47 protein-coding genes, 3 tRNA genes and 1 other annotated feature (2 of these 51 cut by a window edge) are annotated in these 57,671 nt (G+C 41.5%); of the genes, 20 read left to right on the forward strand and 30 right to left on the reverse strand.

Going from position 1 to position 57,671, the window contains the following annotated elements:
• From C9J47_RS22935 to topA, 4 genes are all read right to left on the reverse strand, one after another.
• A protein-coding gene (locus tag C9J47_RS22935) for a M20 metallopeptidase family protein (RefSeq protein WP_107255578.1) crosses the window boundary here: on the reverse strand, nt 1-933 show its 5' portion. Its footprint begins 249 nt before the window's first position; the window shows 933 of its 1,182 coding nt (coding positions 1-933); the start codon lies at nt 931-933; its stop codon lies off the left edge, out of view.
• Nucleotides 933-1,382, reverse strand: coding sequence for a hypothetical protein (locus tag C9J47_RS22940; protein ID WP_107255579.1), 450 nt, complete (start codon nt 1,380-1,382; stop codon nt 933-935). The genes C9J47_RS22935 and C9J47_RS22940 overlap by 1 nt, the downstream gene beginning before the upstream one ends.
• On the reverse strand, nt 1,375-2,202 hold the full coding sequence (locus C9J47_RS22945) for a DUF3100 domain-containing protein (RefSeq protein ID WP_107255580.1): 828 nt from the start codon (nt 2,200-2,202) through the stop codon (nt 1,375-1,377). Before C9J47_RS22945 ends, C9J47_RS22940 begins: the two co-directional genes overlap by 8 nt.
• Before the next feature lie 319 nt (nt 2,203-2,521).
• A complete protein-coding gene (topA, locus tag C9J47_RS22950) occupies nt 2,522-5,176 on the reverse strand; it encodes a type I DNA topoisomerase (protein WP_107255581.1) in 2,655 nt (884 codons plus the stop codon).
• Between the two features lie 471 nt (nt 5,177-5,647).
• Between topA and C9J47_RS22955 the strand changes: the two genes are divergently transcribed.
• Nucleotides 5,648-5,896 (forward strand): YciN family protein, encoded by a 249-nt coding sequence (locus C9J47_RS22955; RefSeq protein WP_107255582.1) that lies wholly within the window; start codon nt 5,648-5,650, stop codon nt 5,894-5,896.
• A 154-nt stretch (nt 5,897-6,050) separates the two neighbouring features.
• On the opposite strand, the gene C9J47_RS22960 is transcribed toward C9J47_RS22955, so the two are convergent.
• Together C9J47_RS22960 and sohB are read right to left on the reverse strand one after the other, a co-directional pair.
• Nucleotides 6,051-6,452 carry a DUF805 domain-containing protein gene (locus C9J47_RS22960; RefSeq protein ID WP_107255583.1) on the reverse strand — a complete coding sequence of 134 codons (402 nt, stop codon included), beginning with the start codon at nt 6,450-6,452 and terminating at the stop codon, nt 6,051-6,053.
• Between the two features lie 132 nt (nt 6,453-6,584).
• Nucleotides 6,585-7,646 (reverse strand): protease SohB, encoded by a 1,062-nt coding sequence (sohB, locus tag C9J47_RS22965; RefSeq protein ID WP_011219145.1) that lies wholly within the window; start codon nt 7,644-7,646, stop codon nt 6,585-6,587.
• A gap of 213 nt (nt 7,647-7,859) precedes the next feature.
• On the opposite strand from sohB, the gene C9J47_RS22970 reads away from it, so the two are divergent.
• Nucleotides 7,860-8,603, forward strand: coding sequence for a YciK family oxidoreductase (locus C9J47_RS22970; protein ID WP_107255584.1), 744 nt, complete (start codon nt 7,860-7,862; stop codon nt 8,601-8,603).
• Between the two features lie 85 nt (nt 8,604-8,688).
• Here the strand turns inward: C9J47_RS22970 and rluB are convergent, their stop codons facing one another.
• From rluB to rnm, 3 genes are all read right to left on the reverse strand, one after another.
• Nucleotides 8,689-9,813, reverse strand: coding sequence for a 23S rRNA pseudouridine(2605) synthase RluB (gene rluB / locus C9J47_RS22975; protein WP_107255585.1), 1,125 nt, complete (start codon nt 9,811-9,813; stop codon nt 8,689-8,691).
• Between the two features lie 185 nt (nt 9,814-9,998).
• Entirely contained in the window at nt 9,999-10,619 is a 621-nt protein-coding gene (locus C9J47_RS22980; protein ID WP_107255586.1) for an L-threonylcarbamoyladenylate synthase, read from the reverse strand.
• Complete coding sequence (gene rnm, locus C9J47_RS22985; protein ID WP_107255587.1) at nt 10,616-11,509, reverse strand: RNase RNM; 894 nt, start codon at nt 11,507-11,509, stop codon at nt 10,616-10,618. Before rnm ends, C9J47_RS22980 begins: the two co-directional genes overlap by 4 nt.
• Before the next feature lie 136 nt (nt 11,510-11,645).
• Nucleotides 11,646-11,741: a sequence feature (Trp leader region), on the forward strand.
• Nucleotides 11,742-11,820: 79 nt separating this feature from the next.
• Here rnm and C9J47_RS22990 point away from each other — a divergent pair.
• From C9J47_RS22990 to gspS2, 12 genes are all read left to right on the forward strand, one after another.
• The gene (locus tag C9J47_RS22990) at nt 11,821-12,834 is read left to right on the forward strand and encodes a 3-deoxy-7-phosphoheptulonate synthase (RefSeq protein WP_107255588.1); all 1,014 of its coding nucleotides are present in this window, start codon (nt 11,821-11,823) and stop codon (nt 12,832-12,834) included.
• Nucleotides 12,831-14,435, forward strand: a complete 1,605-nt coding sequence (locus C9J47_RS22995; protein ID WP_107255589.1) for an anthranilate synthase component 1 — start codon at nt 12,831-12,833, stop codon at nt 14,433-14,435. The genes C9J47_RS22990 and C9J47_RS22995 overlap by 4 nt, the downstream gene beginning before the upstream one ends.
• Nucleotides 14,436-14,447: 12 nt before the next feature.
• A complete protein-coding gene (locus C9J47_RS23000; RefSeq protein WP_107255590.1) occupies nt 14,448-15,086 on the forward strand; it encodes an aminodeoxychorismate/anthranilate synthase component II in 639 nt (212 codons plus the stop codon).
• An 11-nt stretch (nt 15,087-15,097) separates the two neighbouring features.
• A complete protein-coding gene (gene trpD / locus C9J47_RS23005; protein ID WP_107255629.1) occupies nt 15,098-16,108 on the forward strand; it encodes an anthranilate phosphoribosyltransferase in 1,011 nt (336 codons plus the stop codon).
• A gap of 2 nt (nt 16,109-16,110) precedes the next feature.
• Nucleotides 16,111-17,481, forward strand: a complete 1,371-nt coding sequence (gene trpCF, locus C9J47_RS23010) for a bifunctional indole-3-glycerol-phosphate synthase TrpC/phosphoribosylanthranilate isomerase TrpF (protein WP_107255591.1) — start codon at nt 16,111-16,113, stop codon at nt 17,479-17,481.
• Nucleotides 17,482-17,496: 15 nt separating this feature from the next.
• Complete coding sequence (gene trpB, locus C9J47_RS23015) at nt 17,497-18,687, forward strand: tryptophan synthase subunit beta (protein WP_006233136.1); 1,191 nt, start codon at nt 17,497-17,499, stop codon at nt 18,685-18,687.
• Nucleotides 18,687-19,496: a tryptophan synthase subunit alpha gene (trpA, locus tag C9J47_RS23020; protein WP_107255592.1), complete on the forward strand. Its 810-nt coding sequence runs from the start codon at nt 18,687-18,689 to the stop codon at nt 19,494-19,496. Before trpB ends, trpA begins: the two co-directional genes overlap by 1 nt.
• Before the next feature lie 347 nt (nt 19,497-19,843).
• Entirely contained in the window at nt 19,844-21,085 is a 1,242-nt protein-coding gene (locus C9J47_RS23025; RefSeq protein WP_107255593.1) for a dicarboxylate/amino acid:cation symporter, read from the forward strand.
• Between the two features lie 136 nt (nt 21,086-21,221).
• Nucleotides 21,222-21,761 (forward strand): septation protein A, encoded by a 540-nt coding sequence (locus C9J47_RS23030; protein WP_107255594.1) that lies wholly within the window; start codon nt 21,222-21,224, stop codon nt 21,759-21,761.
• A gap of 22 nt (nt 21,762-21,783) precedes the next feature.
• Nucleotides 21,784-22,182, forward strand: coding sequence for an acyl-CoA thioester hydrolase YciA (gene yciA / locus C9J47_RS23035; protein ID WP_006233116.1), 399 nt, complete (start codon nt 21,784-21,786; stop codon nt 22,180-22,182).
• Nucleotides 22,183-22,340: 158 nt separating this feature from the next.
• Entirely contained in the window at nt 22,341-22,640 is a 300-nt protein-coding gene (locus C9J47_RS23040; protein WP_107255595.1) for a YciI family protein, read from the forward strand.
• The gene (gene gspS2, locus C9J47_RS23045) at nt 22,640-23,026 is read left to right on the forward strand and encodes a type II secretion system pilot lipoprotein GspS-beta (RefSeq protein WP_107255596.1); all 387 of its coding nucleotides are present in this window, start codon (nt 22,640-22,642) and stop codon (nt 23,024-23,026) included. The genes C9J47_RS23040 and gspS2 overlap by 1 nt, the downstream gene beginning before the upstream one ends.
• 113 nt (nt 23,027-23,139) lie before the next feature.
• Here the strand turns inward: gspS2 and C9J47_RS23050 are convergent, their stop codons facing one another.
• The 4 genes from C9J47_RS23050 to C9J47_RS23065 form a co-directional block, all read right to left on the reverse strand.
• Nucleotides 23,140-24,078 carry a class I SAM-dependent methyltransferase gene (locus tag C9J47_RS23050; protein ID WP_107255597.1) on the reverse strand — a complete coding sequence of 313 codons (939 nt, stop codon included), beginning with the start codon at nt 24,076-24,078 and terminating at the stop codon, nt 23,140-23,142.
• Nucleotides 24,079-24,132: 54 nt separating this feature from the next.
• Nucleotides 24,133-24,339 (reverse strand): hypothetical protein, encoded by a 207-nt coding sequence (locus C9J47_RS23055; protein WP_107255598.1) that lies wholly within the window; start codon nt 24,337-24,339, stop codon nt 24,133-24,135.
• Between the two features lie 269 nt (nt 24,340-24,608).
• On the reverse strand, nt 24,609-25,295 hold the full coding sequence (locus C9J47_RS23060) for a TIGR01621 family pseudouridine synthase (protein ID WP_107255599.1): 687 nt from the start codon (nt 25,293-25,295) through the stop codon (nt 24,609-24,611).
• Nucleotides 25,296-25,478: 183 nt separating this feature from the next.
• Nucleotides 25,479-26,813, reverse strand: coding sequence for a sodium-dependent transporter (locus C9J47_RS23065; RefSeq protein WP_107255600.1), 1,335 nt, complete (start codon nt 26,811-26,813; stop codon nt 25,479-25,481).
• Between the two features lie 449 nt (nt 26,814-27,262).
• Between C9J47_RS23065 and cls the strand changes: the two genes are divergently transcribed.
• The 3 genes from cls (at nt 27,263) to C9J47_RS23080 (ending at nt 30,576) form a co-directional block, all read left to right on the forward strand.
• Nucleotides 27,263-28,720, forward strand: a complete 1,458-nt coding sequence (gene cls, locus C9J47_RS23070) for a cardiolipin synthase (protein ID WP_107255601.1) — start codon at nt 27,263-27,265, stop codon at nt 28,718-28,720.
• Nucleotides 28,721-28,910: 190 nt separating this feature from the next.
• On the forward strand, nt 28,911-29,408 hold the full coding sequence (locus C9J47_RS23075) for a putative pterin-binding protein (RefSeq protein WP_107255602.1): 498 nt from the start codon (nt 28,911-28,913) through the stop codon (nt 29,406-29,408).
• Nucleotide 29,409: 1 nt separating this feature from the next.
• Nucleotides 29,410-30,576, forward strand: coding sequence for a GGDEF domain-containing protein (locus tag C9J47_RS23080; protein WP_107255603.1), 1,167 nt, complete (start codon nt 29,410-29,412; stop codon nt 30,574-30,576).
• Nucleotides 30,577-30,725: 149 nt separating this feature from the next.
• Here C9J47_RS23080 and C9J47_RS23085 read toward each other — a convergent pair whose 3' ends face one another.
• From C9J47_RS23085 to cobA, 9 genes are all read right to left on the reverse strand, one after another.
• The gene (locus C9J47_RS23085; RefSeq protein WP_107255604.1) at nt 30,726-32,303 is read right to left on the reverse strand and encodes a BCCT family transporter; all 1,578 of its coding nucleotides are present in this window, start codon (nt 32,301-32,303) and stop codon (nt 30,726-30,728) included.
• A gap of 594 nt (nt 32,304-32,897) precedes the next feature.
• On the reverse strand, nt 32,898-33,614 hold the full coding sequence (locus C9J47_RS23090; RefSeq protein WP_107255630.1) for a 3'-5' exonuclease: 717 nt from the start codon (nt 33,612-33,614) through the stop codon (nt 32,898-32,900).
• Between the two features lie 7 nt (nt 33,615-33,621).
• Nucleotides 33,622-35,511: a DUF294 nucleotidyltransferase-like domain-containing protein gene (locus C9J47_RS23095; protein WP_107255605.1), complete on the reverse strand. Its 1,890-nt coding sequence runs from the start codon at nt 35,509-35,511 to the stop codon at nt 33,622-33,624.
• Nucleotides 35,512-35,788: 277 nt separating this feature from the next.
• Nucleotides 35,789-36,937 carry an L-threonine dehydrogenase gene (gene yiaY, locus C9J47_RS23100; RefSeq protein WP_107255606.1) on the reverse strand — a complete coding sequence of 383 codons (1,149 nt, stop codon included), beginning with the start codon at nt 36,935-36,937 and terminating at the stop codon, nt 35,789-35,791.
• 408 nt (nt 36,938-37,345) lie between these two features.
• Nucleotides 37,346-39,226: a bifunctional protein-serine/threonine kinase/phosphatase gene (locus tag C9J47_RS23105; protein ID WP_107255607.1), complete on the reverse strand. Its 1,881-nt coding sequence runs from the start codon at nt 39,224-39,226 to the stop codon at nt 37,346-37,348.
• A 165-nt stretch (nt 39,227-39,391) separates the two neighbouring features.
• Nucleotides 39,392-40,867, reverse strand: coding sequence for a NarK family nitrate/nitrite MFS transporter (locus tag C9J47_RS23110; RefSeq protein ID WP_107255608.1), 1,476 nt, complete (start codon nt 40,865-40,867; stop codon nt 39,392-39,394).
• 286 nt (nt 40,868-41,153) lie between these two features.
• Nucleotides 41,154-41,486, reverse strand: a complete 333-nt coding sequence (gene nirD, locus C9J47_RS23115) for a nitrite reductase small subunit NirD (RefSeq protein WP_006233099.1) — start codon at nt 41,484-41,486, stop codon at nt 41,154-41,156.
• A 53-nt stretch (nt 41,487-41,539) separates the two neighbouring features.
• Entirely contained in the window at nt 41,540-44,074 is a 2,535-nt protein-coding gene (gene nirB, locus C9J47_RS23120; protein ID WP_107255609.1) for a nitrite reductase large subunit NirB, read from the reverse strand.
• A 48-nt stretch (nt 44,075-44,122) separates the two neighbouring features.
• On the reverse strand, nt 44,123-44,959 hold the full coding sequence (cobA, locus tag C9J47_RS23125) for a uroporphyrinogen-III C-methyltransferase (protein ID WP_107255610.1): 837 nt from the start codon (nt 44,957-44,959) through the stop codon (nt 44,123-44,125).
• A 436-nt stretch (nt 44,960-45,395) separates the two neighbouring features.
• Here cobA and C9J47_RS23130 point away from each other — a divergent pair, with 436 nt between their 5' ends.
• The gene (locus C9J47_RS23130) at nt 45,396-48,074 is read left to right on the forward strand and encodes a nitrate reductase (protein WP_107255611.1); all 2,679 of its coding nucleotides are present in this window, start codon (nt 45,396-45,398) and stop codon (nt 48,072-48,074) included.
• A gap of 15 nt (nt 48,075-48,089) precedes the next feature.
• Here the strand turns inward: C9J47_RS23130 and C9J47_RS23135 are convergent, their stop codons facing one another.
• From C9J47_RS23135 to C9J47_RS23150, 5 genes are all read right to left on the reverse strand, one after another.
• Nucleotides 48,090-49,025: an alpha/beta hydrolase gene (locus C9J47_RS23135; protein ID WP_107255612.1), complete on the reverse strand. Its 936-nt coding sequence runs from the start codon at nt 49,023-49,025 to the stop codon at nt 48,090-48,092.
• An 18-nt stretch (nt 49,026-49,043) separates the two neighbouring features.
• Nucleotides 49,044-50,246 carry an enoyl-ACP reductase FabV gene (fabV, locus tag C9J47_RS23140; protein ID WP_107255613.1) on the reverse strand — a complete coding sequence of 401 codons (1,203 nt, stop codon included), beginning with the start codon at nt 50,244-50,246 and terminating at the stop codon, nt 49,044-49,046.
• 207 nt (nt 50,247-50,453) lie between these two features.
• Nucleotides 50,454-50,630, reverse strand: a complete 177-nt coding sequence (locus C9J47_RS27185; RefSeq protein ID WP_170107565.1) for a hypothetical protein — start codon at nt 50,628-50,630, stop codon at nt 50,454-50,456.
• A gap of 548 nt (nt 50,631-51,178) precedes the next feature.
• A tRNA-Ser gene (locus tag C9J47_RS23145) sits at nt 51,179-51,269 on the reverse strand.
• Nucleotides 51,270-51,293: 24 nt separating this feature from the next.
• Nucleotides 51,294-51,381 (reverse strand) — tRNA-Ser (locus C9J47_RS23150).
• Nucleotides 51,382-51,624: 243 nt separating this feature from the next.
• Here C9J47_RS23150 and mscM point away from each other — a divergent pair.
• Complete coding sequence (mscM, locus tag C9J47_RS23155) at nt 51,625-54,933, forward strand: miniconductance mechanosensitive channel MscM (protein WP_107255614.1); 3,309 nt, start codon at nt 51,625-51,627, stop codon at nt 54,931-54,933.
• Between the two features lie 15 nt (nt 54,934-54,948).
• Here mscM and C9J47_RS23160 read toward each other — a convergent pair whose 3' ends face one another.
• Nucleotides 54,949-55,428 carry an L-alanine exporter AlaE gene (locus C9J47_RS23160; protein WP_107255631.1) on the reverse strand — a complete coding sequence of 160 codons (480 nt, stop codon included), beginning with the start codon at nt 55,426-55,428 and terminating at the stop codon, nt 54,949-54,951.
• 971 nt (nt 55,429-56,399) lie between these two features.
• A tRNA-Ser gene (locus tag C9J47_RS23165) sits at nt 56,400-56,487 on the reverse strand.
• 267 nt (nt 56,488-56,754) lie between these two features.
• Between C9J47_RS23165 and C9J47_RS23170 the strand changes: the two genes are divergently transcribed.
• Complete coding sequence (locus C9J47_RS23170; RefSeq protein ID WP_006233085.1) at nt 56,755-57,336, forward strand: UPF0149 family protein; 582 nt, start codon at nt 56,755-56,757, stop codon at nt 57,334-57,336.
• Nucleotides 57,337-57,462: 126 nt separating this feature from the next.
• Here the strand turns inward: C9J47_RS23170 and C9J47_RS23175 are convergent, their stop codons facing one another.
• Nucleotides 57,463-57,671: the end of a bile acid:sodium symporter family protein gene (locus C9J47_RS23175; protein WP_107255615.1), read on the reverse strand. 652 nt of this gene lie beyond the right edge of the window; 209 of the gene's 861 nt are visible here — the last part of the coding sequence; the start codon falls outside the window, past its right edge; it ends in the stop codon at nt 57,463-57,465.

The raw sequence follows: 57,671 nt of genomic DNA on the forward strand, positions 1-57,671 counted from the left end.
ACGGTCGTAAGCAAATTGATGATTAATAATGGCTGGGTAACCACAATGAGTGATCGACGTGGTATAACCACGTAACTCACTTTGAGCAACAAGGGATGAAAAGCTATTTTTCAACACCTGATCGGTTTCAGAATCCATAGAACGGATAGTGCCACGAGCCTGAACATTTGCAGCGACTGCATTTGGAATCGTACCGCCATTAAACATCCCACAGACGAAAACAGCAGGCGAAAATGGATTCGTTTTCTTGGCTACAATGTAGTCCATATCCTCAACAATACGCGCACCTTCACGAATAGCATCAAGGCCCTTATGTGGTGTTGAACCATGTGCTGATACGCCTTGAATATCAAGTGTCCATGCACAGCCATATGAAGACATAATACCGTTATTAACTAATACGGTACCACATTCTTGTGCAGCATCATTATGAAGGGCATAAACTTCATTAACACCATTCATACAACCAAGTTCAACCATTTTATTGGCGCCATCAACACGCATATCTTCTTCAGCCATTTGGAAGATAAATCGAACATTGTGGCGTAATTCTTCTTGGTTATTTGCCAAGTAATTTGCAGCAGTTAATGCAATAGTCATATGTGTATCATGACCACAGTTATGCGCACGGCCTTTATTCGCCGATGAATACTCATTACCCGTTAAGTCATCCATTTCAAGTGCATCCATATCTGCACGAAATGCAACCGTCTTCAATGAAGTGTCAATAACCAGATCGGCTATAAAACCAGTATACCCATCATAAGACGTTACCTGATAACCAAAATCGACCATCAGTGATTTACAATATGATGATGTTTCAACTTCTTCTCCTGATAATTCAGGAATCATATGAAGGTGACGACGGGTGTTAATACTAAACTCTCGTAGTTCTAATACGTTTGCGTTTAATTTAAATTTACCTAACGTCATTAAATAATACCTTTCATTGTGAAGCCGATTTGCGCGATCATTGATGCACCAAAGAAACAGCTAGTCGATACAACTAGGAATAAAACAACAATCTTCCACGATAGTTTTTTAAGTTCTTCCATCTTGCCGCCAACAGATAAGCCAGCGAAAGCAAGTAGCGGAACACAACAAGATAAGAAACCAACCTTCCCAATTGAATCTAAGAAGAAAGTTCGAACCACAGTATCAGGTAAACAAATTGCGATGCCAATAAGAGTTGCATATGCAAAAGCAGGTAATGGTGAATTAATATAATGCTTTGTTACTAATGCTAAGAATACAATTACCGACATGGCAACGGCACTGTCCCACATACTGAATAAAGGTGTTCCCGTCGTTAATGTTTCAGTGAAAATAGCCAGAGCTAAAGCAAGGAACACAAATTTCATATCATGAATAGATTTAAGCATTAGTCGCTACCTCTTTTTTGTTGCAAATTTTATACATGAATTCAGCAAGTGGTAAGCCAATAAATGTAAGAGACAAGGCACCAATCACAGATGAAAGTAAGTTAGATGCTGCCGCGATACTTAATGCTTGAGCAGCCATATCAGGGCTCAGCGTACTCACTAAAGCACCAGATGCTGCACTCAGCATCGAACCACTGCCAACGCCACTACCTGCGGCTAATGCCAATGGATGAAGACCTGTCAGTGACCCAAGGCTACCTAATACACTGAACCAAAGTGTACCAATCACCGAACCACAAAGATAAATAGCAAGAACACCAATATACTCTGGTGTGCCTGTTCCATACTTCCCTTGAACAACGGCAATTGAGGGTTCACGGCTAATAGATGAACATGCACCAATGGCTTCACGGCCTAAACCAAACTTAACAGCAAGAGGAATCGCAATAAATATTGGTAATAAATTACCGAGTTCTTGGAAAATTAATGGCACACCGGCTTCTAAAATATTATCGATATTAGGGATAATCATTCCAGCATATTGAGTGCCTAGAATTAAAAGAGAAAAGCCGACCATATTAGATGCAAATGATTCTTCTTTTTCAGTAAAGACTTTGCCCCATAATTTTATTTTGTCTCGAACTACCACTAATGAAATAGCCATACCAATCATTACCGCAAATAACATGGGTAGAATTGGAATACTTACAGAACCAAATGAAATAACTTGTTTACCTATTAACACCTGCGAAACAAAAATAACAGCCATAACAATGAGTGTCGTTTTTATAACAGGCATAAGATCTAATTTTTTTGTCATAATTAATCCCTCGCTTTAATTAAGCCGGATTATATTTGTGGATATTAATTCACATTGTGATGTAGCGCTTATTACATTATTCCAAAAAGTTATAACTTATTTTAAATTGAAAAAACAAACGCATTATTAACATTTAATGCTCATAACAAAGTACAACTGACAGATACGATTAAACAAACATACGACATTAATGACATACTCATCATTAAAAATAGCAACTAAGAATTAGTCCTAGATTTTGGTAATATTTCAGCATTATTTGAATAATAATGCCGATGACCGATAAAAACGTAAAAAAAACCGCCTTTCGGCGGTTATTTTATTTATCTTCTTTTTCAGCTTTTTCTTTCTTTGGCTTTTTGCGCTTATCGGTAATTTCCCACTTACCGTCAACGTAAAGGCCAGTCCAGCCTGATGGCTTGCCGTCGACTTCAGTACGAACGTAGTTCTCTTTGCTCTTACGGCTAAAGCGAACAACAGTCTCACGACCATCCGGATCTTCTGTCGGCGCCTCTGCTAAGTAATAGAACTTAGGCGATAAGCGATCTTTAAAGCGTACTAGTTCAGACACAAGCGGCGCACGTGTTTCACGCGATTTAGGGAAAGTACTTGCAGCCATAAACAAGCCAGAAGCACCGTCACGTAAAACGAAATACGCATTAGAATCTTGAGTACATGGAATCTCAGGCAAATGTACAGGATCTTCTTTAGGTGGTGCAATCTCACCATTCTTCAGAATCTTACGAGTATTTTTACAGTCTTCACTCGTACAACCCATGTACTTACCAAAACGACCTGTTTTCAGTTCCATGTCTGAACCGCACTTGTCACATTCAATCAGTGGTCCTTCATAGCCTTTCAGCTTGAACTCACCTTTCTCAACAATGTAACCATCACAGCTTGGGTTATTACCACAAACATGCAATTTACGATCTTGGTCAATCAGGTATGCATCCATTGCGGTGTCACATTTAGGACAACGCTTCTTAGCGCGCAATGCAGCAGTTTCAACGTCTTCTTCAAGTACGTTTACAATGCCGTCTTCATCACCTAAGTTAATCGTTTTTTTACAACGCTCTTTTGGCGGAAGTGCATAACCAGAACACCCTAAGAATACGCCAGTCGATGCTGTACGAATACCCATAGGACGAGAACATGTAGGACATTCAATATCAGTAACAACGATATTGTTTGGCTTCATGCCACCTTCTTCTTCATCTAACTCGGCTTTTTCAAGCTCGGTAGTGAAGTCGCTAAAGAAGTTATCAAGAACGGCTTTCCAGTTCTTTTCGCCTTCAGCGATTTTATCTAGGTTACCTTCCATGCGAGCAGTGAAATCAAAATCCATCAGATCAGGGAAGCTTCCATCTAAACGATCCGAAACGATTTCACCCATTTTCTCTGCATAGAATCGACGCTGATCGACACGCACATAACCACGATCTTGAATCGTAGAAATAATTGATGCGTATGTTGAAGGACGACCAATGCCACGCTTCTCTAATTCTTTAACCAATGCAGCTTCTGTAAAGCGCGCTGGTGGCTTAGTGAAGTGTTGTTTAGGCTCAACGCCTTCTAACTTCATAACATCGCCAACGTGAACGGTAGGCAATGTCGTATCTTCATTCTTACCAGATGGACGCTGTACTAGAGTCCAACCTGCAAAGCGCAAAATACGTCCTTTCGCTTTAAGCGTAAACTCATCAGCTTGAACTGTAATTGTGCTTGAATCGTATTTTGCTGGCACCATCTGGCAAGATACAAACTGACGCCAAATTAAGTCGTATAACTTAACTGCATCCGCATCCATGCCTTCTAGGTTTTCAGCTTGTACTTCAACACTTGAAGGACGAATTGCTTCGTGCGCTTCTTGTGCATTTTTCTTGCTACCGTACTTTATCGCTTCTTTCGGGAGATAATTCTCACCGTATTCGCTACCGATAAATTCACGTGCAGCTTCAACCGCATCATTCGACAAGTTAGTCGAATCGGTACGCATGTAGGTAATATAACCCGCTTCATATAGACGCTGAGCCAAACCCATTGTACGTTTTACACCATAACCAAGACGGGTACTTGCCGCTTGTTGCAGTGTTGATGTGATATAAGGTGCTGAAGGCTTGCTGCTGGTTGGGCGATCTTCACGATCAACCACTTTGTACTCTGCACTATCAAGTACAGATTTAGCCGCCATGGTTTGTGCTTCATTAACCGGACGGAAAGCTTTACCCGCCTGCTGAGAAACCATCAAACGCAGTGCATCTTTACCAACAGTCAATGTATTCGCATGAATGTCCCAGAACTCTTCTGGTGTAAACGCTTTAATTTCACGTTCACGTTCAACAATCAACTTTACCGCTACAGACTGAACACGACCAGCAGATAGACCACGGGCAACCTTCTTCCAAAGAAGAGGTGACACCATGAAACCCACAACGCGATCAAGAAAACGTCGAGCTTGCTGAGCATTAACACCATCAATGTTCAATTCACCAGGTTCTTCAAACGCCTGCTGAATTGCATTTTTAGTGATCTCATTAAATACCACTCGCTTATAACGTGCATCATCACCACCGATGATCTCACGAAGGTGCCACGCAATAGCTTCTCCTTCGCGGTCCAAATCGGTAGCTAGGTAAACAAAATCAGCATCGGCAGCAAGTTTTTGCAGTTCATTAACGACTTTTTCTTTGCCCGGAAGCACTTCGTAATGCGCATCCCAATCGTTATAGGGATCAACCCCCATTTTTCCGATTAGAGACTTACGGTCTTTAATTTTCTTAAGACGCGCTTTTTCTTCAACGCTCAACCCTGCGGTTGATTGTGCTGCCGCTTTTTTTCCGGCATTACGTGCACCCGTTGGCAAATCACGTACGTGACCAACGCTTGACTTTACAATGAAGTCCTTGCCCAAGTACTTATTAATAGTCTTGGCTTTGGCAGGGGACTCCACAATAACGAGAGATTTACCCATAATGACTCTATTACGTCCTCGTGCTCGCTAAATTTTAAATAAAAACAAAAAGTTGCATGCTAAAAAAAAGAAAATTGGCACGTCAACGCTATTACAATATTGGGCTACTATTCAAGAAGGTCAACTGCTTTTTGAGAAAAACGAACTGTTTGCTCGCCCCTTCTACAGTTGTTAATGATACGTTAAAAATCAAAAACCCACTTTTAATTAGTCAAAATTCTGTTTAAAACTTCACTATATAGAGAGTAGATGAAGTAATTAAAGGCGCTAATCATTACCACCTCACGACAGCCTTTGACTATTCACGACCATGATTTTTAGTCATCGCTCACAGATTTTTTCCATAATTGCTTTTTGTTTAATCACTATTCAACATTTGAATGAAAATATACCCAGCGTTATTAAGGATTTGTTTTCTCCTGACAAGATGAATAAACTAATGACGTATTTCTTCCAGAGACGTCATTCATCATGAGCGATAAAAAATCAATTCCCCAAGACAACCTTTTACTGATCGCCAATCAACTGATTCAAGATCACGATGCCTACATTAAAGGCATGCGAGCAACATCTGTTGAAGAAAAAGCTGATGTGCTGGTATTTAAAGGTGAATATTTCCTCGATGACAATGGTCTTCCGACCACCAATACAACTGCGGTATTTAACATGTTTAAATATCTAGCGCATAAGCTGTCACCCGAGTTTACTTTGCAAGATTAAGCCGTAAATTGTTTGTTGACGCAAGGGATTATAAAAAAAATCGTTGTTAAAGAGTAAAAAACAACGTTTATTTTCACGAGTTATCACCTTAAAAATCAAAAAAATAACCCGCCAATAAGCGGGTTATTATTCAATAAAAAAGTGTCCAAACAACTTACATGTCGATGGTTATCGTTTCTTTTTTATCATCTTTCGTTGGGGTAGAACGTCCTTTTGGATCCGGACCGTATTGGTTGTCTCCTTTTATACCGTCGAGCATACCAAGTTCAACAATAACAAAAGCAGGACCAATTAAAGGTACAAAGGTCAACAACGCCCACCAAGCACTTTTATTACGATCATGCAGGCGCTTAATATTCAGCGCCAATGATGCCCAAAAGACAAAAAATAAAATAACCATAGCCAATATATTCAGCGCTTGATTATTGCCCATGTTACTTGGGCTGGTATACCAAAAGACAGGTAATGTAACCAAGAGAACAGGCAAGCTATATAACCAGTAATCACGTCGTCTTAATCGACCTTTAAAAGAAAACAGCGCCCACTTTTGATCCATCGAAAAACCTTATTAACTACAATTGTTTAACTAATACCATTCTGAATAAATAGATGGTCAGAGATATGTCTATATTGGCATAATACCAGCTTAATAAAAGCACTCAGCCAACCATCAATATACTATCAGGTATTACATGAATGGACGTTGACCGCGGCTTACCCATTTCAATAACAAGTTATCTGCCGCTTCACCTGTTGCACCCGCTAATTTTTCTGCCAGTTTCTTACGTTGAACGAAACGAACATTTAATACTTCACGATCTTTACAAGCATGTGTAATGAAATCATCGCTGGTGCCGATTTCATCAACAAGCCCTAGATTCAGTGCTTGATTACCAAACCAATGCTCACCAGTTGCCACTTTTTCAAGATCCAACTCTGGACGGTGAATCGCAATAAAGTCTTTGAACAAACCATGCGTTTCTTCAATTTCAACTTGGAATTTATCACGAGCTTTATCAGTATTTTCGCCAAACATTGTTAATGTACGCTTGAACTCGCCCGCTGTGATCTGTTCAAACTCAATATCATGCTTTTTCAGCACTTTGCTAAAGTTTGGTAGCTGGGCAATAACACCAATAGAGCCCACAATTGCAAAAGGCGCTGAAATAATTTTATCAGCCACACAGGCCATCATGTAACCGCCACTAGCGGCAACTTTATCGACAGAGATCGTCAGCTTGATACCCGCAGATTTCAAGCGATCAAGTTGTGAAGACGCTAAACCATAACCATGTACCATACCGCCGCCCGTTTCTAGGCGAAGCAATACTTCATCACCTTCAATCGCAACTGCAATAATGGCACTGACTTCTTCACGTAAAGAAGAGACTTCACGCGCATCAATGCTACCGTGAAAATCGATGACAAATAAACGAGACTCACGAACGTGAGACAAATCGCCTTCTTTAGCAGCTTTTTTAATTTCGTTCTGACGTGCTTTCTCTTTTTCTTTATCTTCTTTTTTTGTCGCTTTATCGCGTGCTTTCAATAGCGGTTTATCAAATAAGTGCTCTTCTAATTGATGAACCGTATTTTTATACTGCTCAGTTAAGTCTGTGACTTCTAATTCACCCTTTTGTGAACCGTGACGTCCGTTTAAACCTTTCGCTAAAACAAGGATACCGACAAGCGCAATAACGACTGTCGCAATCTTGGCTAAGAACAGCCCATAATCAAACAAAAATTCCAATCTTAAGTCCTCGCTTTAATAAATTGATACCAATCACAGAATGATGGTCTTTTCCCATTGTAACCAAGTTGCCACCTGTACCGCTATGGCAATACAATAGAAAAGTAAAAAGATATACCTAAGCGACTTTACGTACGCAGATTCAGCGAGAATCCCGCATCTAAGGTTATTTGGGTATATATTAATAATGACAAACCAATAAGGAAGTTACACGTGGAATATCAAATCGCTGCGGATTCTCTAAAAGATCGCGTCATTCTAGTCACTGGTGCTGGTGATGGCATTGGTCGTCAAGCAGCCATTAGTTATGCAGCACACGGTGCAACTGTTATTTTGCTTGGTCGTACCGTTGCTAAACTTGAAGCTGTTTATGATGAAATTGAAACGCTAGGCTACAGCCAGCCAGCGATTATCCCTCTCGATTTACGCGGTGCAACGAAGCAGCACTATATTGATATGGTTGAAACCATTTCAGAGCAGTTTGGCCGTTTAGATGGTGTATTACACAATGCCGGTTTACTTGGCGTATTAAGCCCATTTGACCAACTCGGTGAAGATACCTTTGACGATGTAATGCATGTTAACGTTAAAGCACAGTTTTTGATGACTCAAGCTATCATGCCACTGATCAAAAAATCTGAAGATGGTCGTATTATTTTCACCTCTTCGACAGTCGGTCATGAAGGTCGTGCTTTTTGGGGCGCCTACTCTATGTCTAAGTTTGCAACTGAAGGCATGATGGAAATCTTAGCCAATGAGATGTGTAATACAACGGTTCGCGTCAATGCAATTAACCCAGGCGGTACACGCACAGGCATGCGTGCAAAAGCGTTCCCAGCTGAAGATTCAGGCCTATTAAAAACACCTAAAGACATTATGCCGCTGTACCTTTATTTAATGGGTCCAGAAAGCAAAGATGTGAATGGCCAGTGCATTGATGCACAGCCAAAAGGCTAAATTTAAAGCAATCTGAAAAATGAGACATAACAAAAAGCCGACGTATTCACGTCGGCTTTATTATGTCTGTTTACTAAGACGAATCTTATTGGCGCGTACGTGGCTTAACCGTTAATGGGTTACGACGTTGAGCACCATTACCTGACGGTTTACGCTTACCTGCAGGCTCATTGCTTTCGTCTGTTTTACGACGATTGCCTTGCGCAGGCTTACCAGCAGATGGCTTGCCACGTGTCGGCTTAGCCGTTGAAGGCTTACCTGACGGCTTACGCTTCCCAACTGGTGCATTTTGCCCTTCAGCTTCACTGTTACGTGTTGAAGAACGACGTTCATCAGAGTTACTCGTACGGCCACGACGACCGCGAGGTGTTTCAGTAACACGTTCTTCGTGACGACGTACGGCACGACGAATTTGACGAACACCACGTTTACGCTTCTGGCCTTCGACCGTCAGCATTGTGTTTTCTTCAGCTTCAAGCTCTACCACTTCACGAAGATAGTTAACTTCTTTCAGCTCAAGCTCCATCCAACCGCCACGAGGCATATCTTTCGTTAGATAGATATCACCATAACGTACACGTTTTAGACGGCTTACTGTTACGCCTTGTGAATCCCACAAACGACGAACTTCACGGTTACGGCCTTCTGTGATTACAACGTAGAAAGTATGGTTCATACCTTCACCGCCAGAATACACAACGTCTTCGAAACGTGCCATACCATCTTCTAGTTCAACACCTTGAACTAGGTTTTTAACCATCTTCTCGTTAATCTCACCGAAAACGCGAACCATGTATTCACGTTCAACACTTCGGCTTGGGTGCATCAGGCGGTTAGCTAATTCACCATCAGTGGTAAATAGCAATAGGCCTGAGGTATTTGCATCCAATCGACCAACAGAAACCCAACGGCCACTTGATAGACGAGGTAAACGATCAAATACCGTTCGGCGACCTTCAGGATCGTGACGCGTACATAACTCACCTTCAGGTTTGTTATAAGCAAGAACACGACACACTTCATCAGCAGGCGAAACCAGATCAATCTTGTGACCATCGATACGTACAAGAACAGATAAATCGTCTAGACGATCACCCAATTTTGCGACTACGCCATCAATGCTCACACGACCGCTTTGAATCATTAATTCGATCTCACGACGAGACCCTTGGCCAGCACGCGCTAGCACCTTCTGTAACTTTTCACTCATTATAGACAAACCTTTGTCGCCTTCACAGGCGTCGAAATACTCATCAGAACACTTTAAGCCATCTTAAAGATAGCCGCATATTATGCCAAAGTATTCACTAATACGCTATCTCAAAGATAGCCTAGCTGACTATCAATTTACAGATAGTTTGGGTATACGTATTCAAACAGTAAATAGTAGAAGCATTAGCTAAAAGGTGCAGGATCACCCGCGCCAACTCGTAACACTTCCATTTCATCATTACTAAAATCAATCACGGTAGTCGGTTGCTCGCCTAAATAACCACCATTCATGATTAAATCGACCGCATGCTCTAACTTATCGCGGATATCATCAGGATCAGATTCAGCAACATCGCTATTAGGCAAAATTAAACTGGTCGACATTAATGGCTCACCCAACTCTTCAAGCAGAGCTAAAGCAATCGCATTATCAGGAATACGGATACCAATGGTTTTACGTTTAGGGTTCATTAAACGACGTGGCACTTCTTTCGTACCTTTGAAAATAAACGTGTACGCGCCTGGTGTATTGCTACGTAACAAACGGAATGCCGCATTATCAACACGTGCATAGTTGGCAATTTCAGATAAGTCACGGCACAACAATGTAAAATTGTGCTTATCGTTTAGTCGACGGATCTGACAGATACGTTCAAGTGCTTGTTTATTCTCGAGTTGGCAACCCAAGGCATATCCTGAGTCGGTTGGATACACGACAACGCCACCTTTACGAATAATCGCAACCGCTTGTGACATTAAACGGGCTTGCGGGGTTTCAGGGTGAACATAAAAAAACTGGCTCATTTATCCTCCGAGGGCGATGTCGGCTCTACCGATACCGCCTCATCAACTCGCTTCTTTTCAACATCCCAATCAAGCCAAACTTCTGTTACGCCTTTCGGTAACCACAAATTACGACCTAATTCCGTCCAAGGAGACGGGTAATGGAAATCAGAGCCTTGAGAAGCAAGTAAATTATAAGTGATCGCATAATCCCCTAAGGTGCGACGTTCTTGTTGTCCTTGCTGTGGTTGAGCAACTTCCATTGCATCACCTTTCGCTTCAACAAAAGTAGCTAAAAGTCGCTTTAACCATTTTGCCGTCATTTTGTAGCGACCGGGATGCGCAAGGACAGCTTGGCCACCAGCAGCATGAATAACAGCGACTGCATCAGCAATCGAGCACCAAGCTGGCGGCACGTAACCCGGATTTCCCCGAGTTAAGAATTTCTTAAATACTGCCTGCATGTTTTTTGCGTAACCTTGCTCAACAATCCAACGCGCAAAATGAGCCCGTGTAATTGTTGCACCATTAGCTAATGCCATTGCGCCTTCATAAGCGCCAGGCATATTATTTCTCGCCAATCGTTCAGCCATCTCTAGCGCCCTTGCGGTACGACGATCGGCTTGCTCTTGAATAAGTGCGGTTAATGCTGGGTGCTCAGAATCAATATTCAACCCCACGATATGAATATCAAAGTTACTCCAAAGCGTAGATATTTCAATGCCTTTGATCAGAGTTATAGGTAACTCTTGTTCATCAATGATGCGTTGAGCAGGCAATAGCGCTTCCACCGTATCGTGATCGGTTATCGCAAGCGCATCAACTCTACGTTCAACGGCTCGTTTCAACAATTCTTCTGGCGATAAGCACCCATCTGATGCTGTGGTGTGGCAGTGTAAATCAAATAACATAATTTTATTTCTGACTTATCTCTTGACTTTACATCAGCGAACTAGTTTACTAGTACGCAATTACCCGTGGTAAGACTCTACAGAACAGGACTTTTACATGTTACAGCAAATTAACCAACAGCTTCGCGCTTTCTTCATTTCATGGTGGTGGCACTTCTCTATACGGGTTGTGTGATTTGCTGTTCCTAACGGACAGAATAGACATAAGCCCGCCAGATGCGGGCTTTTTTATACCAAAATTTCAAATAATTTATCAGTGTGATGCCAACGTTACTCAAGAGTAAAAGCATCAAACTCAAAAGGGTCAAAACATGATTATCGTACTAAAGCCTAAAGCCACAGAAGCACAAGCTAAAGAAATTCTAAGCCGCATTGAAGCATCAGGCCTAAAGCCTTTATATATGCCGGGTGTTGAACGTATCGTATTAGGCGCATTAGGCGATGAGCGTGTTTTGCAAAAGTTGAATCTAGATGCTTACCCATGCGTTGAAACAGTGAAGCCTATTTTAACCAAATACAAAATGGTTAGCCGCGAAGTGCAAGCGCACGATACTGTTGTACGATTTGGTAATACAGCCGTCGGCGGCAACAAATTCGCGGTTATCGCCGGCCCTTGTTCGGTTGAATCTGAAGCACAGTTAATGGCAGTTGCTGAAGTCGTTAAAAAGCACGGTGCCGTTGCTTTACGTGGCGGCGCTTATAAGCCACGCACCAGCCCATATGATTTTCAGGGTATGGGTGTTGAAGGCTTGAAATTATTACAAAAAGCCAAGAAAGAACTCAACATTCCAACTGTTTCTGAAGTCATGGAAGTGAGTCAAGTTGAATCACTGTGTGAATATGTAGACTGCCTACAGATTGGCGCGCGAAATATGCAAAACTACGCATTATTAAAAGCCGTGGGCGAAAGTAAAAAACCGGTCTTGCTCAAACGCGGACTTTCAGCCACTATCGAAGAGTTGTTGCTGGCTGCGGAATACATTTACGATGCAGGTAATCCAAACATTATCTTGTGTGAACGTGGTATTCGTACTTTTGAAACAGCAACACGTAATACATTAGACTTAAATGCAGTGGCTTATTTGAAGCAACGCACTCACCTTCCGGTAGTCGTTGATCCTAGCCATGGAACTGGTGTACGTGAATTGGTTATTCCACTCTCTCGTGCTGCTGCTGCAGTTGGCGCTGATGGCATCATCGTAGAATCGCACCTTAATCCGTGTGAAGCATTATCTGATGGGCACCAAGCGCTTACAGGTCCAATGTTCGAGCAGTTAATGCAAGAACTTAAACCGTTTGTAGAAGCGGCAGGGAGAACGCTGTGAATACTACCCCATTAGGTGCAGGTGAATTAGAAGTCCTTAGCCTTGATGTACCTTATGTAGCAGATCCAACGGAGTTATATTATTCCGTATGTGGTAATCGCCCGCATAATCTATTGTTGGAGTCGGCAGAAGTCGATTCTAAGCAAGATCTTCAAAGTTTAATGTTAGTTGATGCTGCGGTACGCATTGTATGCCGAGGTAAAGAAGTACGTCTTGAAGCTTTAACCGATAATGGCTTATGTGTACTTCAAACTATCGAAAACGTTGTTACCAATAACACTACCACCGATATCACTGTCGAGCGTGAAGCGCGTTGTTTAGTCCTACACTTCCCAACCGCAGAACGCACACTCGATGAAGACAGCCGTTTACGTCAAACGTCGTCTTTTGATGCGCTACGCATGATTCAACATGCCTTCGATACATCGACTCATCCGCGTGAAGCACTATTTTTAGGCGGGTTGTTCGCTTACGACTTAGTCGCAGGCTTTGAGCCACTGCCCGATGTAGCACAAGACAATAACTGCCCTGATTACCTTTTCTATATTGCTGAAACATTACTGGTTATCGACCACCAACGCCGCAAAGGTAAGCTTCAAGCCACCTTGTTTGGTGGTGAGCAATATACCGCGAGCTACTTTGAACTAAGCCGCCGTTTACAGCATATTAAAGAAGCCTGCCTAGATCCTAAACCTGTTCCAGCAGCAGAGCTTCTTGAACGTTGTGAGCCAGAAGCCAGTATCAGTGATGAAGACTTCTGCCAAACAGTGAAAGACTTGAAGCAATACGTCATTGCAGGTGATGTATTCCAAGTGGTGCCTTCTCGTCAATTTACGTTACCTTGCCCTTCACCGCTTGTTGCTTATAAAGAACTTAAAATCGGTAACCCAAGCCCGTACATGTTCTTCTTACAAGATTCAGAATTCACCTTATTTGGCGCCTCACCAGAAAGTGCACTGAAATACTGTACAGAAAGCAACCAAGTCGAGATCTACCCTATCGCAGGCACACGCCATCGCGGAAAGAATGCCGATGGGTCGATTAATCTGGATTTAGATGCGCGTATTGAACTTGAACTACGCAGCGACTTGAAAGAAAACGCAGAACACATGATGCTGGTTGATTTAGCGCGTAACGATGTTGCACGTATCAGTGAACCAGGCAGCCGTTATGTGGCCGACCTACTAAAAGTAGACCGTTATAGTCACGTGATGCATTTAGTTTCTCGTGTTGTTGGGCAACTACGCAGTGATCTTGATGCATTACATGCTTACCAAGCATGTATGAATATGGGCACTTTAACAGGCGCACCAAAAATTCGTGCCATGCAGCTGATTCGTGATGTAGAACAACGTCGTCGTGGTAGTTATGGTGGTGCAGTGGGTTACTTAACGGGTCATGGCGATATGGACACCTGTATTGTGATTCGTTCAGCTTATGTCGAAAACGGGATCGCAAGCGTTCAAGCTGGCGCTGGTGTCGTATACGACTCAATACCCCAAGCTGAAGCAGATGAAACACGTGGTAAAGCACAGGCTGTTATTACCGCGATTCGCAAAGCGCACAGCTTAAACGAAACCAAAAAACTAAGCCGTAAATAAGGAGCTAAAACAATGGCACAAGCACATATCGTTCTATTGGATAACTTTGACTCTTTTACCTACAACTTGGTTGATCAGTTCCGTTCATTAGGCTACCCAGTAACCATTTACCGCAACAGCCTTAGCGTTGAACAAATGGAACAGGCACTAGCAGATAAAGTAAACCCAGTGCTAGTGCTGTCACCAGGGCCTGGTGCACCAGCAGACGCTGGTTGTATGCCAGCCCTAATCAAACGTATTAAAGGGGAAGTACCTATTATAGGTATCTGCCTTGGTCATCAAGCCATTGTTGAAGCTTACGGCGGTAAAGTAGAAGGCGCAGGAGAAATCGTTCACGGGAAATCGGCCATGATGAGCCACACCCAGCATAACGTCTTTGGTGATTTACCTAACCCACTCTCGATTGCGCGCTATCACTCTTTAGTCGCTACCGAAGTACCAGAAACGCTGGATATTGTTGCCGATGTTGATGGTCTTGTTATGGCTGTTATCAATGATGCTGATCGCATTTGTGGGTTTCAATTCCACCCTGAGTCGATTCTAACGACACAAGGCGCACAACTGCTAACAAATACTTTGAACTGGGTAATGTCGAAAGTAGAAAGCAACATAGAAACAACAAAAACACCTCAGACAAACGATAAAGATTAAGGATGATGGTTATGGACGCTAAAATTTTCGAGATTGCAGACAAACTTTACGCCCAACAGGCACTAACGCAAGATGAAAGCCATGTACTATTTGATGCCATCATCAAAGGTGATGTAGACCCCATTTTACTTTCTGCAGTGCTTACTGCACTTAAAATCAAAGGCGAAACACCCGCTGAGATCGCAGGGGCAGCGAGTGCTTTACTTGCAAATGCCAATACATTTCCTAGCCCTGAATATGATTTTGCCGACATCGTAGGTACTGGTGGCGACGGTGCCAACACCATCAATATCTCCACTACAGCTGCATTTGTTGCCGCAGCCTGTGGTGTCAAAGTTGCAAAACACGGTAACCGTGGCGTATCAAGCAAATCTGGCTCATCTGATTTACTGGATAAATTTGGCATCAATCTCGCGATGACACCAGAAAATGCCCGTGGTGCACTCGACGAACTTGGCGTCTGTTTCTTATTTGCACCTGAGTATCACAGCGGTGTTCGCCACGCGATGCCTGTGCGCCAAACCTTAAAAACACGAACGATCTTTAATGTATTAGGCCCACTGATTAATCCTGCACGACCTAAAATTGAATTAATGGGTGTGTACGATCAATCACTAGTTCGTCCTATTGCCGAAACAATGGTAGCTATGGGCATGAAGCGCGCAGCTGTCGTTCATGGTTCAGGCCTTGATGAAGTGGCGATTCATGGCGAAACGCTTGTCGCTGAAATTATTAATGGTGAAATTAAAGAATACACCTTAACACCAGCTGATTTTGGGCTAGAAGCACACCCATTAGAAGCAATTAAAGGTGGTGAGCCGGAAGAAAACCGCGCAATCATCACAGATATTCTGACCGGAAAAGGCACTGATGCTCAGCAAGGAGCTGTCGCGGTCAATGTTGCTTTGTTATTACGCCTGTTTGGGCAAGAAGATTTAAAAGCGAATACACAGCAAGCGATTGCAGCCATGCAATCAGGTAAAGCATATGAGCTAGTTAGTAAATTAGCGGCACGAGGTTAATCATGGAAACAGTACTCGCAAGAATCGTTGCAGATAAACGTATTTGGGTTGAAGCTCGCAAACTAAGCCAGCCTCTTGAAAGCTTTGTCGATACCATAGTCCCAAGTGACCGTTGTTTTTACGATGCACTTACCAGTGATACTGCCGCTTTCATTTTAGAGTGTAAAAAGGCATCGCCGTCTAAAGGTCAAATTCGTGAAGACTTCAATCTTGATTACATTGCCAGTGTTTACAACAATCACGCCAATGCTATTTCAGTATTAACAGACGAGAAATATTTTCAAGGCAACTTTGATTTTCTGCCGCAAGTGCGCAACCAAGTTCGCCAACCAGTTCTCTGTAAAGATTTCATGATCGACGCTTATCAGGTTTACCTTGCACGTCATTATCAAGCTGATGCCATCCTCTTAATGCTATCTGTGCTGAATGACGAAGAATACCACGAGCTATCAACACTGGCGCACTCGTTAAATTTAGGCGTGTTAACTGAAGTCAGCAACGAAGAAGAACTTGAGCGTGCAATCGCATTGCAAGCCAAAGTGGTTGGGATCAATAACCGAAACTTGCGCGATTTAAGCATTAATTTGAATCGTACAAAAGAACTCGCACCGCGTTTGCCTGAAGGCACGATTGTCATCTCTGAATCAGGCATTAGTACCAACCAACAAATTCGTGATTTATCGGCATATGCGAATGGCTTCTTAATTGGAAGTTCGCTAATGTCTGAAGACAATCTTGAGCTGGCTGTGCGACGTGTTCTGCTTGGCGAGAATAAAGTGTGTGGTTTAACCCATGCCGACGATGCATCTGCTGCCTATCAAAGCGGTGCAGTGTATGGTGGTTTGATTTTTGTTTCCTCGTCTCCTCGCCATGTCGATATCGAACAAGCCCGTATGGTAATGAGTGGCGCACCACTTAAGTATGTCGGTGTTTTCCGTAATGCAGATCCACAAGCAATCAAAAAAGCAGCTGAGTCATTGGCTCTATCTGCCGTGCAATTACACGGTGATGAAACACCAGAATATGTCACAAATTTAAAAGCACAGCTTCCTGTTGATTGTGAAATCTGGAAGGCACACGGGGTAGAAGCGGTATTACCCGACTTTTCCCGTTGGCAAGCCGATAAGCACTTACTCGATAGTAAAGTGGGTCAACAAAGTGGCGGCACAGGCAAAACATTTGATTGGTCGCTACTGAGTGAAACAGCGAAAGAAAATATTTTATTAGCTGGCGGGCTTACCCCAAGCAATGTCAGCGAAGCAGTCAAGCTTGGTTGCCGCGGATTAGACTTAAACTCTGGTGTAGAAAGCGCACCGGGTAAAAAAGATCAAACGAAATTGAATGCGGCATTTGCAGCAATCAGAAAGTATTAAGGATTAGAAACGATTATGAGCAAATTAGATGCCTACTTCGGTGAATTTGGTGGTCAGTACGTACCGCAAATTTTAGTACCAGCGCTAGATCAGCTGGAAGATGCTTTTATTGAAGCACAACAAGATCCAGCCTTTCAAAAAGAGTTTATCGATCTATTAAAAGATTACGCAGGTCGTCCAACTGCCTTAACGTTATGTCAGAACCTGACTAAAGGCACAAAAACAAAGTTATACCTAAAGCGTGAAGATTTACTTCACGGTGGCGCTCATAAAACCAACCAAGTATTAGGTCAAGCACTACTTGCTAAGCGCATGGGTAAAAAAGAAATCATTGCTGAAACGGGCGCAGGTCAGCATGGTGTTGCAACCGCATTGGCATGCGCACTATTAGATCTTAAATGTCGCGTTTACATGGGCGCAAAAGATATTGAACGTCAAAGCCCCAATGTATTCCGCATGAAATTGATGGGTGCCACCGTTATTCCTGTGCATTCTGGGTCTTCTACTCTGAAAGATGCCTGTAATGAAGCAATGCGCGACTGGTCTGCAACTTATGAAGAAGCACACTACCTACTGGGTACGGCTGCAGGTCCACACCCATTCCCAACAATTGTTCGTGAATTCCAGCACATCATTGGTGAAGAAACCAAAGCGCAAATCTTAGAAAAAGAAGGTCGCCTACCCGATGCTGTTATTGCATGTGTCGGTGGTGGTTCAAACGCTATTGGTATGTTCTCAGATTTCATCGATGAAAAAGACGTGGGCTTAATTGGTGTAGAACCGGCTGGTAAAGGTTTAGATACCAACATGCACGGTGCACCACTTAAACACGGTAAACTGGGTATTTTCTTTGGTATGAAAGCACCATTGATGCAAGATGAACATGGTCAGGTTGAAGAGTCTTACTCAGTATCTGCAGGACTCGATTTCCCATCTGTTGGGCCTCAACACGCACACCTTAACGCAATAGGCCGTGCTGAATACGGCTCAGTAACTGATGATGAAGCACTCGATGCATTCCAGTTACTGGCGCGTAAAGAAGGTATTATTCCAGCGTTAGAATCTGCCCACGCATTGGCTTATGCACTAAAAATGATCGAAGCTGAACCAGAAAAAGAGCAACTTTTGGTTGTTAACCTTTCAGGTCGTGGCGACAAAGACATTTTCACCGTACACGATATTTTGGACGCAAAGGGAGTACTGTAATGGATCGTTATCAAGAATTATTTAATCGCCTAGCAGCAAAAAATGAAGGCGCATTTGTTCCTTTCGTAACGATTGGCGACCCTACCCCTGAGCAATCAATGAAAATCATTGATACCTTAGTTGAATCGGGTGCAGATGCGCTTGAATTAGGCATCCCATTCTCCGACCCATTGGCTGATGGCCCAACCATTCAAGGTGCAACTATTCGTGCACTTGAATCAGGTACAACACCTGTTGTGTGTTTCGAATTATTAACTCAAATTCGCGCAAAATATCCTGACATGCCAATTGGCTTGTTAATGTATGCAAACTTGGTGTTTACTGCTGGCATCGAAACCTTCTATAAAAAGTGTGCCGATGCGGGTGTCGACTCAGTATTGATTGCAGATGTGCCAATCAAAGAATCAGAAGAGTTCCGTGTGGCAGCTGAAAAATACGGCATTCACCCTATCTTTATTGCACCACCCAATGCGACTGATGAAACATTGAAATCAGTCTCTGAATTAGGCGGTGGTTACACATATCTACTGTCTCGCGCTGGTGTCACAGGTGCTGAAACAAAAGCAGGTAAGCCAATTCGCCACTTAGTTGAAAGTCTTACTAAGCATAATGCTCCACCAGCCCTACTTGGGTTTGGTATATCTGAACCAGCACAAGTAAAGGAAGCAATTGAAGCAGGTGCCGCCGGGGCAATATCTGGTTCTGCTGTAGTCAAAATCATCGAAAATAGCCTAAACGATCATGCTGCAATGCTTGATAATTTAGGCCAATTTATTCGTAACATGAAAACAGCAAGTAAGCTTAGCTAATACACTGCTATTTCATAACGACTTAAAAACCGCACTCTGTGCGGTTTTTTTTAGTCAAACCTTCTGCTGTTAACTCCCCTCTCAATATTCGTAACATAAAAAAACCACATTTCCGACACATCACTCTTGCACGGTTTAAAAAGCCATCAATCGCACCAAACATGCATAAGTTTGATTTATATCAATAGAGCAAAATATCGAAAAGAATGATTGATAAGCTCTAAAATTGCGTGTAAAAACACAGTCGCAAAATATTGAGTTAACATTTATAACATTGAAAAAACTTAACTCGAAACAAAACCAACAAGACACAATAGCAGTAACAAACACAACAGAGGGCATCGAAAGTGTTAAAAGAAAAAGGATTATTGGGCAACATCGGCGTTCAAGTCGTTATTGCGATGATTGTAGGTACAATCGTTGGCGCAATGATGGGACATTCTGCCAGCATTTTTGCACCGCTTGGTAGTATCTTCATCCATCTTATTAAGATGCTTGTTATTCCATTGGTTGCGGTTGCGATTATCTCTGGTGCGGCTGGTTTGGGAAGCAGCCACTCAGCAGGTAAAGTCGGACTGACAACATTAGGTTTCTTTGCTTTTACATCAGCAGTGGCCGTTGCTCTAGCATTAGTAATGGGTGAAGTATTCCAACCTGGCGTTGGCATAGATCTTACTGGCGTCGAAGGCATGTTTTCTAATGCATACGCTGAAAAAGGTGATTTACCTTCATTTTGGGCAACTCTTTTGGGTATGATCCCGACAAACGTTTTCCAGTCTCTTAATGAAGCTAATATTCTTCAGATTCTTGTTTTCTGCCTATTTTTTGGCGTAGCTGTATCGAAGTTAGAAAAAGAACGTCGCGATCCACTGATTAACGGTGTTAATGCGGTCGTTGATGCAATGGTTTGGATGATCAATGTTGTAATGAAAATTGCACCGTTGGGCGTATTCGGGCTAATGGCTGACGCTGTGGGTACGTTCGGTTTTAGCGCCTTAATGGTGGTATTTAAACTATTCGTTGTTTACATCGCTGCAATTCTTATCTACGGCTTCATTTTCTACCCGATTATGATCAAGCTGTTTAGTAAAACTTCACCAATTGCGTTTTTATCAGCAATGAAGAAACCGCAAGCTGTTGCATTATCGACAGCCTCTTCAATGGCAACACTGCCTGTTACGATGGAAACCTGTGAAGAAGAACTCGGCGTTCGTAATTCAACCGCTTCATTTGTTTTGCCATTAGGTGCAACAATCAATATGAGTGGTAATGCTATTTACTACGGTTTGGTTGCCATCTTCTTTGCACAAATGTTTAACGTTGATCTTGGTATGAGTGCTTATATCGCCATTATCGTTACTTCAACATTAGGTGCAGTCGGTCAAGCGGGCGTACCTGGTCCTTCATTCTTGGTGGTTGCTGTATTGCTTTCAGCTGGTATTCCCATTGAAGGTCTACCGTTACTCTTTGCTCTAGACCGTATCTTCGACATGGTCCGTACTGCATTGAATATCACTGGGGATGCTGCTTGTGCTGTTATTGTTGATAGCTATATTGGCGATAATGAAGAAGAAGCTGTAAAGGTTTAACCCGAAAGTTATCCCTTTAGAACAAGGCTAATACCAGATAATGACTTGGTATTAAGGCTGCAGCCTGACTAGCTGCAGCCTTTTTGTTTGTCTCAGGGTATACTTACAAGATATATAACGTAGAGGTTGCCACTTAATGAAACAACTGCTCGATTTTATTCCTTTAATCATCTTTTTTGTCTTATACAAAACCAATGATATTTTCGTTGCGACAGGGGCATTGATAATCGCAACTGCCGTTCAGGTTGCTGTAACGTGGTTCTTATATAAGAAAGTGGAAAAAATGCAGTTAGTGACCTTCGCAATGGTCACTGTATTTGGTGGATTAACACTGTTCCTTCATGACGAGAATTTCATAAAATGGAAAGTCACCATTATCTATGCCATTTTCTCAATTGGATTAGCGGTAAGCCAAATTATAGGCAAACCACTCATTAAAAGTATGTTGGGTAAAGAAATTACGCTACCCGATACAGTATGGACACGCATTAACATGGCATGGACAGGCTTTTTTGCCGTCTGCGCAGTCGTAAACATCTATGTGGCGTTCACTTTACCTCTCGATGTATGGGTTAATTTTAAAGTATTCGGCTTATTAGCCTTAACTTTGATTTTCACCCTTGTCACAGGTGGATATATTTACCACCATATGCCGAAAGAAACCGATTCAGAATAAGTTATAGAGTCCAGATTAAATAATGAATACAGAAAATAATATTCCACGCGGGCAACTACTGCTTCGTACGCTAGCAATGCCTGCAGACACTAACGCCAATGGTGATATTTTTGGTGGCTGGATTATGTCTCAGCTTGATCTTGCGGGTGCAATCTTAGCAAAAGAGATTTCTGGTGGCCGTGTTGTTACCGTTTCAGTTGATAGCATTGCATTCAAAGCCCCTGTAAAAGTGGGGGATGTTGTATGTTGTTACGGCGAGTGCAAACGCATTGGTAATACATCAATGAGCGTCGGTTTAGAAGTATGGGTTAAACCTGTTGCGCACGAAAGCGTAGGCGATCGCTACAGAGTCTGTGAAGCTACCTTTAACTATGTAGCTATTAACAGTGAAGGGCGCCCTCGTCCGATCAAAAAAGCCTAATAGTATTAAAAGCACGTTCTGTTGATATGAGCGCTCTTAATTATACGAAAAAATAATACCTGTTCTGCAAAAAAGCCTTAACAACTAGTTCAGGCTTTTTTTATTGGGTAGTATAGGCTAAGTAAAACAGCCGATAAGAAGAAGGGAGTAATAAGCGAATGTGGTATGTGATTTTTTCTCAGGATGTAGAAAACAGTTTAGAACGCCGTCTAAGTGTACGTGAACAGCATCTTGCACGTCTACAAGCACTGCAAGCTGCAGGACGTCTTCTTGTTGCAGGCCCAATGCCAGCCATTGATAGCGAGAACCCTGGTGAAGCGGGCTTTACAGGCTCTACCGTTATCGCTGAATTCAATTCATTAGAAGAAGCAAAAACATGGGCAGATGCAGACCCATACATTGCAGCTGGTGTTTACGCTAATGTGATTGTAAAACCATTCAAAAAAGTACTGCCTTAATGCTTAAAAAAATACTCGCACTTAGTACGCTGCTAATTCTAGGGGGCTGCGCATCAACCGAAGATGACGCAGTAATCGCTTTGGCGAAAAGCCGAGCGACGACAATCAACAATAAAGCCCCTTATGACAAGGTAGATCAATACCAAATCATGAAAGCGCAGGCCCGTAATAAAATCGTAGAAATTACCATTTTATATGGTGGCGGAAGTAAAATCGCCCCAAGCCAAGCAGCTGCCCATGCAGCTAAAAGTTACTGCTCTAGTAACGAATTAAGTCCACTATTTAATGAAGGTATGGGTTATAACATTATCATCATGGATATGCGTGGCCGTAAAATAGTAGAACAACCTGTATACGCTGAGTATTGTGCGGAAATATCACAATAAGTCAGTTCGACGTATATAAGCGATAAAAGCCCCTTTAATGCAAATCTAGGTTCTGCATTAAAGGGGCTTTTTAGTAAATGATCAGACACTTGCCTAGATTGGTGTTATTACAGTTATTTGCGCTTGAAAACCAAGGCTTTCAATCCACCTTGGGCTTCAATTTCTTTGAATTCAGGTGGGTTATCAAGACGTTGTTCAAAGACTAAGCTTGGAGCTTCTTCAGCCATACCATCAATCAAGAACTGAGAAGAAATAGAAGGATCATTCACGCATGCAAGTACGCTGCCCTCTTCTGTTAATAGTTCAGGCAAACGGCGTAAGATTTTTTGATAGTCTTTGGTTAATGCAAAACTGCCTTTTTGGAAGGAAGGCGGATCAATAATGATTAAATCATACGGTCCAAACTTTCTGACTTTGCCCCATGACTTAAATAACTCGTGACCAAGAAAGCTCACTTTCTTTAAATCATGATTATTCAAATGATGATTTTCACGACCGCGAGTTAATGCCGACTTTGCCATATCAAGATTAACAACATGTTCTGCCCCACCTTCAATCGCTGCGATTGAAAATCCACAGGTATAGGCAAACAAATTAAGCACTCGCTTACCTTGTGCATGTTCTTGAACCCAACGGCGACCGTAACGCATATCAAGGAATAAACCGTTATTCTGATTACGGCCGAGATCGAGTTTGAACGTTAGTCCATTTTCGATGACGTTTTGATGATCAGAACTTTCACCCCACAGTACTTCTGTTGGAGAACCTTGGCGATCTCGGTGCTGCAATAATAGAGATGTTGCCTCAGTATTTACCCAAACATCTGATTCAACTAAACGGGTAAGTAAGACATTCAATTCTTGAAGAAATGCTTCTGTAGGCTCTTTAAACAAAGAAACCAGAACTTGGCCTTGCAACCAATCAACAGTAATTTGTTCTAAACCTGACCAGCAACGGCCACGACCATGAAATAAACGACGTACTTCATTGGGTGGTGTCGATAACTCATTGATCAGATGTTGTTCTAAGATTGGTAGCGCACTGATTTCCATAACTCTACTGGGTTTATTAAAATAAGGGCGCTATTCTAATCCAAATATCTGTCTTTATGCGACCAATTTGAGGTTTTCTTCAGGAAGGCGACTATTGGCGAGAACAACATATTCAGCCGTAATGCGAACTTGTCTTTGACGTTGAATACGAGTCTTAATCTTTTGGCTATTACAGCGAGTTGACGCTAAGCTCCAGAAACGAGATTGATTCGTTTTCTTTTTAAGACGCATGCGGAGCGAGACAGAACGAGTAAGGCGCATTTTAATCCTCAAACTAGGTAAATCCTAGGCGGGTATTATATGTGATCTTCATCAAAAAGATATTTGTACTTGCTCGAATTATAATCAACCAGTAAAAATAGACATTCTTTTTTATCGTTTTAACTCGATATGTTGATCTAAAGGCTTATTTTCACCAATAAACCTTTAACAATTCGTTTACTTTACACTCTTTCCATTATTCAGCTGGTCTTTTATTAACCAGCTTATTTTAGTCCATCATTTGGTTTGGCCGAAAATATAACGCCGCTTTAGCTTTTTCCTGATAATTTAGGCCAAGCTAGCAGCCAAGGTGTCGCCCATTCAGCTAACGCTTGTTTAACCTCTTCAGCCTGCCAAAGTTCACCATTTTCGGGAACACAAATAAACTGCAGAGTTTCACCTTTGTACGGGAAAGACAAAGCATAAGCATGAAGATACCCACGATCTGCTTCTTCATTTCCGTAGATTTCATCACCCGTAATCCCCGAACCGACACTTTTAAGTGCGACTCGAATTTGATGCGTTTTTCCTGTATGAGGTTTACATAAAAAACAGCGACGTCCATTGCCTGCCGCTGTAGAGAAAAATTGCGTGATCGCGGGATTGTCTTTGGTCGAATCGAGTTTCCAGCTACTACGACGAGAACGACTCATGTCGCCAATCACAACACCTTGTTTTTTCTTTGGCTTTTTCGTACCAATAGCAAGGTAAAATTTTTCAACATCACGCTTTGCAAAGTTACCAGATAACTCTGCTGCCGCTTGACGATTACGACCTAATAACAATAAACCTGATGTCATTTTATCTAAGCGATGGATCAAATAGAGTTTTTCATCACCCGTCTGCTTTGCCACTTCAGCAAGTAAAGGCTGATCGCCATCATCTTTATGGACACTCACCCCTGGATGTTTATTAATAACCAAAAAATCAGGATGTTGATGAACAAGAGTGAACATAATTATTACCCAGAAAAAAAAGAGAAAACATTAAAGGCGCGCAGTATATACCGATGCGCCAGCTTGATGCGATAGATATTCTTTAGGTCGCTTGAGGTTATGACGTTAGCTCTGATGTAAAAAAGCCGCTCGAGTGAGCGGCTAAACATTTTCTTATCTTGTTAGTATTCTATGTATGCGCCATTAAGCAAAGAACACCATTAGCATCATAACTGGACACACAACACGGACATACCAAGGCCAGATCTTCCAGAATAAACTTTGCTCTAATTCTGGGTAACCTTCTTTAATTTCTTGAAGCACTTGGTCGCGCTTCCAAATCCAACCAACCAGCAGCGCAAAACACACGCCTAGTATTGGTTGTGCATATTCAGTGGTTAATGAAATCACTAATCCAAACATATCACCAAAGTTAAACACGATGATTGATGAGAAAATTGTAATTAGACCGCCAATCCACCATACGGCTACTTTACGATCTTGCTGTAGTTCTTCTGTCGCACAAGCAACAGGTACTTCAAGCATTGAAATTGACGATGTTAGTGCTGCGATAACCATCAATACAAAGAACAGAATACCAATGAATACACCCCCCGTACCCATGGTCTCGAACATTGCCGGCAATACGCTGAACACTAACGTATCAGAATCTAATAAAGCACCAGCATCGTTATAAATTTCGACACCGTTATGTTGTGCAACAAACATTGCAGGCAGAATCAACATACCAGCAATAAAGGCAACAGACGTATCAAGCAGTGCAACTTGGGCTGCTGTCTTGGGAATATTCGTATCTTTTCTCAGGTATGAACCGTATACCATCATTGAACATACACCCAATGATAAAGAGAAAAATGCCTGCCCCATCGCACTCACCACTAGACCTGAGCTGAAATGAGAGAAATCTGGCACAAGGAACATCTTCAAGCCTTCCATTGCCCCTTCTTGCGTTAAGATGTAGCCCACCATTACGACAAAAAGAACCAACAATACCGGCATTAAGCGGGTAGACCAACGCTCAATACCGTTTGCGACACCATTACGTACTACCATAATGGTCATGATCATGAACACGACCATCAAAATGAGGTTTCGACTGGTGCTGAATGATTCAAGCCAATTAGCAGCCGTTGTGAAGCCAATTGCTTCTAAGATGGGCCCTATTAAGAAACCAAATAACCAACCCGCAACAATGGCATAGAAGCTTAGAATCATTGATACCGCAATCATACCTGCGATACCAAGCAGTGCGGCTATACCACGCTGCTGAGGCCATATAGAGCGTAATGATTTGATCGGATTAGCATTGCCATAGCGACCAATTGTTAGCTCTGCCACTAACAATGGATAAGCTAAAGCAAACACCATAAGCAAATATACAAAAAGAAAAACAGCACCGCCATTACTGGCTGCTTGAGTGGGAAAACCCCAAATATTGCCAAGACCAACCGCTGAACCAGCCGCTGCCAAGATGAACCCTATCCGTGAACTAAATTGCGCTCTTGAACTACTCGCCATATTACATCTCTAATTATGTGTGCTTACTATTTTCACTACAGCGTTAAATCAACACTGTAAACTATTGTGTACAGCATGATGTTATCCATCTACATACTGTTAGTAGCAAGTAGAACAGTTTAAGAATAGAATGTGAAGCCTGCTTCTCCATTTCTTGAACAACCACTGTTATTTCACTTCAAATTAGTACACATTGCATACATTTTAGTCATTAATTGCTTTTTTATTTGGTTATATCACCCCTTTCTCAATATAAACCGCTCCGTATTATTTTCGTGCTACACATATAACCTTGTGCATTATTCTTAAGACACACTTCTTTTATGCACCTAAAATCCATATAAAGTCTGGTCGCTCACAAAGGCTGGTCGGAAAGGCTATGTTTTACTCAAGAAAGAATGCAGAATAGGTTTTATAATTTATTCATTACTGTCTGATAAATCATTTATATGGAACAGTTTTATCAAGTTTTAGCTTGGGTCGGTGTTTTCCTTTACTGGCTAGTTATTGCTGGTGTAACCATGCGCGTGGTATTCCAACGTCGCATTGTCGGCGTGTCTCTTGCCTGGTTAATGATAATTTTCATCATTCCTATTGGTGGGGTATTCGCCTACCTACTATTTGGCGAATTGAATTTAGGTAAGAAACGCGCAGAGCGTGCTCGCGACATGTTCCATCCATTTGCGGAATGGTTTCAGCGGCTCAATGATTGTCCTAGCCATCAACCTCAACTAATGAGCCAGAATGCGCGCCCTATTAGTGACTTGTGCGAGAAACGTCTTGGGGTGCCTGGTTTAGCGGGTAATACCCTCTCGTTACAAGATTCTCCCAAGCAAATTCTGCATTCAATTATTGACGATATTCAAGAAGCGAAAGAGTCTATCCATCTAGAGTTTTATATTTGGCACTCAGGCGGATTGGCAGACGCTGTTGGCGTTGCATTAATTCAAGCGGCGAAAAGAGGTCTATCAGTCAGGTTACTGCTTGATTCTGCGGGTAGTTCACGATTCTTCCGTTCACATTGGCCAAAGCTCATGCGCCAAGCAGGTATTGAAATAACTCAAGCTCTGGCCGTGTCTCCGTTACGAATGTTTTTTCGTCGGTTAGATTTACGTCAACATCGAAAAATTATCGTCATTGATAATACCATCGCATACACAGGTTCAATGAATTTAGTTGACCCCGCGTTTTTCAAAACAAATGCAGATGTAGGTCAGTGGGTTGACGTGATGGTGCGCTTAACGGGACCAACAGTTCCACTTCTCAATTGCATTCAAGCATGGGATTGGGAGGTCGAAACGGGGCAACGTTTCTTACCTGAATTACCAGCTTGTGGTATCGATACATCACCCGATACCATTGATACCGTTCAAGTGATCCCATCAGGCCCTGGCATGCCTGACGAAATTATTCACCAAGTGCTGTTATTAAGTATTTACCAAGCACAAAAAAGTGTTGTTATTACGACGCCATACTTCGTACCAAGCGAGCATCTACAGCATGCACTAAAAGGCGCTGCCGAACGGGGGCTTGGCGTCCATATTGTTGTACCAGATAAAAATGATTCAACAATGGTTGAATGGGCAAGCCGATCTTTTTTTGGAGAGTTATTACAAGCAGGCGTGAAAATTCATCGTTTTCATGGCGGGTTACTACACACTAAATCAGTGGTTATCGATGATACTCATTGCTTAATTGGTACTGTTAACCTTGATATGCGCAGTTTATGGCTCAACTTTGAAGTCACCTTGGCCGTTGATAATCTTGAATTTACCCAGCAACTGAGTTGGCTGCAGCAAGAATATATTAAAAATTCAACGAGTATTGATAATAATGAATGGATAAAGCGCCCAATGTTAAACAAATTGGGTGAACGATTCTTTTATATGTTTAGCCCATTACTTTAAACGAAAAATGTACGATTGAAGTAAAACCACCCAGATCATTGATAAACTCACTCAACAGTGAGCAGTAAAATAGTCAAAAAAATACCACTTTCAATGTAGAGAACTGTCTACACTGTATAGGAATACTCGTCGCTATTCTGTAATAATCCACATGACATTGGATATTGTAATTCGAATGAGAGGTATATGGATGACCATGAAGCTATCGTTCCCCCCCCTATTAATAAGCTGTTTTTTTGCATTTTTACTGTCTTCACCTTACGCCATAGCGCTCAGTACTGATATTACACTTTCAGCACACCAAGCCAACGGAAAAAAAGTCGAACTTACAGTATCTTTAGAGCAGATCGAACAACTGCCACAAACAATAATTACCACCCAACTTCCTTGGATTAACGGTCAAGCGGCATTCAAAGGCGTGAAGCTCAGCACCTTGCTAGAAATGCATAGCATCAAGCCTTCGTTAATAAGGCTAAAAGCCTTAAACGACTATACAACAGAAGTTACTTGGCAAGAAATGCTGCAATACGAACCCATTATTGCGATAAAAAAAGATGAGCAGTATTTAAAAATCCGTGATTACGGGCCTTTCTGGCTAATTTTCCCTCTCGACCAATACACCGAATTACAGCAAACGACTTACCTGGCTAAGATGATTTGGCAACTAGAAAGTATAAAGGTTGAATAAAGTGGAGCTAAAAGGTCATTCTCCATTCATTAAATGGACCGTTCGTTTATTAAAAAAAGCTCTTTATATCATTACGCCAATTTTAGTGATTAGCATATTGATGACTGTTAGCTATTTAAAACAGACCTCAGAAGTGATATCAAAAAGTCAAAATGAAGCTATATGGTTCGTATTGCAACTAACAAAAGAATACTCTGAATTCGTTTACCAACTTCAGAGTTACCAGCTTGGTACCAGTGATTACAACGACATGCTGATCCAATATGAAATATTATGGAGTCGTTTCAATACAATAATAAATAATTCACTCGTTGAACATCTGGATCAATTTGAGGGTAGCATTGCCGAAATCAACCATCATTTCACGTATATAAAATCGATGGAAGATCAGCTTTTTCAGCTACAAAAAACCAAAAATGAAGCGAGTTTGTTGCACCTCTTTAAGAATGATTATGACGATTTACAAATCTACTTAAACCATAAATTTAGACTATCGAGTGATGACTTAGACCATAAAATTAATGCAGTTTCTACACTCGAAATAATTTTTCGATATCTATTAATTTCTACAATTTTGACTGGCATGATTATCGCCTATCTTTTATTACGTGAATCTCGTTACCATCACCGCCTTGCAATGTACGATTCGCTCACAGGGATGAGAAACCGTCTGTGGCTAAATAAAAAACTAGATAAGCTCGCCAAAAACAATCAGGCATTCAATTTCTATCTAATTGATTTAGACGGTTTTAAAAAAATAAACGATACACAAGGACATCATACTGGAGATATATTCTTACGCAATGTCGCTCGCCGCCTTCGTCAGTTAGAGCAACCACACTGTTTTAGCGCAAGAATGGGAGGCGATGAATTTGCTGTAATTGAATTAATTCAGCTAAATGGTTCAGACGCTACACCATCCCCATTACCAGATAAGCTTGTCAGTTTGCTTAATAGCTCAACCATGATTTCAGGCAAGTCACTGACCGTCTCGGCCAGTATCGGGATTAGCCAATTTCCAACCTTCGCTAAAAGTATTCCAGAAGTGCTGAAACAAGCTGATTTTGCAATGTATGAGGTAAAGCAACAAGGGAAGAATGGGGCCGCATATTTCAAACCATACTCAGTATCGACAATAAAAAATAATCCGTTATCTAGCGTCAATTAATGACGTACCCCTTTATCTAGTCTTTCTATATCTAGTCCTGTCTCGTCCTAAAATAAAAAGGCTAGCCCATGTGGCTAGCCTTTTTTATCAGCCCATTTTAGGACTAGACAATTTTAGCATTAAACAATGCTGATTATTTCACTTTTAAACTAACGCTTAAAAGGCTCGGTTCGCATACCTAATACCAGACTCACACACATCAATAGCAATATAAAGGTGAATGGTAAAGCCGTTGATATGACAGCGGCTTGCAATGCCTGAACAGCCTCTGTTCCACCAATCCACAGAAGTGCTACCGCAACCGCCCCTTGTAAAGATGCCCAGAAGATACGCTGTGGGATAGGCACATCAACTTTGCCACCTGACGTAATACTGTCGATTACTAAAGAACCAGAATCAGAAGAGGTTATAAAGAACACCAACACCAACACGACAGCGATCATAGATAAAATAGAACCGTATGGCATAACATCAAACATTTCGAACATAGCCAGTGAAACGTCTGTTAGCCCTTTAGCACCAAGTTCACCTACATTGTTGATAACTTGATCAATGGCTAAACCACCAAACACTGACATCCAAATCAATGTAACACTGGTTGGAACAATAAGAACCGCGGTAATAAACTGGCGAATAGTACGCCCTTTAGATACTCGCGCAATAAACATACCAACAAATGGAGACCATGAAATCCACCATGCCCAATAGAATACCGTCCAGCCTTGGAACCAAGCTTCATCATTGCGGCCGTGTGGATTACTTAAAGGAAGGATATTCTCAGCATATGACATAAAAGTCGTAGCAATAGAGCTGAATGATACTGCGTATCCAATTACAGCGACTAGAACTAGCAATAAAAATGCAATAATCATATTGATATTACTGAGGATTTTAACGCCGCCATCAATACCACGAACAACAGACACAACGGCTAGTAACGTAACAACAGTAATGACGGCAATTTGCAGTCCGATACCAGCATCAATACCGAATACGTGATGAATACCACTAGCAGCTTGCTGTGCACCTAAACCTAATGAGGTCGCTAGACCAAATAAAGTCGCTAAAACAGCGAGAATATCGATACAGTGCCCTGCCCAACCCCAAGCTCGATCACCTAAAATGGGATAAAAAATAGAGCGAAGGGAAAGTGGTAAACCTTTGTTGTAAGAAAAGAATGCTAATGATAGAGCGACAATACCGTAAATAGCCCATGGGTGAAGTCCCCAGTGGTACATGGTTGCGCCTAAGGCAAGCTTAGCTGCTTCAGGACTATTAGCCTCAACACCAAGTGGAGTTTCATACCATCCGGTGAAGTAAGCAACAGGTTCTGCAACACTCCAGAACATCAAGCCAATACCCATACCCGCAGCAAACAACATCGATAGCCACGACATAACAGAATAATCAGCAACGGCATCTTCGCCACCGAGTCGAATTTTCCCGTAAGGAGAAGCAATCAAAGCTAAACAAAATAAGACAAAGATATTACCAGCCCAGATAAAGAGCCAATCGAACGAGCTAATAATCTGTAGCTTTATGCCATCTAAAGTGCTTTTAGCTGTCACAGGATCTAAAACTAATGCTGCAATTAGAAATAAAGCAATCAGTCCTGCACTAATACCAAATACCGGATTATGAACATCAAATCCCCATTTTTGTACATTGTCTTGCCCAACAGTATAATCTGTACTATCTATACTGTATTTATCAATACCTTTTGTCATTTTCCCTCTCTAAAGGTAGCTTTAGTTGAGTTAAATAACTATGAGAACGAAACAAACAAACGAAAAAAAACGAGAAACAGTTTCGTACTCATAGCAATATTAATTCAAAATATTGCGGCAATTCTATCAGCTACTTAATTAAAATACCAAAAACAATTGAAAACGAAGAAAAAACGACTGGATAGCTCGCTTTTCACCCGACTTTAATGTGCGCATTTGAAATATTCTTTAGTGCTCTAATATTTTCTACTCTTAATTAATTTTTAACGAGCTTAATTAAACATAGAAATAGTAGTACTAAAACATTTCAAATTAACTTATTGAAATACATAAACTACTTTCAGTAGACATAAGATAATTTTACGCTCAAACCACCAAAATGTTCTATCAATATTCGCTCAAAAACAGCGGAAAAATATAAGCATAATTTGCACAATGAACCCTATCATCACTGCGATAAACAATCCCTTTCAACTCAAAGAGATATAACAAAAAAGCTTAAAGTAAGGTTTGAAGTAAAACGGCTCATTTTGCTGATAAGAAAAGTGCTATTTAGAGGGGAAACAGCACTCTTCTTTTTAGCATTAATCGATATTACAACCAAAAGTCTTCAATGGGTTTCTTAGCATCATAATGATAGGCAATTTGCGCTTGCAGTAATTCAGCTGTGGCAATGGCATCAGTTAAAGCATGATGAGGGGTATATGCTGGCAAACCATACCTCTTACGTGCTTGTGCCAAACGTACCGACTGGGGCTTTTTACCTCTAAGCTTATTCCAAAATCCACCATTAAGTCGCTGCTGAATGTGAGCTTCTAGATCCAAGGTATCAATAACGGGAAATTCTATGCCCTCTTTAATTCGATCTTTCAATGCTCGGTCAAGAAACTCCCTTTCTATCCGACGGTAATGCACGACGACGACACGTCCTGACAACGCTGCAAGTACAGGCTCAATCACTTCAGATAAATCAGGTGCATCTAGAATATCATTGTGAGTAATATTATGAATAACGACAGACTGTTCATTTAGCTTTTGACGTGGCCTAACAGTCCAGTGTTGTGCTCGGTTAATGTATACACGGTTAAGCGTAAAAGGCACCAAGCCAATAGTAATGATGCCATCTTTTTTAACATTAAGACCTGTGGTTTCAAAATCCATCGCCACAAATTCTATTTCATCTAAAGGCGTGTCTCCTGTCACTAGCGGAGCAGAATAAAACGCCTTAAGAAAAGGGTGTATTGCTGAAGCCTGCTTATTAGCATGCCGGGTAGTCCAATCTGTACTCGGTGTTTGAAAAAGTCGTTTCATCATCATACTACTTAAAGTTATTGCTTGCGGTATAACGGTACTTTAGAAAGTTCTGAGCATTACTTAAGATCTGAAACGCATCTTTTAAATTACGTCGCTCAAAATCAGATAGATTTTCTGGCTCAATATTATTATCAGGCTCATTTTCTTGCTCTACATCGACGGCTTGGTGACGAATACGTACCATCGAAATAAACTCCATCGCATCACGTAAATCTTGTCCCCGCCCTTTTGGTAGAATACCGGCCTCGATAATATCATCTAACCGCTCAAAAGAGTTTTTAGATCGCGAGCCTACAGCAAGGGCATGGACACGAATCAAATCAGCAAGAGGTGCTGTTCCTCGACGTTTGAGATTAATGGAATTATTGTGACGACCATCTTTTTCCATTACAAAGTCTTTAAAAAATCCCAGTGGAGGTGTGCGATTTAATGAATTGCGCGCTAAACAAGCAAGAAAACGGTTATTTTTACGTGCTCGACGAACAATAAACCCATTGAGTTGATAGGCCCATTTAAGGTTGCCATACACGCCATCAAGGTCAAAAAATATAGAGGTATTCAATAAGGCTTTCGGACTAGGGTTTTCAATCCAATCAGCAAAGCAGGCTTCCCATTCACTACGCGTCATACGCCACATCGGGTTGGTTGCCATAATGTCGCCAGTACAATAGTCATAACCACATTTATCTAGGCCATCACATACCAATTTAGCCAACGATTCAAAATAGCGACCATGTTTCCCTTCATCATAACTATCATCTAAAATAATCGCATTATCTTGATCGGTGACGATTAATTGCTCATCCCGTCCCATTGAACCGAGCGCGATAAAACAAAAAGGAATAGGTGCTGGGCCAAGTTTTTCTTCTGCTAATTCAATAATACGTTGTGTGAAACTACGACCAATTACGGACATCGCAGTCCCCACCATATGTGAGTTTGCATCCTCATTTACCAAACGTACAAAACTATCTTTTACTTCGTTAGACATAACAGCAAGATCTTCAATATTCTGCTGTTGAAAGAGATTACTAACCAATAATAAAGAGCTTTGTGATTCGTAACGAACAATGTCTGTCGTTTCGATGATACCTATCGGTTTTTTATCTTTAAATATAGGAAGGTGATGCACGTTAGAGCGAAGCATGGTCAGCATCGCTTCATACACGTAAGCATTATGGTCTAAAGAAACGACTTCGTTAGTCATAACACTTGCTACTGTATCATTAGGGTCGATACCAGAAGCCAGTACTCGCGTGCATAAATCCCGGTCAGTAATAATGCCAATTACAGAGCTAGCATCATTATCATGGTCTTCTAAAATATCAGGGTCGATGATCAATAAAGACGAAACATTTTCATCGGCCATCTTAATTGCTGCTAGCTGAATTGACTCATTTTTATAAACAAAAGGCGCATCACGAGTCAGTAAACTTCTCACTTTTGATGTAGTGAAATCATTTTGATCATCCTGATTTGAAATAGCTTGTCTTAGACGAGCGTTATCTTCAACTTCAACAAAATCTGCAAACACATCATGATTGTTATACAGTTCTTGAAAAACGGCTTCTGGAAGGCAATAAACCAAGGTGTCTTCAATTGCTGTAACAGGAAAACGAACACGGTTATGGGTTAATAGTCCCATTTGACCAAATAGGCCCCCCTGTGTAAGGCGGTTATATAGTTTACCGTTTCGACGATAAATCTCTACAACCCCACTTCGTACCATGTAAAGATCTTGAATATGGTCGCCAAAATGAATAATTGGCATATTTTGTCGAAAGTAAGAAATTTCAACATGCTGAGTAGCATAAATTAAAGCATCATCAGGAAGCTCATTAAAGGGCGGATATTGGGAAAGGAAGTTCTTTATTTCGAGTAGTTCGGCTTCCATTACATCTTCCTTCTATACAAATTTATATAATCTTAGTAAGTGAGTTACCCTTTGTATATTACACGATTTTATGTGGCTTAATAGAAACTAAATGGCACACAAAAACAGCTGATGTCTGACCCAAAAAGTAAATACACCGACTAAGCACCACGTTAAAAATATGGTTATCTACTCTATAAAAAAAGCGATCATTAATGATCGCTTTTTTTATAGCACGGAAGGCTTACACTTAACTATCAAAACCTAATGGTTAACGCATAAACCCTCATCGTAACAATTACATTGCAGCAGCAAAAATTTCAGAAATTTCTTCATGAGTTGCTTGCTTTGGATTAGTAAAACCACATGCATCTTTCAACGCATTATCAGCAAGAATTGAGATATCTTCATTCTTTGCGCCAAGATCTTTAAGACCCGCAGGAATACCTACATCTTTCGATAGCACTTGAATGGCTTCTAATGCAGCATCTGCACCTTGTTCAGCAGTCATAGTTTCAACATTCACACCCATAGCTTTTGCCACATCACGTAAACGCTCAGGACATACTTTAGCGTTATAGCGCTGAACATGAGGTAAAAGAACCGCATTACACACACCGTGTGGCAAGTCGTAAAAACCACCTAACTGGTGCGCCATTGCGTGTACGTAACCTAAAGAAGCATTATTAAATGCCATACCAGCCATGAATTGTGCGTACGCCATTTGTTCACGCGCTTCAAGGTTTTGGCCATCGTTCACAGCGGTACGTAAGTGTGCTTGAATTAGTTCAATTGCTTTTATTGCTACAGCATCTGTAATTGGTGTTGCTGCAGTTGAAACGTATGCTTCAATAGCGTGTGTTAACGCATCCATACCAGTTGCTGCGGTTAATGATGCTGGCTTTGCTAACATCAATTCAGGATCATTAACTGACATTAATGGCGTTGTATTTTTATCAACAATTGCCATCTTAATGTGGCGCGCTTCATCAGTAATGATACAAAAACGTGTCATCTCTGATGCTGTACCAGCAGTGGTATTAATAGCAACAAGTGGCAACTGAGGTTTAGCACTTACATCAACCCCTTCATAATCAGAGATTGAACCGCCATTTGAAGCAACAAGTGCAATACCTTTCGCACAATCGTGCGGCGAGCCACCACCTAATGAAATAACAAAATCACACTCATTGGCTTTTAATAGTGCTAAACCCGCTTCAACATTGCCCATTGTTGGGTTAGGTTGTGTGCCATCAAAAACAACTGCTTCTACGTTGCGTTCAGCCAGCAGATCGACCACTTGCTTAACCACGCCAATTTGGTTCAATACTTTATCAGTTACGATTAATGCTTTTTTGAAGCCATGTGCTTTAACCGCATCTGCCGCCTCAGTTAAACAACCAGCACCCATTAAGTTTACCGAAGGGATAAAAAATGCACTGCTCATAATAATTCTCCATAATATTTAAAAACTCATTACGGTAATGATCTCTAACGTTATCTCGTTAAAGCACCACTAAATGTAATCAGTCTCGGTACGTTCATTTTTTTTCGATGTATATCTCGCTGTCTGTACTCTTTGTAACACCTCATTGCTGTGTCGCTAATTGATCTTAAACAAATTATTATTCGGTATAACACAGACAATTCAAAAATCATGAAGGCGATCACTTTTATTATTTAAATCATAAAGTTAACGTTCACAGCAGGAAACATAGCCTTTCCAGGGGTCAACAAAAAACGGCTATTACGTATATTTTGATCAGTATTAAATACATTTAATGCGGGTATAAAAAAACACTAATCTTTATTAGTGCTTAGGGTAAATATATTATTTGGGGTCTTTAGAATATCTTCATAACATCATTAAAAAATACCCTTCAGCTAAAACAATAGCGAGTAACACTAAAGAAACTACCTTCCAAAATGAGATGGGGTAACGTTGTATTAATGGTAACCTTTCATATTCAGCGACAACCTGAGGGTTGGGTGATGTAAAATCCTGCTGCAATTCTGACATTGCTTGATAACGTAATTTTGGCGATGGCTGGCAGGCTTTTTTTAACGTAATATCAAGCCAAAATGGGATATCGTCACGATACTGACACGCTGAGATATAATGCCAATCTTGATGAGGTATAGACTGTACAACCCGAGAGGGTCGTGCTGCATACGGTAATTTTCCCGTTAGCATTTCAAATAAAATCACCCCAATAGAAAAAATATCTGACTGATGCTGCGCTCTTTCTCCTGCCAAGTATTCTGGGGCAATATAATCAACCGAGCCCATGGGTACATCTTCAGATACTGGTGACGCAATTTCATCTAAACCGTCAACCTGTACCGTACCAAAATCAATAATCACGACACGACCATCTTTTGCCAGCATGATATTTTCAGGTTTAAGATCGCGGTGTACCATCTCCATTCGTTGAAAAACACGAGTAGCCTTTATCATTCCTTTGACAATAATACGGACACTTTCAAAGCTGGGTTTAGGATTATCATGCATCCATTGCCGTAAACTTTGCCCTTCAACATATTCACACAAATGGTACAAAAATGGAGAGCTGGTATTGTGAGCATAAATCTTCATAATACTCGCGCTATTAAGCTGGCATCCCACCCAGTGCTCTCTGGTGAACCCTTCAAGATAAAGTAGATCTTCCGAAAAATTAGGAGAAGGGGCTTTTAATATATACAGAGCAACTTCTGCCTTATCCTCAATATTCTTGACTAAATACACATGGCTACGCGTACCACTGTGTATCACATCTACAACCTTGAAATTATCAATGGTATTACCAACTTTGAGTATCGGCGGAATGACTTTTTCAGTGAGTTGGTTATAGGCCTCTTCGATATTCAAGCTAGGTACGTCAAGTACCTCTAACAATAAACAACTTAGATTATCATCACTTCCATTGGCTTGCGCTTGCGCTATGATCACTTTGGCTTGCTGCTCTCTGTCTCTCTTCTCTTTTTTCCCTTCATAGATTAATGCTGTTATTTCATTGTTCGTGAGCCATTCATGTACACCATCAGTGGAGAAAAAAAAGATATCTCCTTTTTCAATAGGTTCTTGTAGGTAGTCCACCTCTAAGTGACTATCCATGCCTAACGCCCGTGTAAGAAAGCTATTTCTTCCTTTTTGCTTACGGCAATGATCACGGGTTAAAAGGGTTAATTTCCCCTGCCGATAGCGATAGATTCGGCTATCGCCCACGTGAATAAGGTGCGCGGTATTTGATTTTAAAACAACGCCACTAAACGTTGTAACTAAGCCATTATGCCGCAAGTCACTGTACTGGCCATGTTGATACAGCCACTGATTCAATGACGTTAATACGGCCGAAGCTGACTTCTTCACATTCCAACTATCAGGCGTACTGTAATATTCATCAATAAATTGAGTAACGCTGGTTTGGCTGGCTTGTTGCGCATTTTCACTGCAGCTAACACCATCGGCAATACATGCCACGATGCCTTTATATTTCACGACATTATTACTGCTCGGCAGCTTAACTGAAAAGGCATCTTGATTGATGGGTCGTACACCAGCAATTGAATAGCCGCCCATCGCAACGTGCAATCTATTTTCAACTTTTTTGTTTGATGACAACAACATTGATTTTTGCTGTTTAGGCGGTGTATTTTGTTTTACTTCACCCCGATTCAAAGCATTGTTGCTAACACACTCTTTGGCTGAATGCGTACTCGATGAAGCTTGAGTCATAACGCCCCCCTTTCTAACTATGTTCTTTACAAAGCAGTAGGTTTAGCGAATGAGCTGAAGTGGTTAAACTAACCATGCAATATAGTTATTTAACCCCTTCATTTTTCGTTTCACTTCACTCACTATTTTTCTATGAAACCAACAGTAGGCTTATCAAGGATGGTATTAATTATTGGCAACATCAATTAACGTTACGCTTCCATCCTCATTAACTTCTGCAATCTGACCTGATGGCTCTTCCATAAACAATAAGGTAATGAAGCCCAATACCGCTGTACCTGCAATCACTAAGAAAAATGTGCTGTAATCAACTAACGACAATACTGTGAGGTAACACACGGCACCAACATTACCATAAGCCCCTGTCATACCCGCAATTTGGCCTGTCATACGACGTTTTATTAACGGCACTGTCGCAAACACAGCCCCTTCTCCTGATTGGACAAAGAAAGAGCATGCCATTGCTGCCGCTACAGCCAACCATAACGGCCACTCACTGTTTACTTGCCCCATGAAAAAATACCCGATGGCTAAACCCGCAGTTAGAATCAACAACGTTGGTTTACGACCAAATTTATCTGATAACCATCCACCACCAGGACGCGACATAAGGTTCATAAACGCATACGCAGAAGCAACCATTCCCGCCATTACAGGTGTAAGTTCAAACGTTTCAGAAAAGAAAAGAGGCAACATTGAAATAACGGCAAGTTCTGAACCAAACGTAGCAAAATAAAGAATGTTCAGCACCACGACTTGTTTAAATTTATATTGATGAATCTCGGGTACTGGCTCAGAAAATATCGACTTATTCAGCTTCCAGGTTTGCCATACTTCATATAAGTACAGCACTGATAGTCCAATATAAATACTGTTAACTATAGTGTCAGATAGCATCGCTATACCTGTCGGTGATAGCTTCCAAGCTAATAAAGCCAATGCACCGTACATAGGTAACTTCATGACTAATAATAAGAAAAAGTCCCCCGTTGATGTTACTTCCATGGCACCTAGATTCTTAGGACGAAAATATGTCGAGCCTTTAGGGGTATCAGTTACATTCGCATAAAATACAAAAGAGAACAGCAAGCTCATTGCACCGGTAATTGCCATTGCATAGCGCCAGCCATCTTCACCACCAAACATCACTGCGATTGTTGGTAATGTAAATGCCGCAGCTGCCGACCCAAAATTACCCCAACCGCCATAAATGCCTTCTGCAGTGCCTAGCTCATTATGTGGGAACCATTCAGAGACTAGGCGGATACCAACAACAAAACCGGCTCCAATAAAGCCAAGTGCAAAACGCGAAATGGCCGCTTGAATAAATGTTTCAGACAATGCGAACGCAAAACACGGTATAGAACAAATGGCGAGCAATGCCGAATAAACAATGCGTGGGCCGTATTTGTCGGTCAGCATGCCAATAACAACACGTGCAGGAATAGTAAATGCGACATTTAAAATAAGCAGTGTTTTTATTTCTGCCGTTGTTAAGCCGAGCGACTCTTTAACGGATTGTAAAAGTGGTGCAAAGTTAAACCACACCATAAACGTAATAAAAAAAGCAAACCAACTAAGATGAAGTATTTTCATCTTGCCAGTAAATGAAAATATACTGAATTTATCCTTATTGCCCATGAAAAGATCCCTCTATTTATCAATAACATCTCTTCTTATAACAAAGCACATTACGTGCCACATAAACAAACAGAAATATTCATTTAAAAACAATAAGTTAGTTCGTAACTTTACAACTACCGTTAACTAATGCCCTTTATTTGGGCAACTAACGAAAAGTATGCACTGATAGTACACATATAAGCTTTAATCAAGGTAAACACTGAAATTAAGGACAAAATATAAACAAAAAAATAGAGGCAGTAAGCCTCTATGATTTAAATCATAACCATTTGATTTATTTAAATTACAGCACTACCTGCAACTGAACCTCGCCGTCACTTACGCGTATTGGGTACGTTTTTAATGTATGTTCAGGCGCTTCTAAGCACTTTCCAGTCTTAAGGTTAAAATGTTGCTTATAAAGTGGTGATGCTACGACAACTTCATCGCCAATAGATCCGACAATACCACGTGATAGAACATTCGCATCGCCGATTGGATCAAAATTCGATAATGCATATAGGCTCTGATTACCACCACAATAAAAAATAGCCACTTGTTCATCATCAAATAATGCGCACAACCCGGTATCGGGAATTAAATCATCTTGGTGACAAATTGTTTTCCAATCACTCATCTTATATTTTCCTTTTCAGCTATTAATTAATATAGAGGGATAAAATGAATGACCTAATCAGTCACTTCCACAATATCAATACGTTCAAATTTAGTTGCTGGGCGACGCTGCTCTCGCTCTGTTATATAAGAAAGCTTATTATCAGGATCAGAACTATTGATAAAATGCTGGAAACGTTTGAGTTTTTCAGATGACTCAATGGTTGTTTTCCATTCACATTGATAGTTTCGAATATTACGCGCCATTTCGTTTTCAAGCTCTTCTGCTAGCCCTAATTTATCATCAATAATGACTTCTTTAAGGTAATCGAGCCCGCCGTCTATGTTCTCTAGCCATACCGATGTTCGCTGTAATCGATCGGCTGTGCGAATATAAAACATCAAGAATCGATCAACATATTGCTGCAAGGTTTTATCATCTAAATCTGATGCAAAAAGATCAGCATGACGCGGGCGCATACCACCATTTCCGCACACATAAAGGTTCCAGCCATTTTCTGTCGCGATGATACCGACATCTTTCGACTGTGCTTCTGCGCATTCACGGGTACAACCTGAAACACCAAATTTGATCTTATGCGGTGCTCGTAATCCTTTGTAACGGTTTTCAATTTCTATCGCAAAACCAACACTGTCTTTCACCCCATAACGACACCATGTGCTACCAACACACGATTTCACGGTACGCAGCGATTTGCCGTAGGCATGACCGGTTTCAAAACCCACATCAATTAGTTTTTTCCAAATACTCGGAAGTTCATGTAATTGTGCACCAAATAAGTCAATGCGTTGCCCGCCCGTTATTTTGGTATAAAGATTAAACTCTTGCGCTACCTGCCCTAATACAATTAATTTCTCTGGCGTTATCTCACCACCAGCAATACGTGGGACAACAGAATAAGTGCCATCTTTTTGCATGTTGCCAAGAAATATATCGTTAGTATCTTGCAGCCCAATATGTTGGTCATCTAATACATAATCATTCCAAAATGAGGCTAGAATCGATCCCACAGTTGGCTTACAAACTTCACAACCAAGCCCTTCACCGTGACTCGTTAGCAATTCATCAAATGTCTTAATTTCCTTAATGCGAATAATGTCAGCCAGTTCTTTTCGCGAATAAGCAAAGTGCTCACAAATATCATTTTTCACCTCAAAACCAAGGCTCGCTAATTCAGCATCTAACACTTGTTTTGCCAACCCAGTACAGCCACCACAACCCGAGGATGCCTTGGTTGTGCCTTTAATACTCGCCATATCGGTACAACCATTGGCGACAGCTTCTTTGATCTGCCCTTTGGTTACATCGAAACATGAGCATACTTGTGCTGAATCTGGCAAGGCATCAACACCAAAGCCTGAACTTGCTTCGCCATCAACCGCTGGCAATATTAATGCTGCTGGGTTTTCTGGCAATTCCATATCATTGAGCATCATTTGTAATAACGTACCGTAAGCATCAACGTCACCAACTAATACTGCACCTAATATCTTTTTACCGTCTTCCGATATAATAAGACGTTTGTATATTTGCTCGACTTCATCATTAAAGGTGTAAGATTGTGCACCTGCAGTTTGCCCATGCGCATCACCGATACTGGCAACATCTACCCCCAGCAGCTTCAACTTGGTGCTCATATCTGCACCTGTAAATGCCCCCGTACCACCACTGATATGTGAAACAGCCGCTTTTGCCATACTGTAGCCAGGTGCCACTAGACCAAAAATTCGCCCTTGCCACAGTGCACACTCACCGACGGCGTAAATATTATCGACACTCGTTTGGCAGTTGTCATTAATCACTATTCCGCCACGCTCACCCACCTCTAAACCATATTGACGCGCTAATTCATCTTGAGGGCGAATACCCGCAGAAAATACAATCATATCGGTTTCAAGAAAGCTGCCATCTGCAAAATTCATGCGGTAGCGACATGTTTCACCCGCCACGATTTCTGTGGTCGCTTTTTCGGTATGTACCTGAACATCAAGCTGCTCAATTTTTCGTTGCAGCAATCGCGCACCACCATCATCTAACTGCACCGCCATCAAGCGCGGAGCAAACTCAACAACGTGGGTTTCAACCCCTAGGTTCTTCAACGCATTTGCCGCTTCTAACCCCAGTAAGCCGCCACCAATAACTACGCCGACCTGGCTGTCTTTACCTGATTCTGTGATCGCTTCAAGATCTTCAATGGTGCGATACACCAAACAGTGCGGCTGGTCATTCCCAGGAATCGGCGGTACAAAAGGGAATGAACCGGTTGCCAGAATTAATTTATCGTAGGGCTCTTGGCGCCCACTTTCAGTTACCACATGATTGTTTACTGTATCTAGCGCAACAACTTTATCACTCAACACAAAATTAACCCCGTGTTGCTGATAATACCCTTCATCGGTTAATGCCAATTCATTTGCTGTTGTTCCCGTAAAATAGGCACTCAACTTTACACGATCATAGGCTAGACGTGATTCTTCTGAAAAAGTAACAATGTCAAACTTATCTGCACTGGCATCCTGCACTAATGTGTCGATAAATTTATGTCCAACCATCCCATTTCCAACCACAACAATACGCTGCTTATCCATGTTGTATCCTCTTTATTTTTCTAATAATGCTTTAAATAAATCTGCGGATTACGCCATCAGACGTTCAGCTTTCTGGTTATCCAAGCTCGCAAACCATTGAAGTTGATCCGCCAGATCCACAACTTTGCCAATCACAATTAATGCAGGAGATTTCACATCATGTTCAGTGACTAATTCATCGAGTTGGTTCAGCTTACCGCGTACTACACGTTGCTTTGGGCAGCATCCATTTTCGATTAAGGCGGCAGGCGTATTCCTATCTAAGCCTGACTTGATGAGCTCTTCGGCAATCAAACTTGCCTTGCTTAGCCCCATATAAAACACCAAGGTGTGATCAAGCTGCGCTAAGCTGTCCCAACGAATATCGAGTTCTTTCTCTGCATGGGCTGTCAAAAACGTACAACCTTGAGACAAACCGCGATGAGTCAATGGAATACCCGCATAACTGGTGCACCCAGCTGCAGCGGTAATACCGGGAACAAGTTCCACTTCGATACCTTCTTGCATTAAACGCAACATTTCTTCGCCGCCACGCCCGAACACAAATGCGTCACCTCCTTTAAGACGGCAAATATTTAAACCTTGCTGGGCTTTGGTTACGAGAAGATCATTAATTTCATCTTGAGGTACGCTGTGGCGATCTTTGGCTTTGCCGACATACAAGGCAGGTGTTGAAGAAGGGAATAGTTGACAGATCTCTTTGCTCACCAAACGATCAAACAAGATCAAGTCTGCCTGCTGAATAACCCTTAAGGCTTTTAAAGTCAGTAAATCAGGATCACCCGGCCCCGCACCCACTAAGCTGACTTTCCCTGAAAACAGGCTTTCTTTGGCAGTAACTGCAGCAAAATTAACAATGCTATTTGTAGGGGCTTCATTCGACATAACTCAATTCCTCTTACGCTTCCATGCTTGCTATGAATTGACTACAGCAAAGAGAGTGCCAGTAGTTAGCCTTTACATTCCAAATGAAAATAAAACCATTAAATTTCAACAAGCTAAATCTAATGGGAGTCTGTAATTACGTATAAAGCTCTTTTAAATCACTCATCGATTCTCTCGAAATAAGGGGCTGTTGCACAAAATGAGTGCACGAGACACCAGAATAAAGCATCGACTTTTGATGCATTAACCCTTAAGTGGTAGTTGAAAATGTCACCTAATACGCCTTTCACAACATATCAATCCATAACCAATTATTAAGTAAGAATTAATACTTTCTTTCGCATGAGTTTTAGCACTTATCTCAAACTGGCGTAGTTATTGCTCAGTCTCTTATATAACCAGAAAGAGAAAGCTGAACAGGCTAAGGAGAAGGATTGTGGCAATAGATAAAGTCACCCCTTGGGTTAAAAGTACCTGTGCATATTGTGGCGTAGGTTGTGGCATTGAAGCGAAGCCTACTGCAAGCGGTCAACTCGATATTCGAGGTGATGCTGATCACCCAGCAAACTACGGGCGATTATGTTCAAAAGGGCTCGCCCTTGGCGAAACAGTTACGCATGATGGGCGCCTACAGTACCCATCAATCGATGGTCAAAACGTCGATTGGAACAGTGCGATTAAGCACGTGGCTGCACAATTTTCAGACATTATTGAACAGCATGGTAAAGATGCTGTTGCCTTTTATGTATCCGGACAGCTATTAACTGAAGATTATTATGTCGCGAATAAACTGATGAAAGGCTTTATTGGCAGTGGCAATATCGATACCAATTCACGCTTATGTATGTCATCAAGTGTCGCCGGGCATAAACGGGCATTTGGTTCTGACACAGTACCGGGCTGTTATGAAGATCTTGAGCTTGCCGATATAATCGTTATTACAGGTTCAAACCTCGCGTGGTGCCACCCTGTTCTATATCAGCGTATTAAAGCCGAGAAACAACGCCGCCCCAACCTGCAGGTGATCGTGATCGATCCAAGAAAAACAGACACCTGCGAGATCGCCAATCAGCACTTAGCATTAAAAGCGGGATCTGACGTGGCTTTGTTTAACGGTTTACTCAGCTACCTTAACCAACACCACCAGCTGAATAACGCTTATATCAACGCACATACCGAAGGTTTCGAACAGGCAGTAGAGCATGCTAATAAAGATGCTGGCGATATTGCAGCAGTTGCCGCTAAAACTGGTTTATCGATTGAGCAGTTAAACACTTTTTATCGCTTGTACGCCAAAACTGACAAGGTCGTTACCCTATACTCACAAGGGGTCAATCAATCTATTCAAGGCACAGATAAAGTAAACAGTATTTTAAACTGTCACCTTGCGATGGGGCGAATAGGTAAACCAGGATCGGGACCGTTTTCTGTTACAGGCCAGCCTAACGCGATGGGTGGGCGTGAGGTGGGCGGGCTAGCCAATACCTTAGCCTCACACATGGATTTTGGTAACCCAACACATCACCAATTAATCAGCGACTATTGGCAAACAGATTCACTTGCCACTCAGCCCGGTCTAAAAGCAATCGAGCTATTTGATGCAATTGATAATGGTAAAATTAAAGCAATTTGGATAATGGCGACGAACCCTGTAGTAAGCTTGCCAGATGCAGAAAAAATTAAGCGCGCACTCAAAAAATGCCCGCTGGTTGTAGTGTCTGACTGCATTGCAGATACCGATACTACCCGTTGTGCAGATGTACTCTTACCGGCACAAGGCTGGAGTGAAAAGTCGGGTACAGTCACTAATTCAGAGCGTCGTATATCACGTCAACGACGCTTATTACCTACCCCCGGTGAAGGCAAACCTGATTGGTGGATAATCAGTGAAGTTGCAAAATCGATGGGCTTTGCTAAGGCATTTACTTATCAGCATGAAGCCGAGATTTTTAATGAATACGCCATAATGACGGGGCTCGATAATGCTAAACGTGATTTAAACTTAACCGGCCTCGCTCATCTAACCACTGAACAATATTCACAATTACCACCACAACAGTGGCCCGTTCTACATATTGAAAAAAAAATTACGCACAAGCGCCTCTTCGCTGATGGCTGTTTTTTTACCCCATCAGGAAAGGCGCAGTTCATTGCCGTGCAGCACCAACCAACCGCTTTACAATGTAATACTGACTACCCTCTATCGTTAAACAGTGGTCGTATTCGCGATCAATGGCACACCATGACGCGAACAGGTTTATCGGCGCGTTTAGGTGCTCATAAACCAGAGCCTTTCGTATCTGTTAACCCGGTAGATGCTGAACATTATGCGTTACAACACGGAACAATCGCCACTCTCGCGAGCCCATTCGGTAGTGCTCAGGTACGGGTTGATATATCAAAACAGGTCAATCAAGGGCAACTCTTTATGCCGATACATTGGAATAACGTGACATCCAGTGCTGGTAAAGTCTGTAACTTAATAAGCCCAAAAACAGACGATATATCAGGCCAACCCGAGTTCAAGTTTACTCCTGTATCCATTGCCTCTTTCGCTTATAAAAGTGAAGCTATGCTGCTATCCAGCACGGTTCTTGATATGACTGAGTTTGATTATTGGGTACGTCAAAAGGTAACAGGCGGCTATCTATACCGTATTGCCAGTTGTTTATTACCAGAACAATTGATGCTTCGCCTTTCACAATACTGCCAACACGAAAATGGGCGTGAACTGAGTTTCGATGGAGCAAGTAGCGGGCAATATCGCTACGCAAATATCGAGAAACAACGTTTACGCAGTTGCTATCTAGTTGCTAATGACTTGCAGCAACAAGATTTAGATTGGCTACAAAACCTATTAGATGAGCCTATCGACATTGCCATCGAGCGCTCACTCATATCGGGTACTGCTGAGGGGAAATTAGCGGCAGGGAAAACTATTTGTGCGTGCAAACAAGTTGGAAGAAATACAATTTGCCAAGCCATTAAAGAACAACACCTAAAATCAGTCGATCAAATAAGCGCATGCACAAAAGCAGGAACAGGCTGCGGAAGTTGTGTTTCAGAGTTACAACAAATATTAGAGGAAGGATGCATTCTTTTATCAGCAGTCTGATACAACATACCGCGCTTAGGTGCGTAGAAAACGGGCAATGGTTTGGTAAACTTGAGCGCACTCTTTTTTTACCAAATCTTCCATATTCATAAAGGCGTGGATCATATCGGGGAAATGTACATGCTCAACCTGCACGCCAGTCGCTTCAACCTTTTTGCAATAGCTTACCCCGTCATCACGAAGCGGGCAAAACTCAGCAGTAAAGAGTAAGGTTTCTGGCAACGCAGGGGTAAAGCGGCCATATAATGGAGAAACCCGTTGGCGGTCTTCATTATTTTGTAAATAATTATCAAAATACCACGCTACCTTGTCTTTCTGAAGCAAGTACCCTGCTGCATTTTGTTCCATCGAACCTGAGTGCATGGTGTAGTCAAGACTTGGATAGATCATCACCTGCTTGGCAATATTCACCGTATCATCAAATTGCGCCTGTTCACTTACCGCTGCCACCAATGCACCACCACCAGAATCGCCTGCAATCACTAATTCTTGTTGATACTGGATCTGACAGCTATCCAATGTTGTCCAAATACCTTTCACAACAGCATAAGCATCATTCACACCCGCAGGATACGGCCATTCTGGCGCCAGCCGGTAATCGACAGCCACTACAACATGCTGGGTTGCTATCGCCAATTTCCGACAGATAGGATCATAAACCGTAATACTGCCGGCCATATGCCCACCACCATGGTAATAAACCAAAACAGGTAAAGCCTGCTCTGGTGCCGGATGGTAAATACGTACAGGTACATTACATTCATCGTTGATGACAACATCATCTTGAACCCAAGCAATAGCGGGAATATCAGTAACCAAATCTTTCGTTAAATTGGCTAGCCCTTCACGGGCATTGCTTGAAGTCGGTTTGAAACCATTTTCAATTAATACTGCTACTTGCAGGTTAAAACCTTCAAGCCATGGCTGTAGTTTTTCACTGACTTGGCGCATGACATGACCCTTATGCATTTATGCCACTAATTGCGTTAGCGTTTCAAAGCTAATATCTGCTTGATAATCAACGCCTTCTAAATCAAAGCCATTTAACTGCATAAAATCGGTTTTATAACCTTGGTAATCCCCCATTGTAGTAAAGTTTTCAGGGGTGATTTTTACCATTAACTCACTGACTTGCTGCTGAATGTCTTCCTCTAGTTCCCAGTCATCAACACGAATCAAACGGTTATCATCAACGGGTACTATTTTGTCTTTTCCGTAAAGACGTTGAGCATAGAGTCGCTGCATCTGCTCAATACATCCTTCATGCACACCTTTGTCTTTCATCACCTTAAACAAAGCTAGAATATAGGGCGAAAAGGCAGGAATAAAAACACTGGCTTTAGTGACTAACGCTTTACAGACAGACACATAAGCCTCACCACCCATTTCAGACATTTTGTTATTAAGCTGATCAGCTGTTGCATGCAAATGCGCCTTAGCTCTGCCTAATGTTCCTTGGTGGTAAATGGGATACGTCGCTTTAGGGCCAACATACGAATAGGCCACCGTTTTACAGCCAGTCGCCAGAACACCCGCATCAGACAGAATGTCAATCCAACTCGCCCAATCTTCTCCGCCCATCACCTTTTCAGTGTCTTCAACTTCTTCTGGTGTCGCAGTCCCAATCGTCATCTGTTCCATTGTGTCGGTTTCGATGTTGATAGTCGGCCCTGTTACAGGCTCACCCATGGTCTTGATTGACGAACGCCATAACTCTCCGGTTTCAGGATTCGGCCTTACTCCCGTTGCCAAGCTATATACAACCAAATCAAGCTGGCCACCAAATTCTGTCTTTATATACTCAATAACCTGTTGGCGCATTTGTGGCGAGAAAGCATCACCAATAAAATTTTTACCGATTAAACCCGCTTTTTCAGCTTCTTCGCGAAAGAAAATATTATTATACCAACCCGCGGTGCCTACACCTTTTTCACTCGGCCCTCGCTCGAAAGAAATACCAATGGTATCTGCCATCGAACCACCAAAAGCCAGTGAAATACGAGATGCCAGACCAAATCCCGACGAGGCGCCAAGCACCAATACTTTTTTCGGCCCGTCAGTAACGGGATCAGCCGTTCTCACATAATTGATCTGATTGCGGATAGCCTGCTGGCAACCAAATGGATGCGCTGAACGTGCAACAACCCCCTTTACTACTGGTTCAATAATCATGGGAAATTCCTACTTATTGGGGCTCATGATACCCATACCCGATACCGACTTGGCATGATGATATTACCGGAGTTTTCTCCTCATCCCAAACTCAATATTCACGCTTTACCTAATGATTCACCCTGATTTCTTACCCACTGTATGATCTAACCTTTCATAAAAAAGAGCCCTCAGGCTCGTTGTGATTTTACAAATGGCTACCTCTGCTCATGCTTCACTCGGCTGTAGAATAAGAATCGGGTATGTCTTTGGTGTCATCTCCATTGTTCTATAAAGTTCCATATATTGTTGACGAAACTGATGATCAGGTTGATGAGTGGCTGTCGTGCTAGTACAGCCAACCATTAGCATACCAAGTAGATGAACATACAGAAATTTACCCATAGATAAGGCTCATTTTCACGGCATAGTTAAACAAGCTACGACCTAAAACACCTGATATAACACGAACTAACTTGATTAATTGCCTGCGACTATCCTGTATTAAGTGTAAGTCACTTTCTCATATTTGGGACAGCACGGTATAAAGAGAGGGGAAAGTAGAGCTCTGGTGAACCCTGTTCTAGGATTCTGCACCCCTACCTTCTTTAGCAAAATTCAGACGTAAAAAAACCGCTAACAGAGTAGCGGTTTCTTTGAATCTGGTGGAGTGTTCTGGGTGAGGTGGATTTGGAACAAATCTCTCTTACCACATGCGCTAAACGCAAAAAGGGCGCTGATTTATCAGCGCCCTTTTCTAAATGTGGCGGAGAGATAGGGATTTATTACTCGCAAGCTCGTACCCTTCGGGCTATTGCCTTTTCGCACCTTCGGTACGGGCAATGTGCTTTCGCTTCGCTCAGGTGAACCCAGTCTAGGGTTCTGCATCCCTATCTGATTAGCAAACTTCAGGCGTAAAAAAACCGCTAACAGAGTAGCGGTTTCTTTGAATGTGGCGGAGAGATAGGGATTTGAACCCTAGAAGGGCTATAAACCCTTGCCGGTTTTCAAGACCGGTGCTTTCGACCACTCAGCCATCTCTCCGTTTTTATATCTCTAAAAGAGATATGGCGGTGAGGGAGGGATTCGAACCCTCGATACGTTGCCGTATACACACTTTCCAGGCGTGCTCCTTCAGCCACTCGGACACCTCACCACATTGTTGCCAAGACGCTCTACGTCTCAACGGCGGCTAATGTAATGTTTTAGAACGATAGGGTCAAGGGGTTTTCTTCAAACAACTCTTGTTTGTCGACTATTAGCCCAAATCGCCTCATTCTTAATCCAATCAATTCTATTTATTCACTGCTACACTTTTATTTTGAAGTAATTCAATACGTTTTATCGTAAGTTTATGGTTTAGGGCCTTCATGATTATGGATTTTATATAGGCATATCTATGTTAAAAGCGCACCACTTTCTCTTTTTTCTCTTTCTGTCTCTTCTTACTGCTTTTTCGACGATAGCAGACGAGATTGAAGATTCGCAGGCTGCGTTAACCAGCAAAATTGAAGAACTTAACCAATTACCGAACACCCCCGAAACAATCAAAGAACTTGATAGCTATTTACAAGCACAAAACCAGATTGATAAAACTAAAGAATTTAATATTAGAACACGTCAGTATCAGATGGTTACTGAAACATTCCCGCAAGAGGCTGATAAACTAAAACAAAAAATTGCCGCTTATTCTTCAACTGAATTTCCTGATTTTTTTGAGTGGGGCAAAGAAGAGTTAACCCTTGAAATTGCCGATCAAGACAGCGCTTTAGTTCAATTAGAAGTCACACGAAAAAATGACAAAAATCTTCTACTTGAAATTGAACATGGAATTGATGAGTTTTCTTATCAATCAGAAGCACTTCGAGTAAAAATAAAGAAAGTGGAAACCAAACTAGCAAAGACTCAGCATGACAGTGGTGATACCGCAGCTCTGAATGAAACCCTGTTATTCAAGATCGAACAACAATTTTATATTAGCCAAGTCTTTATGCTGGAAGCCGAACAACTTAGTTCAGGTAATCGCCGTACGTTAACTAAATTTAAAATCACCTATGCCAATTTAGAAATTGAAGCTCGTCAGGCCTACCGCAATAACTTGCAAAACATGCTGAACCGCGTACTTCGAACCAGCGCTGATACAAATATTGAAAACAGTAATGAGTTACAAGAAAATTTAATTGATCAGCCACCAGTACTTCGTCAGTTAATTATAACAAATCAACGACTGTCATCTTCATTTGGTAGCTTCTCTACGAAAAGAGAGCAAGTACAGCAACAGATAAAAACAACGAATGAACAAATCACCATCGTATCTAAAACAGCTGATGACTTAGATATGATGTCTGAATGGCTTAAGCTAAGCCCTGCATTCAGTGAAAGTCTTCGAACCCGAATAGACCGTTTACCCTCTAACCCTCCTATTGAAGCCTTAAACAAAAATATTGCTCAGAACCAAATCAATAAATATGAGTATCAGCAACAACACGATACTTTATCTGAACGTGCAAAAAACCTCACTGAAATTGAGGCTCTCACACCAGAACAACAAAAAACGGCAAAGAAACTCATCAGTGCTAATTTGGCTTTATTAAAAAAAGTAATAGCTGCTTCAGATACTTTAATCTACCAACAAGCAACATTAACCGTGGCTTTTGATCGGTTAAATAACATGCTTATTGATTTAAAAACTGAAGCTACAAAGCGACTTTTTTGGGCACCAGATGCCAAGACATTTAGCCTAAATCTTATTACCGATACGTGGGAAAAACTAAAATGGTTTTTCTCACCATTCCAATGGGTTAATTTATTAAAAGCCCCCGCCGTAATAGAAAAACTAAAGCTCTTTATTGGTATCGGTATTATCGCCCTTATTATTATGAGTTTAAATTGGTGTCGTAGCCGTTGGCTTAAATACCTTGAGAAAACGAGCCAAAAAATAGGAAAAGTGACACAAGACAAATTCAGTTACAGCTATATCAATGTCTTTCTCTCTTTCTGCCTTGCTTGGCCTGTACCCATTATTGTCGCCATTACGGGTCTATTATTCAGCTATGCCTGGCAGTACCCTTTCGTTCATCATTTAGGCCAAGCTTTATCATTACCTTTGGCTTTAGTTGTTTATTGTTTCATGCGTGAAATAGTAAGAGATAATGGCTTATTTATCAGCCACTTTAATTGGGATAAAAGTGTCGTAAACAAAACGTTTATACATTATCGGAATCTATTATGGATCTACCTTCCGATGATGGTGATTCAAAACTTCACCTACCTTTATAGTGATATTGATATTAGTGGTACTCTCGGGCGTTTAGCCTTTATTATCAGTAATATTGCCGTCAGTTATTTTCACTGGCGCATGTGGCAAGTAAAATTACCGATGACTTATGGCGATGTGCCTGAAGGTAAGGCACATATTGGTCACCACATTTTTTGGTGGGCACTGATTCTAATTCCTCAAGGTTTAAACTATGCGGCTTTAAATGGTTATTTAGGTTCATCTCAAATCGTTATGAATAAGATGGAAATGTCTGCCGTTATCGGTGTGATTACTCTGCTTATTTATTACTTAGTAAAGCGTTTAATGCTCATTCAAAAACGTCGTTTGGCCTTCGAGCGAGCCAAAATAAAACGCCAAGAAATCATCGCTCAACGACAAGCTGAAGTACTTGAAGACAAAGATGATGCCCCAATAAGCAGTGAATTACACATTGAAATAGAAGAACCAGAGGTTGATCTTGATAAAATTAGTGCGCAATCTTTACGTTTATTACGTTCATTGTTATTACTGATTTATGTCGCCGTATTGTCATTGATATGGGACGACCTATATCAAGCAATCACGCTACTTGAAGATATTTCACTTTGGGATGTGACAAGTACCATTAATGGCATAGAACAACTCAGCGCAATTACAATTAAGAGTGTTTTACTGGCCATTCTCGCTATCTTCTTAACGGGTATTCTCGCGCGAGATTTACCCGGTGCAATGGAGCTACTCATACTCCAGCACCTTGATCTTAGCCCTGGTACTGGTTATGCCATTACTTCCCTCACCCGCTACTTCGCTATCTTCACTGGTATTATTATCGGCTCTGGGTTGATTGGTTTCGATTGGAGTAAAATGCAATGGCTCGTTGCGGCACTTGGTGTTGGTATCGGCTTTGGTATGCAGGAAATCTTTGCTAACTTTATTTCTGGTATCATTATTTTATTTGAAAAACCAATTCGAATTGGCGATACCGTCACTATTAGGGAGTTGACGGGTGTTGTGGCAAAAATTAAAACACGTGCAACAACCATCGTTGATTGGGATCGCAAAGAAGTTATCGTGCCCAACAAATCCTTTGTTACCGAGCAGTTTATTAACTGGTCACTATCAGATGCCATAACTCGAGTAACACTTACAATCAGTGTTCAATATGTATCTGATAGCGAATTAGTTACCCAGTTATTATTTGAAGCCGCCGATGAATGTGAGTTAGTACTGGATAACCCCGCACCTGAAGTGTTCTTTTTAGGGCTAACCGCAAACTGCCAGAATTTTGAAGTGCGTGCTTATGCGGCAGAAACAGGGCATCGTTTAGGGTTAACCCATGACTTACATTGCCGAATCAAAAATAAATTTATCAAACATGATATCTCCATTGCGTCACCTCAGTTGGAAGTATCGATAAAAGATAAAATGGCGCACCCTTTTGCTAAATAGTTATTCGGCAATATATTACACTTCTTGATGCTGAGGCTCTGGGTGCGATAGCTCACGACAGTAGCCAGGTACTTTAAACATACGACGGCATACATCTAAGAATTGCCCATAAACAATACCCAACGCCCCAGAAACAAAGGCATTACTTGTTACTGCGGTAATGATTTGATCGGTACCTGCACCTACAGCCAATAAAATACAAGCATAAACCGGTGACTGAAATAACACATATGCCACCATGTCTGATATGCCCTTCATCCAACTAGAGGGAGATAATCGATGACCTGTGCGTAATAGATAATCGCGGAACACACCGTATGGCCAGGCAATCGCAATGTTTACAGGGATCGACAAGGTTCGTGATGCTAAAGACTGCTCGAGGGTCATACCCGACACGAAAACTTCAATCATCATGCCTGTAATAAAACTAAAAATAACCATGGCAAACGTATCTGCCGCTGCGTTACGCATATTGAATTGACCTTTGACAGACATTTTAAACCCCCAAGCTATAGCAAATAAAACCAGATTATTAGGTAATAATAGAAAGTTGAACTGGATATTTAACATCATCCAGTTGATTTGCGTATTAGAACAGGTTTTTATTAAAATAAAATACTAAAGTTTTTATATGTTGGTAAATTTACCACTGGTTTTAACCTCGTTTTTAGAACAATTTACTACCCACGCACCACTCACGTGCCACATCGATAAAAAACACCAAACTGAAGCCTTATTTAACTATCATAAGTTGCATTAAAAGCACTTTTAAAAGGCAGTAAACACATAAAATCAATCAATACCGACTACAATCATTCCGTAATGGATATTTACCCATAAAATATGAAAATAAAACCAAGCAGTAATTAAAACAACAAACAATAAAAATAAATCATTCAATAACAGGTGGTTATAGGCACAACATGAAATAAAAAATCAAGCCATGAATAACCAACATTGAACAATAAAAATATAACGGATAATTAACCAGTATCTTCTTACATTTATCCAGATAAATTCTTAACAAAGCACACTATCGCCACAAGGCATATAAAAGTAACATTTATCGCCATGCATTTGTCATCATAATTAAAGTATAAAATCAGAATAAATGACTCCATTTCTATCGATAAATCATGATTTACAACCAGAGAGATCAAAAAACAAATCACATCAAACTGAAAGTTAATTACATATTGTTCACACTTCCAACAATCACAATACAAAATCACCTTGGTATCAAATATCAGACAAAGAAAAAGCACCATTACGGTGCTTCTAATTGACATTAACTAAGATCTTCTGGGTATAACAAGGCGCTGGTATGAGATATACCCAGTCAACATCGAGTCGTCTTGAAAGACTAAATGCCGCATAGAGGCATTGAAGAAAAGGTGGGGTTATTCAGGCTATTTATGGTATTACAGATAGCAAAAAGCCGTCACGAGGACGGCTTCTTTAAATGATGGCGGTGAGGGAGGGATTCGAACCCTCGATACGTTGCCGTATACACACTTTCCAGGCGTGCTCCTTCAGCCACTCGGACACCTCACCACAAATTGTCGCTGAACACGAATGTCACAACGGAGCGCTACTATAGTGACCATATAAGGATCGGTCAACAAAAATCATCTAAACGTCTTATAATTGTTCACTTTTTGATAAAATTAAAATACTACGCATAAAATATAACGTTGTGGCTACTGCTCATATTGCTACAATACCTCGCATCATTACTTATTATTCATTGCCTTTCACTCTGTATATATTCGAGTAGGTCAATGAGTAGTAGTCAATACAAGAGATTAATCGAGATTAACTATGTCTTCACAGTCACAACTGGGTGCATTACTGCAAGACCCTGAGCTAACAAACCACCTTTTAACTGAAGCGCAAACGCATGGTTTTGTGACTGCAATGGCAGCTGCACCGCATTTGTTAGACCCTTCAGAATGGTTGGCATACCTATGGGGTGGCGATGAAACATCTCCATTTACCAGCCACGAAGATCTTGAAGCTTACGCTAATGCAGTTATTAATATCTGGAATGAAAGCCGTGAGTCCTTATTAGAAGGCACATGGCAATGGCCTGAAACCTGTGTACTTGATGACGCTGAACTCGTATCAGAAGAAACACGTGATTTTGCTGAAGGTATGCTACAAGGCTGGCAGCTAGCACGTGATGATTGGGAAAACATTATGCCTGAGCATAGTGAAGATAACGCCCTATTAGGTGGCGTATTGCTATCAATCACGCTTCTATACGATCCAGAAAATGCAATGGTCGCATTATCTGAAGAAGGCGCAGATGCACTGGCACAATTTGAAGAGATCTTTGCAGCAGTACCGAATATGCTATGTGGCTTAACACAGCGTGCACAAGCATTAGTGACGCTTCACTAATTACGCGTACTTATTCAAGAGCACAGCATCACAAGGCTGCTGCGCAGAAATGAAAAAGGGTTGCCCCATGTTATGACAAATAACGGGCAACCTTTTTCTTATGCGGTCTTTCAATTACAACTTCAACTAAGACTTCGGCAGTATGGCAGCTTGTCGTTTACTTCGATGAATAATCACCAATGCCGGTATATTCATGAGCACACCATACAATAACGGGGTTAATGCTAACTCCGGTCTTTGTAATTGTACAACAGCCACAAAAATAGCCGTTCCAGCATTTTGAATACCAACCTCTATTGCTAACGTTTTGACTAATCTCTTATCGCCTCGCAATG

This window comes from Photobacterium indicum (assembly GCF_003026215.1).
Classification (GTDB): domain Bacteria; phylum Pseudomonadota; class Gammaproteobacteria; order Enterobacterales; family Vibrionaceae; genus Photobacterium; species Photobacterium indicum.

Excerpts from the sequence above, each read along its gene's own strand:
- C9J47_RS22940 (WP_107255579.1), bottom strand. The coding sequence starts at position 1,382 with ATGCTTAAATCTATTCATGATATGAAATTTGTGTTCCTTGCTTTAGCT.
- C9J47_RS22945 (WP_107255580.1), bottom strand. The coding sequence starts at position 2,202 with ATGACAAAAAAATTAGATCTTATGCCTGTTATAAAAACGACACTCATT.
- topA (WP_107255581.1), bottom strand. The coding sequence starts at position 5,176 with ATGGGTAAATCTCTCGTTATTGTGGAGTCCCCTGCCAAAGCCAAGACT.
- C9J47_RS22955 (WP_107255582.1), top strand. The coding sequence starts at position 5,648 with ATGAGCGATAAAAAATCAATTCCCCAAGACAACCTTTTACTGATCGCC.
- C9J47_RS22960 (WP_107255583.1), bottom strand. The coding sequence starts at position 6,452 with ATGGATCAAAAGTGGGCGCTGTTTTCTTTTAAAGGTCGATTAAGACGA.
- rluB (WP_107255585.1), bottom strand. The coding sequence starts at position 9,813 with ATGAGTGAAAAGTTACAGAAGGTGCTAGCGCGTGCTGGCCAAGGGTCT.
- C9J47_RS22980 (WP_107255586.1), bottom strand. The coding sequence starts at position 10,619 with ATGAGCCAGTTTTTTTATGTTCACCCTGAAACCCCGCAAGCCCGTTTA.
- rnm (WP_107255587.1), bottom strand. The coding sequence starts at position 11,509 with ATGTTATTTGATTTACACTGCCACACCACAGCATCAGATGGGTGCTTA.
- C9J47_RS22990 (WP_107255588.1), top strand. The coding sequence starts at position 11,821 with ATGATTATCGTACTAAAGCCTAAAGCCACAGAAGCACAAGCTAAAGAA.
- C9J47_RS23000 (WP_107255590.1), top strand. The coding sequence starts at position 14,448 with ATGGCACAAGCACATATCGTTCTATTGGATAACTTTGACTCTTTTACC.
- trpD (WP_107255629.1), top strand. The coding sequence starts at position 15,098 with ATGGACGCTAAAATTTTCGAGATTGCAGACAAACTTTACGCCCAACAG.
- trpCF (WP_107255591.1), top strand. The coding sequence starts at position 16,111 with ATGGAAACAGTACTCGCAAGAATCGTTGCAGATAAACGTATTTGGGTT.
- trpB (WP_006233136.1), top strand. The coding sequence starts at position 17,497 with ATGAGCAAATTAGATGCCTACTTCGGTGAATTTGGTGGTCAGTACGTA.
- trpA (WP_107255592.1), top strand. The coding sequence starts at position 18,687 with ATGGATCGTTATCAAGAATTATTTAATCGCCTAGCAGCAAAAAATGAA.
- C9J47_RS23030 (WP_107255594.1), top strand. The coding sequence starts at position 21,222 with ATGAAACAACTGCTCGATTTTATTCCTTTAATCATCTTTTTTGTCTTA.
- yciA (WP_006233116.1), top strand. The coding sequence starts at position 21,784 with ATGAATACAGAAAATAATATTCCACGCGGGCAACTACTGCTTCGTACG.
- C9J47_RS23040 (WP_107255595.1), top strand. The coding sequence starts at position 22,341 with ATGTGGTATGTGATTTTTTCTCAGGATGTAGAAAACAGTTTAGAACGC.
- gspS2 (WP_107255596.1), top strand. The coding sequence starts at position 22,640 with ATGCTTAAAAAAATACTCGCACTTAGTACGCTGCTAATTCTAGGGGGC.
- C9J47_RS23050 (WP_107255597.1), bottom strand. The coding sequence starts at position 24,078 with ATGGAAATCAGTGCGCTACCAATCTTAGAACAACATCTGATCAATGAG.
- C9J47_RS23055 (WP_107255598.1), bottom strand. The coding sequence starts at position 24,339 with ATGCGCCTTACTCGTTCTGTCTCGCTCCGCATGCGTCTTAAAAAGAAA.
- C9J47_RS23060 (WP_107255599.1), bottom strand. The coding sequence starts at position 25,295 with ATGTTCACTCTTGTTCATCAACATCCTGATTTTTTGGTTATTAATAAA.
- C9J47_RS23065 (WP_107255600.1), bottom strand. The coding sequence starts at position 26,813 with ATGGCGAGTAGTTCAAGAGCGCAATTTAGTTCACGGATAGGGTTCATC.
- cls (WP_107255601.1), top strand. The coding sequence starts at position 27,263 with ATGGAACAGTTTTATCAAGTTTTAGCTTGGGTCGGTGTTTTCCTTTAC.
- C9J47_RS23075 (WP_107255602.1), top strand. The coding sequence starts at position 28,911 with ATGACCATGAAGCTATCGTTCCCCCCCCTATTAATAAGCTGTTTTTTT.
- C9J47_RS23085 (WP_107255604.1), bottom strand. The coding sequence starts at position 32,303 with ATGACAAAAGGTATTGATAAATACAGTATAGATAGTACAGATTATACT.
- C9J47_RS23090 (WP_107255630.1), bottom strand. The coding sequence starts at position 33,614 with ATGAAACGACTTTTTCAAACACCGAGTACAGATTGGACTACCCGGCAT.
- C9J47_RS23095 (WP_107255605.1), bottom strand. The coding sequence starts at position 35,511 with ATGGAAGCCGAACTACTCGAAATAAAGAACTTCCTTTCCCAATATCCG.
- yiaY (WP_107255606.1), bottom strand. The coding sequence starts at position 36,937 with ATGAGCAGTGCATTTTTTATCCCTTCGGTAAACTTAATGGGTGCTGGT.
- C9J47_RS23105 (WP_107255607.1), bottom strand. The coding sequence starts at position 39,226 with ATGACTCAAGCTTCATCGAGTACGCATTCAGCCAAAGAGTGTGTTAGC.
- C9J47_RS23110 (WP_107255608.1), bottom strand. The coding sequence starts at position 40,867 with ATGGGCAATAAGGATAAATTCAGTATATTTTCATTTACTGGCAAGATG.
- nirD (WP_006233099.1), bottom strand. The coding sequence starts at position 41,486 with ATGAGTGATTGGAAAACAATTTGTCACCAAGATGATTTAATTCCCGAT.
- nirB (WP_107255609.1), bottom strand. The coding sequence starts at position 44,074 with ATGGATAAGCAGCGTATTGTTGTGGTTGGAAATGGGATGGTTGGACAT.
- cobA (WP_107255610.1), bottom strand. The coding sequence starts at position 44,959 with ATGTCGAATGAAGCCCCTACAAATAGCATTGTTAATTTTGCTGCAGTT.
- C9J47_RS23135 (WP_107255612.1), bottom strand. The coding sequence starts at position 49,025 with ATGCGCCAAGTCAGTGAAAAACTACAGCCATGGCTTGAAGGTTTTAAC.
- fabV (WP_107255613.1), bottom strand. The coding sequence starts at position 50,246 with ATGATTATTGAACCAGTAGTAAAGGGGGTTGTTGCACGTTCAGCGCAT.
- C9J47_RS27185 (WP_170107565.1), bottom strand. The coding sequence starts at position 50,630 with ATGGGTAAATTTCTGTATGTTCATCTACTTGGTATGCTAATGGTTGGC.
- mscM (WP_107255614.1), top strand. The coding sequence starts at position 51,625 with ATGTTAAAAGCGCACCACTTTCTCTTTTTTCTCTTTCTGTCTCTTCTT.
- C9J47_RS23160 (WP_107255631.1), bottom strand. The coding sequence starts at position 55,428 with ATGTCTGTCAAAGGTCAATTCAATATGCGTAACGCAGCGGCAGATACG.
- C9J47_RS23170 (WP_006233085.1), top strand. The coding sequence starts at position 56,755 with ATGTCTTCACAGTCACAACTGGGTGCATTACTGCAAGACCCTGAGCTA.